Annotated in this window: 50 protein-coding genes and 1 other RNA gene (2 of these 51 only partly in view); 20 read left to right on the forward strand and 31 right to left on the reverse strand. The window is 64.9% G+C overall.

The window, feature by feature from the left end:
- From rpoH to rhlB, 6 genes are all read right to left on the reverse strand, one after another.
- Positions 1–371 carry the 5' portion of an RNA polymerase sigma factor RpoH gene (gene rpoH / locus RQH86_RS16195; RefSeq protein ID WP_005987961.1) on the reverse strand. Its footprint begins 505 nt before the window's first position, so the window shows 371 of its 876 coding nt (coding positions 1–371); it begins with the start codon at positions 369–371; its stop codon lies off the left edge, out of view.
- Between the two features lie 198 nt (positions 372–569).
- Positions 570–1,295: a uracil-DNA glycosylase gene (gene ung, locus RQH86_RS16200; RefSeq protein WP_115563027.1), complete on the reverse strand. Its 726-nt coding sequence runs from the start codon at positions 1,293–1,295 to the stop codon at positions 570–572.
- On the reverse strand, positions 1,292–2,134 hold the full coding sequence (locus RQH86_RS16205) for a response regulator (RefSeq protein ID WP_055847573.1): 843 nt from the start codon (positions 2,132–2,134) through the stop codon (positions 1,292–1,294). The genes ung and RQH86_RS16205 overlap by 4 nt, the downstream gene beginning before the upstream one ends.
- 8 nt (positions 2,135–2,142) lie before the next feature.
- Positions 2,143–3,093: a permease-like cell division protein FtsX gene (gene ftsX, locus RQH86_RS16210; RefSeq protein WP_311240245.1), complete on the reverse strand. Its 951-nt coding sequence runs from the start codon at positions 3,091–3,093 to the stop codon at positions 2,143–2,145.
- Positions 3,090–3,776 carry a cell division ATP-binding protein FtsE gene (gene ftsE / locus RQH86_RS16215; RefSeq protein ID WP_003484499.1) on the reverse strand — a complete coding sequence of 229 codons (687 nt, stop codon included), beginning with the start codon at positions 3,774–3,776 and terminating at the stop codon, positions 3,090–3,092. The genes ftsX and ftsE overlap by 4 nt, the downstream gene beginning before the upstream one ends.
- Before the next feature lie 75 nt (positions 3,777–3,851).
- On the reverse strand, positions 3,852–5,567 hold the full coding sequence (rhlB, locus tag RQH86_RS16220; protein WP_311240244.1) for an ATP-dependent RNA helicase RhlB: 1,716 nt from the start codon (positions 5,565–5,567) through the stop codon (positions 3,852–3,854).
- Positions 5,568–5,765: 198 nt separating this feature from the next.
- Between rhlB and trxA the strand changes: the two genes are divergently transcribed.
- Together trxA and rho are read left to right on the forward strand one after the other, a co-directional pair.
- A complete protein-coding gene (trxA, locus tag RQH86_RS16225) occupies positions 5,766–6,107 on the forward strand; it encodes a thioredoxin TrxA (RefSeq protein WP_046964286.1) in 342 nt (113 codons plus the stop codon).
- 217 nt (positions 6,108–6,324) lie between these two features.
- Positions 6,325–8,199, forward strand: coding sequence for a transcription termination factor Rho (gene rho / locus RQH86_RS16230; protein WP_311240243.1), 1,875 nt, complete (start codon positions 6,325–6,327; stop codon positions 8,197–8,199).
- Positions 8,200–8,444: 245 nt separating this feature from the next.
- Here rho and RQH86_RS16235 read toward each other — a convergent pair whose 3' ends face one another.
- Genes RQH86_RS16235 through RQH86_RS16245 form a run of 3 tightly spaced genes read right to left on the reverse strand, consistent with a single transcriptional unit; the run spans position 8,445 to position 12,071 of the window.
- A complete protein-coding gene (locus tag RQH86_RS16235; protein WP_311240242.1) occupies positions 8,445–9,317 on the reverse strand; it encodes a hypothetical protein in 873 nt (290 codons plus the stop codon).
- 59 nt (positions 9,318–9,376) lie between these two features.
- The gene (gene aceK, locus RQH86_RS16240; protein WP_115529194.1) at positions 9,377–11,116 is read right to left on the reverse strand and encodes a bifunctional isocitrate dehydrogenase kinase/phosphatase; all 1,740 of its coding nucleotides are present in this window, start codon (positions 11,114–11,116) and stop codon (positions 9,377–9,379) included.
- Positions 11,117–11,129: 13 nt separating this feature from the next.
- Positions 11,130–12,071: a LysR substrate-binding domain-containing protein gene (locus tag RQH86_RS16245; protein ID WP_311240241.1), complete on the reverse strand. Its 942-nt coding sequence runs from the start codon at positions 12,069–12,071 to the stop codon at positions 11,130–11,132.
- Between the two features lie 102 nt (positions 12,072–12,173).
- On the opposite strand from RQH86_RS16245, the gene RQH86_RS16250 reads away from it, so the two are divergent.
- Positions 12,174–12,488, forward strand: coding sequence for a hypothetical protein (locus tag RQH86_RS16250; RefSeq protein ID WP_311240240.1), 315 nt, complete (start codon positions 12,174–12,176; stop codon positions 12,486–12,488).
- A 79-nt stretch (positions 12,489–12,567) separates the two neighbouring features.
- Here RQH86_RS16250 and RQH86_RS16255 read toward each other — a convergent pair whose 3' ends face one another.
- The 5 genes from RQH86_RS16255 to RQH86_RS16275 form a co-directional block, all read right to left on the reverse strand.
- A complete protein-coding gene (locus RQH86_RS16255) occupies positions 12,568–14,799 on the reverse strand; it encodes an NADP-dependent isocitrate dehydrogenase (protein WP_055847551.1) in 2,232 nt (743 codons plus the stop codon).
- 373 nt (positions 14,800–15,172) lie between these two features.
- Positions 15,173–15,727 (reverse strand): hypothetical protein, encoded by a 555-nt coding sequence (locus RQH86_RS16260; RefSeq protein WP_311240239.1) that lies wholly within the window; start codon positions 15,725–15,727, stop codon positions 15,173–15,175.
- A gap of 107 nt (positions 15,728–15,834) precedes the next feature.
- Entirely contained in the window at positions 15,835–16,128 is a 294-nt protein-coding gene (locus RQH86_RS16265) for a LysM peptidoglycan-binding domain-containing protein (protein WP_055847545.1), read from the reverse strand.
- A 103-nt stretch (positions 16,129–16,231) separates the two neighbouring features.
- Positions 16,232–17,047, reverse strand: coding sequence for an NADPH-dependent 7-cyano-7-deazaguanine reductase QueF (queF, locus tag RQH86_RS16270; protein ID WP_115514083.1), 816 nt, complete (start codon positions 17,045–17,047; stop codon positions 16,232–16,234).
- Positions 17,048–17,216: 169 nt separating this feature from the next.
- Positions 17,217–18,533: a M20 family metallopeptidase gene (locus RQH86_RS16275; protein ID WP_115529067.1), complete on the reverse strand. Its 1,317-nt coding sequence runs from the start codon at positions 18,531–18,533 to the stop codon at positions 17,217–17,219.
- 306 nt (positions 18,534–18,839) lie between these two features.
- Between RQH86_RS16275 and RQH86_RS16280 the strand changes: the two genes are divergently transcribed.
- From RQH86_RS16280 to RQH86_RS16290, 3 genes are all read left to right on the forward strand, one after another.
- Positions 18,840–20,081, forward strand: a complete 1,242-nt coding sequence (locus tag RQH86_RS16280) for an efflux RND transporter periplasmic adaptor subunit (protein ID WP_311240238.1) — start codon at positions 18,840–18,842, stop codon at positions 20,079–20,081.
- A 93-nt stretch (positions 20,082–20,174) separates the two neighbouring features.
- Positions 20,175–23,423, forward strand: a complete 3,249-nt coding sequence (locus RQH86_RS16285) for an efflux RND transporter permease subunit (RefSeq protein WP_311240237.1) — start codon at positions 20,175–20,177, stop codon at positions 23,421–23,423.
- 130 nt (positions 23,424–23,553) lie between these two features.
- On the forward strand, positions 23,554–26,694 hold the full coding sequence (locus RQH86_RS16290; RefSeq protein ID WP_055847529.1) for an efflux RND transporter permease subunit: 3,141 nt from the start codon (positions 23,554–23,556) through the stop codon (positions 26,692–26,694).
- Positions 26,695–27,475: 781 nt separating this feature from the next.
- Here the strand turns inward: RQH86_RS16290 and RQH86_RS16295 are convergent.
- The 11 genes from RQH86_RS16295 to RQH86_RS16345 all read right to left on the reverse strand — a co-directional run bounded on the left by RQH86_RS16295 (position 27,476) and on the right by RQH86_RS16345 (position 36,194).
- On the reverse strand, positions 27,476–28,843 hold the full coding sequence (locus tag RQH86_RS16295) for a VOC family protein (protein WP_311240011.1): 1,368 nt from the start codon (positions 28,841–28,843) through the stop codon (positions 27,476–27,478).
- A gap of 151 nt (positions 28,844–28,994) precedes the next feature.
- Complete coding sequence (locus RQH86_RS16300) at positions 28,995–29,612, reverse strand: hypothetical protein (protein ID WP_311240010.1); 618 nt, start codon at positions 29,610–29,612, stop codon at positions 28,995–28,997.
- A gap of 29 nt (positions 29,613–29,641) precedes the next feature.
- Positions 29,642–30,217 (reverse strand): hypothetical protein, encoded by a 576-nt coding sequence (locus tag RQH86_RS16305; RefSeq protein ID WP_115563039.1) that lies wholly within the window; start codon positions 30,215–30,217, stop codon positions 29,642–29,644.
- A 254-nt stretch (positions 30,218–30,471) separates the two neighbouring features.
- A complete protein-coding gene (locus RQH86_RS16310; protein ID WP_311240009.1) occupies positions 30,472–31,230 on the reverse strand; it encodes an HAD family hydrolase in 759 nt (252 codons plus the stop codon).
- A gap of 37 nt (positions 31,231–31,267) precedes the next feature.
- Positions 31,268–31,672, reverse strand: a complete 405-nt coding sequence (locus RQH86_RS16315) for an EF-hand domain-containing protein (RefSeq protein WP_311240012.1) — start codon at positions 31,670–31,672, stop codon at positions 31,268–31,270.
- A gap of 238 nt (positions 31,673–31,910) precedes the next feature.
- A complete protein-coding gene (locus RQH86_RS16320) occupies positions 31,911–32,267 on the reverse strand; it encodes a hypothetical protein (RefSeq protein ID WP_055850209.1) in 357 nt (118 codons plus the stop codon).
- 225 nt (positions 32,268–32,492) lie between these two features.
- Positions 32,493–32,870, reverse strand: coding sequence for a hypothetical protein (locus tag RQH86_RS16325; protein ID WP_055847514.1), 378 nt, complete (start codon positions 32,868–32,870; stop codon positions 32,493–32,495).
- Between the two features lie 191 nt (positions 32,871–33,061).
- Positions 33,062–33,256: a CPXCG motif-containing cysteine-rich protein gene (locus tag RQH86_RS16330; protein ID WP_115514092.1), complete on the reverse strand. Its 195-nt coding sequence runs from the start codon at positions 33,254–33,256 to the stop codon at positions 33,062–33,064.
- Positions 33,257–33,399: 143 nt separating this feature from the next.
- Entirely contained in the window at positions 33,400–34,071 is a 672-nt protein-coding gene (locus tag RQH86_RS16335) for a M15 family metallopeptidase (RefSeq protein WP_311240008.1), read from the reverse strand.
- A gap of 231 nt (positions 34,072–34,302) precedes the next feature.
- On the reverse strand, positions 34,303–35,220 hold the full coding sequence (locus RQH86_RS16340; RefSeq protein WP_311240007.1) for a hypothetical protein: 918 nt from the start codon (positions 35,218–35,220) through the stop codon (positions 34,303–34,305).
- 173 nt (positions 35,221–35,393) lie between these two features.
- Complete coding sequence (locus tag RQH86_RS16345; RefSeq protein ID WP_311240006.1) at positions 35,394–36,194, reverse strand: N-acetylmuramoyl-L-alanine amidase; 801 nt, start codon at positions 36,192–36,194, stop codon at positions 35,394–35,396.
- Between the two features lie 499 nt (positions 36,195–36,693).
- On the opposite strand from RQH86_RS16345, the gene RQH86_RS16350 reads away from it, so the two are divergent.
- From RQH86_RS16350 to RQH86_RS16375, 6 genes are all read left to right on the forward strand, one after another.
- A complete protein-coding gene (locus tag RQH86_RS16350) occupies positions 36,694–38,100 on the forward strand; it encodes an SH3 domain-containing protein (protein ID WP_311240005.1) in 1,407 nt (468 codons plus the stop codon).
- Entirely contained in the window at positions 38,097–39,194 is a 1,098-nt protein-coding gene (locus tag RQH86_RS16355) for a dipeptide epimerase (RefSeq protein WP_311240004.1), read from the forward strand. The genes RQH86_RS16350 and RQH86_RS16355 overlap by 4 nt, the downstream gene beginning before the upstream one ends.
- A gap of 304 nt (positions 39,195–39,498) precedes the next feature.
- A complete protein-coding gene (locus RQH86_RS16360; RefSeq protein ID WP_311240003.1) occupies positions 39,499–40,275 on the forward strand; it encodes a L,D-transpeptidase family protein in 777 nt (258 codons plus the stop codon).
- Complete coding sequence (locus RQH86_RS16365) at positions 40,272–41,579, forward strand: APC family permease (protein ID WP_311240002.1); 1,308 nt, start codon at positions 40,272–40,274, stop codon at positions 41,577–41,579. Before RQH86_RS16360 ends, RQH86_RS16365 begins: the two co-directional genes overlap by 4 nt.
- An 86-nt stretch (positions 41,580–41,665) precedes the next feature.
- Complete coding sequence (locus RQH86_RS16370; RefSeq protein WP_311240001.1) at positions 41,666–42,163, forward strand: hypothetical protein; 498 nt, start codon at positions 41,666–41,668, stop codon at positions 42,161–42,163.
- A gap of 155 nt (positions 42,164–42,318) precedes the next feature.
- The gene (locus RQH86_RS16375) at positions 42,319–42,651 is read left to right on the forward strand and encodes a hypothetical protein (RefSeq protein WP_311240000.1); all 333 of its coding nucleotides are present in this window, start codon (positions 42,319–42,321) and stop codon (positions 42,649–42,651) included.
- Positions 42,652–42,705: 54 nt separating this feature from the next.
- Here RQH86_RS16375 and yiaA read toward each other — a convergent pair whose 3' ends face one another.
- Positions 42,706–43,140 (reverse strand): inner membrane protein YiaA, encoded by a 435-nt coding sequence (gene yiaA, locus RQH86_RS16380; protein ID WP_055847483.1) that lies wholly within the window; start codon positions 43,138–43,140, stop codon positions 42,706–42,708.
- 181 nt (positions 43,141–43,321) lie between these two features.
- Here yiaA and RQH86_RS16385 point away from each other — a divergent pair, with 181 nt between their 5' ends.
- Entirely contained in the window at positions 43,322–44,500 is a 1,179-nt protein-coding gene (locus RQH86_RS16385; RefSeq protein WP_055847481.1) for a PQQ-dependent sugar dehydrogenase, read from the forward strand.
- Between the two features lie 433 nt (positions 44,501–44,933).
- On the opposite strand, the gene RQH86_RS16390 is transcribed toward RQH86_RS16385, so the two are convergent.
- From RQH86_RS16390 to tsaD, 3 genes are all read right to left on the reverse strand, one after another.
- Entirely contained in the window at positions 44,934–47,105 is a 2,172-nt protein-coding gene (locus RQH86_RS16390) for a glycoside hydrolase family 3 N-terminal domain-containing protein (protein ID WP_311239999.1), read from the reverse strand.
- 160 nt (positions 47,106–47,265) lie between these two features.
- The gene (gene folB / locus RQH86_RS16395) at positions 47,266–47,643 is read right to left on the reverse strand and encodes a dihydroneopterin aldolase (protein ID WP_311239998.1); all 378 of its coding nucleotides are present in this window, start codon (positions 47,641–47,643) and stop codon (positions 47,266–47,268) included.
- Positions 47,644–47,727: 84 nt separating this feature from the next.
- Complete coding sequence (gene tsaD / locus RQH86_RS16400; RefSeq protein WP_311239997.1) at positions 47,728–48,786, reverse strand: tRNA (adenosine(37)-N6)-threonylcarbamoyltransferase complex transferase subunit TsaD; 1,059 nt, start codon at positions 48,784–48,786, stop codon at positions 47,728–47,730.
- A gap of 278 nt (positions 48,787–49,064) precedes the next feature.
- Here tsaD and rpsU point away from each other — a divergent pair, with 278 nt between their 5' ends.
- The 5 genes from rpsU to RQH86_RS16425 all read left to right on the forward strand — a co-directional run bounded on the left by rpsU (position 49,065) and on the right by RQH86_RS16425 (position 53,707).
- Positions 49,065–49,280, forward strand: coding sequence for a 30S ribosomal protein S21 (gene rpsU, locus RQH86_RS16405; RefSeq protein WP_002808376.1), 216 nt, complete (start codon positions 49,065–49,067; stop codon positions 49,278–49,280).
- Between the two features lie 251 nt (positions 49,281–49,531).
- Positions 49,532–49,978, forward strand: a complete 447-nt coding sequence (locus RQH86_RS16410; protein ID WP_055847470.1) for a GatB/YqeY domain-containing protein — start codon at positions 49,532–49,534, stop codon at positions 49,976–49,978.
- A 436-nt stretch (positions 49,979–50,414) separates the two neighbouring features.
- Complete coding sequence (locus tag RQH86_RS16415) at positions 50,415–51,377, forward strand: YihY/virulence factor BrkB family protein (protein WP_311239996.1); 963 nt, start codon at positions 50,415–50,417, stop codon at positions 51,375–51,377.
- A gap of 84 nt (positions 51,378–51,461) precedes the next feature.
- Positions 51,462–53,210 carry a DNA primase gene (gene dnaG, locus RQH86_RS16420; protein ID WP_311239995.1) on the forward strand — a complete coding sequence of 583 codons (1,749 nt, stop codon included), beginning with the start codon at positions 51,462–51,464 and terminating at the stop codon, positions 53,208–53,210.
- Positions 53,207–53,707, forward strand: coding sequence for a sulfur transferase domain-containing protein (locus RQH86_RS16425; protein ID WP_311239994.1), 501 nt, complete (start codon positions 53,207–53,209; stop codon positions 53,705–53,707). The genes dnaG and RQH86_RS16425 overlap by 4 nt, the downstream gene beginning before the upstream one ends.
- 45 nt (positions 53,708–53,752) lie before the next feature.
- Here the strand turns inward: RQH86_RS16425 and RQH86_RS16430 are convergent.
- Positions 53,753–53,829: non-coding RNA, sX9 sRNA (locus RQH86_RS16430), on the reverse strand.
- A gap of 87 nt (positions 53,830–53,916) precedes the next feature.
- On the opposite strand from RQH86_RS16430, the gene RQH86_RS16435 reads away from it, so the two are divergent.
- Both RQH86_RS16435 and RQH86_RS16440 read left to right on the forward strand, forming a co-directional pair.
- A complete protein-coding gene (locus RQH86_RS16435) occupies positions 53,917–54,963 on the forward strand; it encodes a bile acid:sodium symporter family protein (protein WP_055847460.1) in 1,047 nt (348 codons plus the stop codon).
- Positions 54,964–55,199: 236 nt separating this feature from the next.
- Positions 55,200–56,780: a thioredoxin family protein gene (locus tag RQH86_RS16440; protein ID WP_311239993.1), complete on the forward strand. Its 1,581-nt coding sequence runs from the start codon at positions 55,200–55,202 to the stop codon at positions 56,778–56,780.
- Between the two features lie 66 nt (positions 56,781–56,846).
- On the opposite strand, the gene cyoE is transcribed toward RQH86_RS16440, so the two are convergent.
- On the reverse strand, positions 56,847–57,671 hold the 3' portion of the coding sequence (gene cyoE / locus RQH86_RS16445; protein ID WP_055847455.1) for a heme o synthase. Its footprint extends 72 nt past the window's final position; the window shows 825 of its 897 coding nt (coding positions 73–897); its start codon lies off the right edge, out of view — the gene reads right to left on this strand; the stop codon is at positions 56,847–56,849.

Genomic DNA, 57,671 nt, shown 5'->3' on the forward strand with positions numbered 1-57,671 from the left:
ATGAACTCGTGCATTTCGGCACGGATCCAGTGCACCGCGAAGCTGACCAGGCGCACGCCCATTTCCGGGTCGAAACGCTTGACCGCCTTCATCAGGCCGATATTGCCTTCCTGGATCAGGTCGCCCAGCGGCAGGCCGTAGCCGTTGTAACCGCGGGCCACGTGCACCACGAAGCGCAGATGGGAATGGACCAATTCACGCGCTGCGTCCAGGTCCAGCTCGTCGCGGAAGCGGCGGGCCAGATTCTGTTCCTCATCGACCGACAGCACCGGAATCTGGTGCACGGCACCGATGTAGGCGTCCAGCGAACCGAGCGCACTGGGAATCGGGAGATTGTTTGCCACAAGGGCAGTCGAGGTAGTCTGGTTCATAGGCACCATCTTAGCAGTCGAACTATTGGACTGCTGGGTACAGAAAGAGTTCCCAGCGTTCCATTTATAGGACGTTCGGGCTTCCAGCCTTGGCGGCGTTCTACCGCACAGCTCCCCGAATTCAAGCGCTACGCTACCACTGCGCCCCTGCGCAGACCGTGACAAACCTGTGGCGAAATGCGCGTGCGGCAGGGTTGTTCAGCCGGCGGCCGACGTTGTATCCAACGCGTTGCGCGGCGGCAATGACCAATCGACCGGCTGGATGCCGCGGCGCTGCAGGTGCTCGTTGGTCTTGGAGAAATGCTTGCATCCAAGAAAGCCGCGATGCGCCGACAACGGCGAAGGATGCGGCGCCTTGAACACGCGGTGGCGCGCCTGGTCGATGACCTTGCCCTTGGACTGCGCGTAGCTGCCCCAGAGCAGGAACACCAGGCCTTCGCGCTCGCGGTTGAGCGTCTCCACCACATGGTCGGTGAAACCTTCCCAGCCCTTGTTCTGGTGCGCGCCGGCGCGGCCCTGCTCCACCGTCAGCACCGCATTGAGCAGCAACACGCCCTGGCGCGCCCACGGCATCAGATAGCCGTGATCGGGACGCGGGATGCCGAGGTCATCCTGAATTTCTTTGTAGATATTGAGCAGCGACGGCGGCACCGGCACGCCGGGCAGGACCGAAAAGCACAGCCCGTGCGCCTGACCCTCGCCGTGGTACGGATCTTGGCCCAGGATCACCACCTTGACCTGCTCGAACGGGGTGGCATCGAAGGCGGCAAACATCTGCGGGCCGGGCGGGAACACCCGCGCGCCAGCCGCCTTGCGCTGGCGCAGAAAGGCCGACAGCTCCTGCATCTCCGGGCGCAGCAACCAGTCGCCCACCTTTGCCTTCCACGACGGTTCCAGCTGGATACGCCCTTCCACTTCGGTCATAGGGTGATGGCCTGGTCTTCCAGGCGTGCCAGCCGCAACTGAAACAACACCTTGGTCACCAGCAGGCGCTCTTCGATGGGTTTTTGCACCAGATCGTTGGCGCCGGCACGCAGCAGTTCGGACTGGTTGCGCGGATTGGTGTCGCCGGTCATCACCAGCACCGGCAGGCGGCGCTTGCCGTAGGCGAAATCGATGCGGATGCGCTCGACCACATCGCGGCCGTTGAGCTCGCCTTTCAGAGTCACGTCGGTCAGCACCACGTCGATACGGCGCTCGGTGCGGCCCAGCGATTCGGCGGTGAGCAGCGCAAACGCATCCTCGGCGGTGAGCACGTGCACCACTTTCAGGCTCTGGCGCTCGAGCATGCGCTTGGTCGCCTCGGCCACCACGCGGCTGTCTTCGATGTAGAGCACGGTGGCGCCCACCACCGGCTCGGGCTGCACATAACCGCGGATAAAGGTCGCCAGGGCTTCATGGCCCAGCGCCTTGTCGAAATAATCGGTGACGTACTCGGTAAAACGACGCTCGACCAGATGCTGCTGCGCATCGCCGGACACCACGATCACCGGCACATAGGCCTGGCCGGCCGCTTCGCGCACGCTGCGCGCCAGGGTCAGGCCATCGCCATCGGGCAAGGACAGCGAGGTGGTGACCAGATCCACCGCACCGGACTCCAGCGCAGCGCGCGCTTCGGCAATGCTGGCGCAGCCAATCACCTGCACATTGGGAAGGTCGCGCCGGAGCACGTCGGCAATGAGCTTGCGTACCAGCTTCGAACCATCGACGACCATCACACGTGGCGCGTCGCTGATCAGGTGTTTGAGATCTGGTGGATGCATGGCAGGCCTCAGGTCTCGGTGGGACGGGTCTGACGAAGGAAATGGCCGGTCACCAGCCAGGCGCCCAGCCAACCCAGCACCAGGGTGCCGATCAGCACCATCACAGAATGCAGCAGATCCAGCCCGTGCAGGGTAAAGGAACTGCCGTAGCTATCGGCCAATGTGGCCAATGGCGCGCGCAATGCCAAGCCCGAGGCGGCGATGAGAGCGAGCGCAACAGCGCCGGCGCCCAGCCCGTACCACGCACCCAGATACAGGAACGGGCGACGGATGAAGCCATCGCTGGCACCGAGCAATTGCAGCACGCCAATCTCTTCGCGCCGCGACTGGATATCCAGCCGCACCGTGTTGCCGACCACCAGCACCGCGCCGATGCCGAGCAGCGCCGACAGCACCTGCACCAGGCGTTCGCCGAAATGCAGCCAGCCATCCAGACGCTTGCGCCACAACGCGTCGTGCTGCACCTGGTCGGTCTGCGGCAAGGCCTGCAACGCGCTAGCCAGCTGCGCGTCGTCGGCCGCATCGGTGGGAGTGACGATCAACAGCGTGGGCAGCGGATTCTCGCCCAGCGCATCGGCGGCTTCGTCGAGTTTTGCGCTCTCGCGCAACGCGGCCAACCCCTGCTCCGGCGTACGCAGCGTCACCTGGGCCACGTCGGTGCGCGCACGCAACTCGCCGGCTAGCGTCTGCGCGGCATCGGCGGCGACATCGACCTTGAGGAACAGATTGATTTCGCGCGACTGCTGCACGCTGCCGGCCAACAGCTTGACGTTGTCCAGCGCGATCGACAGCCCCAGCGGCAGCGCCAGCGCCAATGCCATCACCACGATGGTCAGCAACGTTGCCCATGGCTTGCGCATCGCGCGGCCCAGGCTGAAGGCGATGCTGTGCAGGTGGTGGTCGATCCACACGCCGAAACGCGACGGCGCCACGGCTTCGGTATTGGCGAGCTTGCTCATTCGGCCAGATCCTGCGGCGAGATGTCGTCGACCAGGCGGCCGTGATCCAGGATCAGCACGCGCTTGCGCATCTGCTTGAGCAAGGCAAGGTCGTGGCTGACCACCAGCACGCTGGTGCCGCGCGCGGGCAGTTCGGCAAACAACTGCATGATTTCGGCGGCCAGTGCCGGGTCGAGATTGCCGGTGGGTTCGTCGGCCACCAGCAGACGTGGCTCACCGACGATGGCACGCGCAATCCCCACGCGTTGCTGCTCGCCCGCCGACAGCTGCGACGGCAAGGCTTTTTCGCGATGAGCCAGGCCGATACGTTCCAATGCAGAGCGCACGCGCTTGCCGATCTCGGCGCGGCGGGTGCCGCGCAGGATCAACGGCAACGCCACGTTCTCGGCGATGCTGCGGTCGTTGAGCAGACGGTGGTCCTGATAGACCGCGCCCACCTGACGACGATGCAACGGAATCTGCCGGCCACGCACCTTGAGCAGGTTGCGCTCGCCCAACAGCACGGCGCCCTGGCTGGGACGCTCGCTGAGGTGGATCAATTTGAGCAACGTACTTTTGCCGGCGCCGGAGTGGCCGGTCACGAACAGCATCTCGCCATCGGCCACTTCGAAGCTGACATCGGTCAGCGCCTGGTGGCCCCCGGCGTAGTGCTTGCTGACGTTGTCGAAACGCAGAACGGTCATCCAGCGATTATGCCGGAGCGCCAGCGCTTACGTCGCATCGCCGAAGACCGGCGATGCGATTGATGCCGCCAGTGGTCAGTTGCCCGAGACCAACGAACGCAGACGGCGGCCGATCCTGCTCAGCAGCGACGGGCTGCCGCCCGGCTTGGCGGCGGCACGCACTGGCTTGGCGACCACCTGGGTCGGCTTGCGAGGCGCGGCGGGTGCGGGCACCGGCGTGGATGCGACCGGCTCGGCGCCTTCGACCGGACGGCCGTTGCGACGGCGACGACGCTTGCGCGGTGCGCGCTCGCCCTCGACGTCGATGGTGGACGGTGCAGCCGCAGCGGCTTCAGCAATCACCGGTGGGACCGCTGCAGCCGCTGCAACCGGAGCCTCGCCCTCGACGCGCGGCTTGCGACGCGGACGCGGCTTGCTATCGGCACTGCCACCGTCGCGACGACTGCCGCCACTGCCACTGCGCGAGGCGCCGCCCGGACCGCTGCGACCGCCACCGCGGCGCTGTTCTTCGGCCGCACGCTGCTCGCGCGCCTCGCGGAAGATGGTGCCCACGCTGTCGCCAGCGTCTTCATCGACCTCTTCGCCTTCCACCGCCACGCGCGCCGCACGCGGCAACGGTGTCAGCAGCTCGGTGGTCACCGGCTCAACCGGGATCTTCTGATCGATGTAAGCCTCGATGTCCGGCAGGCTCATCGCGTAGCGCTCGCAGGCGAAGCTGATCGCATCGCCCTCTTCGCCCAGGCGCGCGGTGCGGCCGATGCGGTGCACGTAATCTTCGGCATCGAACGGCAGGTCGTAGTTGTAGACGTACTTGACCCCATCGATATGCAGGCCGCGCGCGGCCACGTCGGTGGCGACCAGGATCTCCAACTGGCCCTTCTGGAAGCGGTTGAGCAGCGACTCGCGCTTCTTCTGCGGCACGTCGCCGGACAACACACCGACGCGATAACCGTGGCGCTCCAGGGTGCGCGCCACGCGCTCGACGAACGCCTTGGTGTTGACGAACACCATGGTGCGCGCACCTTCGCTGCGCGACAGCAGGCCCAGCAGCAGCGTCTGCTTCTCTTCGTCGGACGGGAAGTAGATGCGCTGCCGTACGCGTGCGGCGGTGATGGTTTCGGTCTCGACCACGAGCTTTTCCGGCTCGTTCATGTGCTCGTAGGCCAGCTCCAGCACGCGGTGGCTCAGCGTGGCCGAGAACAGCAGCGTCTGGCGGGTACCGCGCTCGGGCATGCGCCGCAGCAGGAAGCGGATGTCCTTGATGAAGCCCAGGTCGAACATGCGGTCGGCTTCGTCCAGCACGCAGATCTCGCAGGCATGCAGCGAGACCACCTTGTGCTGCTTGACGTAGTCGATCAGCCGGCCCGGGGTGGCGATGATCACGTCCACACCCTGCTGCAGCAGCTCGCGCTGCTTGTCGTAGTCCACCCCGCCGTAGACCAGCGCAAAGCGCAGGCCCAGGTCGGCGCCGAACTTGACCGCGTCCTTGTGGATCTGGATCGCCAGCTCGCGGGTGGGCGCCAGGATCAGCGCGCGCGGGTCTTCCGGCTTGCGGTCGGCCAGCGCCGGGCGGATCAGCAGGCGGTTCATCACCGTCACCAAAAACGCCAGCGTCTTGCCGGTGCCGGTCTGGGCCTGGCCGGCGACATCGCCGCCCGGCAGCGCGACCGGCAAGGTCAATGCCTGGATCGGGGTACAGCGGGTAAACCCGGCGCTCTCCAGCCCGGCAACCAACGCCGGCTGTAGGTCGAACGAGGAAAAAGTCAAATCGGTCAGCGGTTTGTCGCTCATTATTCCGTCTTCGTGAGGCGCCCTGGGCAGCCCGGGCGCGGCTTGCATCGATGCCGACAGCGTCGCAAACTGCGGCTCTTGTGGCGGACAGCGCGGCTTCAGGACTGACACTTGATTCAGTCGCGCAATGCCCCAGTTTAACGCAATGTGGCGGCCTGCCCGATCCGGGTGGGCCGTTTGGTTTCCAGGAGACCCAACGTGAGCGACAAGGTTCAACATGTCGGCGATGCCGACTTCGATACAGCAGTACTGCAATCCGGCGAACCGGTCCTGGTGGATTTCTGGGCCGAATGGTGTGGCCCGTGCAAGATGATCGCACCGGTGCTGGACGATCTGGCCGATACATACCAGGGCAGGCTCAAGGTTGCCAAGGTCAATGTGGACCAGAACCGCGCCCTGGCCATCAAATACCACGTGCGCTCGATCCCGATGCTGTTGCTGTTCAAGGACGGGCAAGTGCAGGCGAGCCAGATCGGGGCGGTCGGCAAGGGCCAGCTGACCCAGATGATCGACAAGACCCTGGGCGGCGCGGCTGCCTGAGTGAACGGGCGTCCAGCGATGGGCGCCCTGCGGTTCGCCGGTAGTTAAACCCTGCCACGGCGGACGCTTGCGCGGTTGCGCGTCGCGGTGATAGTGTCAGTTGGTCCGGCACACGTTCGTGCGCCGCCGTACCCCTCTAGAAACTTCTTCTAGACTCCCATCTACCAATAGTTCGCCCCCCAGCCGGGCGCTCGCACCTTAGCGAGGAATCACGCACTTGTCCGATCATCCTTCCTCCGATACCGGGAGCAGCGTCGACGCTCCCGTCGAGAAGCGCGTGCGCAAGCCGCGCGTGAGCAAGACCGCCGCTTCCCATGACGATGCCGGCGCACAGCAGTCCAACCTGCCCTTGCCCGCCAGCCCCGCACCCGACGCTCCACGCGCCCCGCAGGCACCGTCGCACGCTGCCGATTCGGCATCGGCGCAGACGTTCGGCGATGGCGCAGGCGCCGGCAGTTCGCCCGGTAACAGCGGTAACAGCCAGGGCGGCGACAGCCACGGCGAGCCCCGCGAAGGCGGCCAGTCACAGCAACAGCGCTTCAATCAGGCGCAGCAACAGCAGAACCAGAATCAGGCGCAAAGCCAGGGCCAGTCCCAAGGTCAGGGTCAAGGCCAGCAGCAGGGCCAGGGCCAGAACGCTGGTCAGAATCAGCAAGGCCAGGGTCAGGGGCAGAACCAGCAGGGCAACCGCCGTGACCGGTTCCGTAACCGCCGCGACCGCGGCCCGCGCGATCGCTTCGGCAACGAAAGCGGCGGCATGCCCTCCTCCGATGGCAGCAACGAGCCGTTCATCGCGCGTCCGCATCCGGCCGTGCCGGAAGGCTTCCCGGTGTATTCGCTGAGCGACCTCAAGCGGATGCCTGCGCAGAAGCTGCTGGACATCGCCGATCAGCTCAACATCCAGGAAGGCGTGGCGCGCGCGCGCAAGCAGGACGTGATCTTCGCCCTGCTCAAGGTACTGACCCGTCATGGCGAAGGCGTTGCCGCCGACGGCGTGCTGGAAATCCTGCCCGATGGCTTCGGTTTCCTGCGTGCCGCCGAAGCCAGCTACCTGGCCGGCCCGGACGATACCTATATCTCGCCCAGCCAGATCCGCCGCTTCAATCTGCGCACCGGCGATCATTTGTCCGGCCGCATCCGCTTCCCCAAGGATGGCGAGCGCTATTTCGCGCTGTCGATCGTGGACACCATCAATGGTGAGCCGCTGGAAGCGAGCAAGAACAAGGTGCTGTTCGAGAACCTGACCCCGCTGTTCCCGCGTCGCCGGTTCCGTCTGGAACGTGGCGATGGGTCCACCGAGGACATCACCGGGCGCATCCTGGATCTGATGGCACCGCAGGGTAAGGGTCAGCGTGCGCTGATCGTCTCCCCGCCCAAGGCCGGTAAGACGATGATGATGCAGCAGGTGGCCACGGCCATCACCAGCAATCATCCCGAAGTGCACATGATCGTGTTGCTGATCGACGAGCGCCCGGAAGAAGTGACCGAAATGCAGCGCACCGTGCGCGGCGAGGTCATCTCCTCCACGTTCGACGAGCCGGCCGCGCGCCACGTGCAGGTCGCCGAGATGGTGATCGAGCGGGCCAAGCGCCTGGTCGAGCACAAGAAGGACGTGGTGATCCTGCTCGACTCGATCACCCGCCTGGCACGTGCCTACAACAACGTGGTGCCCAGCTCCGGCAAGGTGCTCACCGGTGGTGTGGACGCCAACGCGCTGCACCGCCCGAAGCGTTTCTTCGGTGCGGCACGTAACGTGGAAGAAGGTGGCTCGCTGACCATCATTGCCACGGCGCTGGTCGAGACCGGCAGCAAGATGGACGAGGTGATCTACGAAGAGTTCAAGGGCACCGGCAACAGCGAAGTGCATTTGAACCGTCGCATCACCGAAAAGCGTGTCTACCCGGCGATCGATATCAACCGCTCGGGCACACGTCGCGAAGATCTGTTGATCGAGCCGGAGCTGCTGCAGAAGATCTGGATCCTGCGCAAGTTGCTGCATCCGATGGACGAAATCGCGGCGATGGAATTCCTGCTGGACAAGATGAAGACCACCAAGTCCAACGATGAGTTCTTCAGTTCGATGAAGCGCTGAGGCCGGTCTGGATTAGCGCGACGAAAAAGCCCCGCACTGCGGGGCTTTTTTGTGGGCGGCGTTCGCGTGAGAAAGCACCTGGTCTTCCGAGCTTGCTCGAACTGGCGCGCGGTCGTTGCCGATCAACTGCCGTGTTGACCGAGAGCTCGACGGCCGTATGTGGTGCAAGCGGCCGTCGGAGGGCTGATCTGAGGGCGGGCCGACTGCGCGACACCCGCCGCGCCGATTAAGAACCGCCAGTCGTCTCAGCCTTCCTGCAGCGGCGTGATCAGGCGTACGCCTTCGCCGCGGACGGAAAACAATCCCGATCCCGGCAGTGCGTCCGGGCTGTCGGTCGTCGCGGCTGCGTCGTTCTGCATTCGCCACGACGCGGTCTGACGCGGGCCCGGCAGATACGACTGCCATTTTTTCTGCTTGGCATCCAGGTCCTTCTCGGACGCTGCGATGTCGAACGTCACCGGCACGCGCATCTCCCAGAACGGCGCATTGCGCTCAGACCCGGCAGTGGCCGGAGTGAAGGTCCAGCTGCGCGCCTTGGCGATGGAGGCGTCGGCAAATTCCTTGCGCCAGCGCGCACGCTTGGACTCGGGAACCAGTGCGGTGAGGTTGACCTGTTCGGCAACCACATCTTCCACCTTGCCATCGCGTCCGATCTTGAGCAGCAGGTAGACCACACCGGTAGCGCCGCCCCTGAAAGCATTGACCGGATAGGGCGGCGGCACCATGCCGTTGGGTTGTGCGCTGACGCCCTGCGGGGTCTGGCCGCCGAAATGCGCGCTACGGATCGACACCCGATACTGATTGTCATCGCCAGGCTTGGCGACCAGCAGCAAGCTCATCGGCAGCCGCGCCGGCAAGGCATTGCCATCGTCCTTGACAGGATCGAACCGCCATGCGGCCACCGAGTGCTTGATGCGCTCGCGGACAGCTGCAGGCAAACGCTCCTCGTCGGCGAGCGCCACCGCGGTCACGGTGCCGTCGGGGGTCAGCGTCAACTCGCCGGTGACATTCATGCTCGCTTCGATCTGCAGACGCGCAGCGTCCGGCTTGGCGTGCGCCACGCCCATCGCTGCCAGCGAAAAAAGGATGCCCAGACCTAACCGTTGCTTCCACTGCATTGTCTTACTCCATTGGTTGATCGCACGTTTTACCAGCCTGCCGCTATAAACGAAACGGCCTAGGCAAGCCGCCGCGACTCCGCATACGGCGGAGTGTCCGGATAATCGTCTTCGCGCAGCCGGGCTTGCAGGTTGCGCCACCACTGCGCGTCGAACAGTTCCGGGTGGATGTGTTTGACCGCCTCCAGTTGCGAGGCCGGCAAGCCCATGAACAAGGCAAAGCGCTCGGGAAACACATCGCGCGGGCCGACGTGGAACCAGGGTTCGGCGGCGAGTTGTTCTTCGTAGGTAGTGGGCGTGGGCCAGTCGCGAAAGGTGCAGTCGGTGATCAGGCACAGTTCGTCGTAGTCGTAGAACACCGCGCGCTGATGGCGGGTGATGCCGAAGTTCTTTAGCAGCATGTCGCCGGGAAAGATGTTGTTGCGCGCCATGTCCTTGATCGCCTGACCATAGTCCAGCGCAGCGGCATGCGCGGCTTCGGGTAGTTGTTCGCGCAGGTACAAATTGAGCGGGCGCAGCCGCCGTTGCACGTAGCACAGCGCAATCAGGACATCGTCGCCGTCCTCGCTCAGGCTCATCGCGCAGCTGGTCTGCAGTTCTTCCAGCAGCGCTGGCGAGAAGCGCGCCTTGGGAAAGCGCAGAAATCGGTACGGCTGTGCGTCGAGCAGGCGGCCGATGCGATCGAGCTGGAAGACCAATTCGTATTTCCCTTCGACCTGCGCGCGGCTCATGGTCTTGGGATAGGCGAAACGGTCGCGAATGAGCTTGAACACCAGCGGATAACTGGGCAGCGTAAACACCACCATGACCATGCCGGGCGTGCCATCGGCATGCACCAGCTGCTCGGACGGCTGCGCCTGGAAATGGCTGAAAAACGTGCGATAGCGCTCGGTCTTGCCTTGCTTGGCGCGGCCCAGCATGGTGTAAAGCTCGTCGACCGGCTTGTGGGTGAGCAGGCTGCGCAGAAACACCACCGCATCGCCGACCGTGGACAGATCGGCCTGAAAATAACTGCGCGAGTTACTGAACAGTTGTGCGACATCGCTGCGCTTGGTCAGCACCGCTTCGGCGCGCAAGCCGGCACCGTCGTTGATCAGCGCAATCACGCACGGCGAAAACCGATGCTCGCCGAACACACGCCCGACCAGATACGCGCGACGTTCGCGATAGAACACCGTTTCCAGCAGTTCGACGCTGCGCACCGGGTGCTCGCCCCAATGCGCCAGATCGTCGAGCAGACGCACCGCAATGGCCGCCGCGCAGCGGGTGCGGTGCGCATACGGCACGGCGAATGCGTAATCGCCCAGCACGCGCACCAGCATGTCGGTCAGCCGACCCGGCGACACGGCGTAGGTATGCCGTGCGACTGGCACGGTGATGGCATCGGTGGGCTCGATATCCAGCGCGATGAATTCGATATCGGCATCCACGCCATGGGTGCCGAAGTAACGCCGCGTCAGCGTGTTGTAGAAGGTCTTGTACAACTCCTGATCGATCAACCCGGCCAGCAACGTGGCGTAATGACTGCGTGCGCGCATCCACAACGCGCGGTCGTGCGCCTGCCCCAGCAGCACGGCGCGCAGGCGCAGCATGCATTCGGTGATGTACTGGTCGTAGAGCGCGATACGTGCAACGGCGTCATCGCGCGCAGCGCTCCAGTCGCGTGCTTCGAAGCGTTGCTTGGCACGTGCGGTGATCTCGGAAAACCGCGCGTGGTAATCCTCGAACGCTTCGTACACGGCGTGCGCGATCGCCAGCGCACGGCGTTCGGATTGCGGCGGTAGCGGGAGCTGGCTCATTGCAGCAGTGTACTCAGCGCTTGCGGCGACGCGGGGCGGGCAGCGCAGCAGGCGGGATGATCGCTGCCTGCTGCGCGTGCGCGGCATGTTCGCGCGCCTGTGTTTGCAGCCATGCGCGAAACGCAAGAAAACCGGTGTGTGCGGCCGACCGTGGCGGGTACACCAGGTAATGCGACCAGCTGGTCTTGAGCCGTTGCGCAGACAGCGCAACCAGCTGACCGGATGCCAGCAACAGGCGTGCGCGCGTCACCCGCCCCATCGCCACGCCGACCCCATCCAGCGCGGCGCGATGATGGGACTCGGAGTCGTCGAGCACGGCGGCATAACGGCGCGGCGGCTCGCCACCGAAGGTCGCAAACCAGCGCGGCCAGTCGCCATCCGGGTCGCCCAGCAGCGGCCATTGCTGCAGCGGCTGCGCATCGATGCCACCCATGCGCGCGATCAGGGCCGGGCTGGCCATCGGCACCAGCCATTCGTCGAACAACGGTTCGGCGATCACGCCCGGCCATTGCCCGGCGCCGATGCGCATGGCGGCGTCCACGTCCGGCTGGCGCTCGAAATCCACCAGTCGCTCGCTGGAAAACAGATTGATCTCGATGGTGGGATGGGCTGCCAGAAAATCGCTCAGGCGCGGCACCAGCCATGCCGAGGCCATCGACGGGGTGATGCTCAGGGTGAGTGTGTCTTCGCGGCGCGCGGCGAACGGCTGGAACGCCTCGGCAATCGCATCCAGATGCGGTGCGATGCGGTCGAGCAACTGTTGCCCCTGCGGCGTGGCGCTGACGCCGCGCGCGTGCCGCTGCAGCAGCCGATAGCCCAGGCGCTGTTCGAGTGCACGCACCTGGTGACTGAGCGCGCTGACGGTGAGATGCATCGACGCGGCAGCGCGCGACAGATTGCCCAGACGCACCGCACTGACGAAGCCCTGCAATGCGTGAAGCGGCGGACGCGACATGGCTCACCCTTGAATGGAATTCAATACAGACTTGCAAAAGCCTCGCTTTTGCAGGGCCAAGCCTGCGCCTACTGTGGCTTCCACTCAAGTGGGGGCAGGATCATGCGCATCTTTACCGAGTTGCTGTTCCAGCACGGGCACATTGCCGACGTGGCGCTTGCACGGCAATTGGCAGAAGCCGACACGGCAGTGGAAGCCAAGGCCAAAGCCGAGGCCGAGGTCGAGGTCGAGGCCGGAACCGGAACCGGAACCGAAATCGAAGCCGAAATCGAAGCCCAAGCCGAAGCGGCAGGGCAGACCGCGCGGCGCGCGCCGGTGGCGAGCGCGGCGACACCTCAGCAACGCGCCGAGCACCGCATGGCGCGGCGTGCACGTCGCTTGGTCCGGGCAATGACCGCGCTGTCGCCCTTTCGCTGAAACGAAAAGGCCCGCCTGTCAACGAGGCGGGCCCTGCATATCGCACTGACTGCACGCACCGCCATGCGGTGCGCGGGGATCAGGCCTTCAACGTCGCCAGTACGTCATTGAAGGTCTTGCTCGGGCGCATCGCCTCGCTGACCTTGGCCAGGTCCGGGTGGTAGTAGCCACCGATGTCCACCGGCTTGCCCTGTGCGCCGTTGAGCTCGGCCACGATGGTGGCTTCGTTCTCGGTCAGCGCCTTGGCCAGCGGTGCGAACTTGGCCTGCAATGCGGTGTCTTCGGTCTGCGCGGCCAGGGCCTGCGCCCAATACATCGCCAGATAGAAATGGCTGCCGCGGTTGTCGAGCTCACCGACCTTGCGCGCCGGCGACTTGTTGTTGTCCAGGAACTGGCCGTTGGCCACGTCCAACGCCTTGGCCAGCACGGTGGCCGACGGGTTGTTGTAACGGTTGCCCAGATGTTCCAGCGACGCGGCCAGCGCCAGGAATTCGCCCAGCGAATCCCAGCGCAGGCAGTTCTCTTCGACGAACTGCTGCACGTGCTTGGGCGCCGAGCCGCCGGCGCCGGTTTCGAACAGGCCACCACCGGCCATCAGCGGCACGATGGAGAGCATCTTGGCGCTGGTGCCCAGCTCCATGATCGGGAACAGGTCGGTGAGGTAATCGCGCAGCACGTTGCCGGTGACCGAGATGGTGTCCTGGCCCTTGCGGATGCGCTCCAGCGAGAACGTGGTGGCCTCCACCGGGGGCAGGATGCGGATATCCAGGCCGTTGGTGTCGTGATCCTTCAGATATGTCTCGACCTTGGCGATCACCTGCGCGTCATGCGCGCGCGCCTTGTCCAGCCAGAACACGGCCGGGGTATCGCTCAGGCGTGCACGCTCGACCGCCAGCTTCACCCAGTCCTGGATCGGTGCGTCCTTGACCTGGCACATGCGCCACAAATCGCCGGCTTCCACCGCGTGCTCGAACACCGTCTTGCCATTGGCATCGGTGACCTTGACGGTACCGGCAGCCGACAGCTGGAAAGTCTTGTCGTGCGAGCCGTATTCTTCGGCCTTCTGCGCCATCAGGCCGACGTTCGGCACCGAGCCCATGGTGGACGGGTCGAAAGCGCCATGCGTGCGGCAGTCGTCGATCACCGCTTGATACACGCCGGCATAGCAACGGTCTGGAATCACCGCCTTGGTGTCTTGCAGCTTGCCTTGCGCATTCCACATCTGGCCGGAGTCGCGAATCATCGCCGGCATCGAGGCGTCGACGATCACGTCGCTGGGCACATGCAGGCTGGTGATGCCCTTGTCCGAATTGACCATCGCCAGGCCCGGACGCTGCGCATATTCGGCCTGGATATCGGCCTTGATCTGCGCCTGCTGCGCGTCCGGCAACGCGCCGATGCGCGCGTACAGATCGCCGATACCGTTGTTGGGGTCGAAGCCGACCGACTTGAGCGCGTCGGCGTGCTTGCTCAGCGTGTCCTTGTAGAACTCGCCGACCACCACGCCGAACAGCACCGGGTCGGAGACCTTCATCATGGTGGCTTTCAGATGCACCGAGAACAGCACGTCGCGGGCCTTGGCATCGGCGATCTGCGCGTCGATGAAGCTGGCCAGCGCGCGCTTGCTCAGCACGGCGGCATCGACGATCTCGCCGGCCTTCACTGCAACCTTGTCCTTGAGCACGCTGCTGCTGCCATCGGCAGCGACGAATTCGATCTTCAGCGTGCCGGCCTCGGCCAGCGTGGTGGACTGTTCGCTGCCGAAGAAATCGCCGTCGTCCATGTGCGCCACGTGCGATTTGGAGTCGCTGCTCCACTTGCCCATGCGGTGCGGATGCTTGCGTGCGTAGTTCTTGACCGACAGCGGTGCGCGGCGATCGGAATTGCCTTCGCGCAGCACCGGATTCACCGCACTACCCTTGACCTTGTCGTAGCGCGCCTTGATGTCTTTTTCCGCGGCGTCCTTGGGCTCGTCCGGATACGCCGGCAACGCATAGCCCTGCGCCTGCAGTTCCTTGATCGCGGCCTTGAGCTGCGGCACCGAAGCGCTGATGTTGGGCAGCTTGATGATGTTGGCTTCCGGCGTGGTGGCCAGTTCGCCCAGTTCTGCGAGGTCGTCGGCGATCTTCTGCGCGTCGGTCAGGCTCTCGGGGAACAACGACAGAATACGGCCGGCGAGCGAGATATCGCGCGTTTCGACCACGATCCCGGCGGTGTCGGTGTAGGCATCGATGATCGGCAGCAGCGACTGCGTGGCCAGGAAGGGAGCTTCGTCGGTGAGCGTGTAGAGGATCTTCGGTGTCTTCGACATGAGGTGCGATGGCTCTTGTGGTCGGGAGGAGCGCCGATGCCCGGCGACGTTGACGTTGGCGTGCACGACGGGGGTCGCTAGCGGCACGCCGATCGGCCAGCGCGGCGGACGCGGCATTGGATCAGCACGGCATTGTCGCGTCTGAGCCGCGCCCGGGTAAAGCGACCACAGGCGGACGCTTCATCCCGCCACACGGCCAATCGACATGGATGCAGCTGTAACGAATCCATTGCCGATTGAATGCATAGCAAAAAGGCGCAATCTTGCGATCGCGCCTTGTGCTGCGGTTTGGTGCGGGCGGACGTTGCCGGCTGCGGACATGACGGCGCTCACGTAGAGAGCCGTCGCCACAGGTGGCTGCCAATTACGGCAGTTATTTGACCGTAATGGTCTGCGCGCTACCTGCAGGTTTACCGTCGACCATGACCTGCGCGGTGTACGTGCCGGCGGGCCAGCCATCGGGTTTGCTGAAGCTGAGATTGGTGGTTTCTGCACCCGTGGTGGTCAGCGTGGCGTTCTGCTCGCCGGCCACCTGGCCGTCCTGATAGGTGAGCTTGGCCGAGACCGCTACGTTGCTCGCGCTGCCATCGGTCTTGACCGACACGATGATGGTGTCCTTGGCGCCAACGGTGGCGGACGGTGTCACTGTCTTGTCGGCGGCAGCCTTGGTCCCGACTACGACGCTGGAGACGCTCACCACAGAACCCATCGCGGCTGCGGTATCGGTGCTGGCGGCGCCGGTCGCGGTGCTCTGCCCGGCTTGGTCGCTGGCCGGCGGCGTGGCAGCCGGACCTGGCATCGCCTCAGTGGCAGCGCCGGAGGTGGGATCCTTCGAAACGCTGGCGTCTTCGTCTTTCTTGCAACCGGATAACGCGAGCACGCCGGCAAGCGCAATCACGAGCGTGCTTGAAACGGATTTGGTACGCATGGATCAATCTCCGATGATCGAAAAGATCGTTATTTCTGGAATGTTTTTGCAAGACGCACTCACGCCGCGCCACGCACCTTGCAGTGCAGCGACGATCACGTAGGCAGCTACGCTTTGTGCGGCAAACGCAGGACCTGGCCCGGGAAAATCTTGTCCGGATCCTTGAGCGTTTCGCGGTTGGCTTCGAAAATACGCGGCCACAACGCGCCATCACCCAAGTGACGTTTGGCGATGCTGGATAGACTGTCACCTGCCTGCACAGTGACCGATTCCTCGACCAGCTCTGCGGTGCTTTGCACGCTGGTGCGCACGTTGGAAAAATCCGGCGCAGGCGTCACGTCGGCGGTGCTATCGACCGACGACGTCACATTGGAGAAATCTGCTTTTTTATCGGCACTCATTGCTGCGTTCCTTCGTGCATCACGAGGATTGCAGGGTGCGCGGAGCGCTGTTAAGCGTGGATCGCGCCGCCGTGAAGCTGGCGCGATCCTCGAACGCGACCGATTACTGGCGCAAATCGCGAAAGATCGACAGCGGCGTGGGCACGCTGGGCGAGCTACGCAGCGGGTTGATATCCAGCCCGCCACGCCGGGTGTAACGCGCCTCGACCACCAGCCACTCAGGGGCGCAACGGGTCAGCACGTCATTGAAAATACGCTCCACGCATTGCTCATGAAACTCGGCGTGGTCGCGGAAACTCACCAGATAGCGCAGCAGGCCTTCGCGGTCGATCGGCGCACCCCGATAGCGCAGCGTGACGCTGGCCCAATCCGGTTGGCCGGTCACCGGGCAATTGGATTTGAGCAATGCCGAGGTCAGCACTTCTTCCACGGCCGCCGCTGTCTGCGCACGCAGATACGCCGCATTGGGCGGGCCGTAATCGTCGATGCTGACATCCAGGGTATCGATCGACTCGCCTTCGCCCACCGCATCAATCGGCGGCAAACCGAATTCCACCGATACATCGGCGCCGGCACGCGTGGACAGGTCGGTGACGATGCGCGTGCGCACCGCTTCGGCACTGTTGAAGCGCGTGGCATTGAGCGAGTTGAGATACAGCTTGAGCGATTTGGATTCGATCAACGACGGCGAATCGAAGGGCACATGCAAGGTGGCCGTAGCCACGCACGGCTTGCCCTGTGCATCCAGCCAGCTCAGCTCGTAGGCGTGCCAGCGATCGCGGCCGATGAACGGCAACGCGCCGGTCAGGCCGATCGCCTCACGACCGGCCGCGCGCGGAATGGGAAACAGCAGCGACGGATCGTAGCCGCTGGGGTAAGCGACCTCACGACCGAGGGTGGAATCTTCTGGGGTATTCATCCCGCCATTTTAGGCCGAGCCGACTGGCCGTGAGCTATATGGCGAACGCTGGAGCATCGAGCTGGCGACGGCAGCAGCGGGGCTTCAAGCAGCCCGCCGACCCACTTGATCGGCAACGGTCAGCGGGAATCGTGCAACGGCACACGATTCCCGATTCCCGATTCCCGATTCAGCCTGTCTCACCTTGATGCAGATAATCCAGCGACACCTGCAACAGCGCGCGCAGGCCCACGTCCAGCGAGGATTCGTCCAGCAGGAACTGCGGCGAATGGTTGCTGGGCGCGGTGGCCGGGTCGATGCCCTTGGCGGTGGAGCCGACGAAGAAGAACATCGACGGCACCTGCTGGGCGTAGAACGAGAAGTCTTCGGCACCCATCTGCAGCGGCGGCTCGTACACGTTGTCGGCGCCCACCACGGCCTGCAGGCTGGGCAGCATCTTGGCAGTCAGGGCCGGGTCGTTGACCGTGGCCGGGTTGCCGTCCTGGTCGGGCACCTTTGCATCCACCTTGGCGCCGTGTGCGGCGGCGGTGTGCTCGGCCACATTTTTGAGGTCGGCAAAGATCTGCTGGCGCATGCCTTCGTCGAAGGTGCGGATGGTGCCGACCATTTCCACATCGTCGGGGATGATGTTGTAGCGGATGCCGCCCTTGATCGCGCCAAAGCTCAGCACCGCCGGCTGCTTGGACAGGTTGGCGCGGCGGCTGATCACCGTCTGCGCGGTGGAAATCATGTCGGCGCTGGCCACGATCGGGTCGATGCCGTTCCACGGCGCCGACCCGTGGGTCTGGCGGCCGATCATCTTGATCGCAAAGCGGTCAGAGGCCGCCATCAGCGGGCCGCTACGCACGGCGATCTTGCCGGCCTGCACGCTGGAGAACACATGCAGGCCGAACACCGCCTGCGGCTTGAAGTCGGCAAACAGGCCCTCCTTGAGCATCAGCGAGGCGCCGCCTTCTTCGTTGCCGGGCGCGCCTTCTTCGGAGGGCTGGAAGATCAGCATCACTTCGCCGGGCAGCTGGTCGCGCATGCCCACCAGCGCTTCGGCCACGCCGAGCAGGATGGCGGTGTGGGCGTCGTGGCCGCAGGCATGCATCACCCCGACCTGCTCGCCGCGGTATTCGGCGGTGGCCTTGGAGGCGAAGGCCAGCCCGGTCTGCTCTTTGACCGGCAGCGCGTCCATGTCCGCGCGCAGCGCGATCCTGGGGCCGGGCTTGCCGCCCTTGATGATCGCCACCACGCCGTGATGGGCAATGCCGGTGCGCGGCTTGAGGCCGAGCTTGCGCAGCTGCGCGGCCACGGTGGCGGCGGTGCGCTCCTCGCGGTTGGACAGCTCCGGGTGCTGGTGGAAGTCGCGGCGCCACTGCACCACCTTGGGCTGCAACGTGCTGGCGACGGTCTGGACCTCGGGCCGTGGCGCGGCCTGTGCGGCGGCAAGCGTAGGCAGGGCCAGCAGCAGCGCGCTGGTCAGCAGGCGGGAATGGCGCATCGAGAATCCTCCAATGAGTGGCCTTCACTGTAGTGCACCGCACCGCCAGAGCGCAGCGTGGCCGGTGGCGAAGGCCTGGTTGGCCGGTGGCACGGGCTCCCGGGCCATGGTGGGGACCGATTCAGCCCGGCGGTCAACCGCAGCGCCACTGACGCGTTGCCGCTGCACGCATCCGTGAACCATGCGGGCGTTTCGTTCGATGAGCCGTTACTTCAGTAACGCTCAATTGCCCGGACGCAACGATATGCTTCGCAATGCCGCCCCACGGTCGCCCCAAGCGCCCGGCCCGCCCTCAGGAGTTGTCGCATGTCGCGTTTTTGGAAGATCACACTGCTGGTCGTAGCGGTGCTCGTCGTGGTGTTTGTCGCAATGCGGATGATGGGCGGGGGCAATCGCGGCAAGCAGGCGGACGCGCCGGATGGCAATGGCACCGAAAACAGCGGCCCGGTGCCGGTGACGGTGGTGCCCGCCACGACCCAGGATGTGCCGGTCTACGCCAGCGCGCTGGGCACGGTGACCGCGCTCAACACGGTCACGGTCAGCCCGCAGGTCGGTGGCCAGCTGATGAGCCTGAATTTCAAGGAAGGCCAGGAAGTGAAGAAGGGCGAGCTGCTGGCCCAGATCGATCCGCGCACCTTGCAGGCCAGCTACGACCAGGCGCTGGCGGCCAAGCGGCAGAATCAGTCGCTGCTGGCGACGGCGCGGGTGAACTACCAGCGCTCCAACGACCCGGCCTACAAGCAGTACGTCTCGCGCACCGACCTGGACACCCAACGCAACCAGGTGGCGCAGTACGAGGCGGCGGTGTCGGCCAACGATGCGCAGATGCGCTCGGCGCAGGTGCAATTGCAGTTCACCCGCGTCACCGCGCCGATCGACGGCATTGCCGGCATCCGTGGCGTGGACGTGGGCAATATCGTCAGCGCCAGCTCCACCATCGTCACGCTGACCCAGATCCGCCCGATCTACGTGTCCTTCAACCTGCCCGAACGCGAGCTGCAGGCCGTGCGCAGCGGCCAGGCGGCCACCCCGCTGGATGTGGCGGCGCTGGACCGCGGCGATGCCCATGTCATCAGCGGCGACGGCAAGCTGGATGTCATCGATAACCGCATCGCCGCCGACAGCGGCACCTTCGGCGCGCGCGCGATCTTCGACAACACCGACAACGCGTTGTGGCCGGGGCAGTTCGTCAACGTGCGGCTGCAGCTGCGCACCATCTCCGGCGGCACCGTGGTGCCGACCCAGGCCGTGCAGCGTGGCCCTGAAGGCGATTACGTCTACGTGGTGGGCAACGACAACACCGCGCAGATGCGCACAGTAGTGCAGGGCGTGGAGGTGGACGACAGCCATGTGCAGGTCACCAAGGGCCTCAAGCCCGGCGAGCGCGTGGTCACCGAAGGCCAGTTCCGGCTCAAGCCGGGCAGCAAGGTCAGCGCGCTCAAGCCGGGCGAAACTCCGCCCGAGCCCACCGAAGCCGAACTCAAGGCGGCGCAGGACAAGCAGAAGGGCGGCGGCAGCGGCGGCCGACGTGGCGGCGGCCCGCGCTAATGCCTGACCACTGGCGACGGAACACCCCGTCGCCAGTGCGCGTCGGCGCCCTGCGCGCCGGCACCGATTGACGTCTTCAGCAAGGACTCCCCCGTGGGCTTTTCGACCATCTTCATCCGCCGCCCCATCGCCACCTCGTTGTTGATGGCGGGCGTCCTGCTGCTGGGCATCCTGGGCTACCGGCAATTGCCGGTGTCGGCATTGCCGGAAATCGACGCGCCCAGCCTGGTCGTGACCACCCAGTACCCCGGCGCCAACGCGACCACCATGGCCTCGCTGGTGACCACGCCGCTGGAACGCCAGTTCGGGCAGATCTCCGGCTTGCAGATGATGACCTCCGACTCCTCGGCGGGCCTGTCCACGATCATTCTGCAGTTCTCGATGGACCGCGACATCGACATCGCCTCGCAGGACGTGCAGGCGGCGATCCGCCAGGCCACCCTGCCCTCGTCATTGCCGTATCAACCGGTCTACAACCGGGTCAATCCGGCCGATGCGGCCATCCTCACCCTCAAGCTCACCTCCGATTCGCTGCCGCTGCGCGAGGTCAACCGCTACGCCGATGCGATCCTGGCCCAGCGCCTGTCGCAGGTGCCGGGCGTGGGCCTGGTGTCGATCGCTGGCAACGTGCGCCCGGCCGTGCGCATCCAGGTCAACCCGGCGCAGCTATCGAACATGGGCCTGACCATGGAGTCGCTGCGCAGCGCGCTGACCCAGACCAATGTCAGCGCGCCCAAGGGTTCGCTCAACGGCAAGACCCAGTCCTACAGCATCGGCACCAACGACCAGCTCACCGATGCGGCGCAGTACCGCGAGACCATCATCAGCTTCGCCAACGGCCGGCCGGTGCGGCTGGCCGATGTGGCCAACGTGGTGGATGGGGTAGAAAACGACCAGCTCGCCGCGTGGGCCGATGGCAAGCCGGCGGTGCTGCTGGAAATCCGTCGCCAGCCGGGCGCCAACATCGTGCAGACGGTGGAACAGATCCGCAGCATCCTGCCGCAGCTGCAATCGGTGTTGCCGGCCGACGTGCATCTGGAGGTGTTCTCCGACCGCACCGAAACCATCCGCGCCTCGGTGCACGAGGTGAAGTTCACCCTGGTGCTGACCATCGCGCTGGTGGTGGCGGTGATCTTCGTGTTCCTGCGCCGGTTGTGGGCCACCATCATTCCCTCGGTGGCAGTGCCGCTGTCGCTGGCCGGCACCTTCGGGGTGATGGCGTTCGCCGGCATGTCGCTGGACAACCTGTCGCTGATGGCGCTGGTGGTGGCGACCGGGTTCGTGGTCGACGATGCGATCGTGATGATCGAAAACATCGTGCGCTACATCGAACAGGGCAAGACGGGCCCGGAAGCGGCCGAGATCGGCGCCAAGCAGATCGGCTTCACCGTGTTGTCGCTGACCGTGTCGCTGGTGGCGGTGTTCCTGCCGCTGCTACTGATGCCGGGCGTCACCGGGCGGCTGTTCCATGAATTTGCGTGGGTGCTGTCGATTGCGGTGGTGATCTCGATGCTGGTGTCGCTGACGCTGACGCCGATGATGTGCGCCTACCTGCTCAAGCCCGACGCCCTGCCCGAAGGCGAGGACGCGCACGAACGCGCAGCAGCGGCGGGCAAGACCAATCTGTGGACGCGCACGGTGGGCGCGTACGAGCGCAGCCTGGATTGGGTGCTGGCGCACCAGCCGCTGACCCTGGCGGTGGCGATCGGCGCGGTGGCATTGACGGTGGTGCTGTATGTGGCGATCCCCAAGGGCCTGCTGCCCGAGCAGGACACCGGCCTGATCACCGGCGTGGTGCAGGCCGATCAGAACGTGGCCTTCCCGCAGATGGAGCAGCGCACCCAGGCGGTGGCCGCCGCGCTGCAGAAAGACCCGGCGGTGACCGGCGTGGCCGCCTTCATCGGCGCCGGCACCATGAACCCGACGCTCAACCAGGGCCAGTTGTCGATCGTGCTGAAGACGCGCGGCGACCGCGACGGCCTGGACGAGGTGCTGCCGCGCCTGCAAAAGGCCGTGTCCGGCATTCCGGGCGTAGCGCTGTTCCTCAAGCCGGTGCAGGACGTCACTCTGGACACCCGCGTGGCCGCCACCGAATACCAGTATTCGATCTCGGACGTGGACAGCACCGAGCTGGCCACCTGGGCCGGGCGCATGACCGAGGCGATGCGCAAGCTGCCCGAGCTGGCCGATGTGGACAACAACCTGGCCAACCAGGGCCGTGCGCTGGAGCTGACCATCGACCGCGACAAGGCCAGCATGCTCGGCGTGCCGATGCAGACCATCGACGACACGCTGTACGACGCCTTCGGCCAGCGCCAGATCTCCACCATCTTCACCGAGCTCAATCAGTACCGCGTGGTGCTGGAAGTGGCGCCGGAATTCCGCAGCAGCACCGCGTTGATGAATCAGCTGGCGGTGGCCAGCAACGGCAGCGGCGCACTGACCGGCACCAATGCCACCAGCTTCGGCCAGGTGACCTCGTCCAACTCGTCCACCGCCACCGGCGTGGGCAACCAGAACACCGGCATCGTGGTCGGCGCCGGCAGCATCATTCCGCTGGCCTCGCTGGCGCAAGCCAAGGTCACCAACACGCCGTTGGTGGTGAGCCACCAGCAGCAGCTGCCGGCGGTGACCATCTCGTTCAATCTGGCGCCGGGGCACTCGTTGTCGCAGGCGGTAGCAGCGATCGAAAAGGCACGCGAAGACCTCAAGATCCCGACCCAGGTGCATGCGCAGTTCGTCGGCAAGGCGGCCGAATTCACCGGCAGTCAGACCGATATCGTGTGGTTGCTGCTGGCCTCGATCGTGGTGATCTACATCGTGCTGGGCGTGCTGTACGAAAGTTACATCCACCCGCTGACGATCATCTCCACCCTGCCGCCGGCCGGTGTCGGCGCGTTGCTGGCGTTGATGATGTGCGGGCTGAGCCTGTCGGTGGACGGCATCGTCGGCATCGTGCTGCTGATCGGCATCGTCAAGAAGAACGCGATCATGATGATCGACTTCGCCATCGACGCCCGCCGCGAAGGCGCCAACGCGCATGAGGCGATCCGCCGCGCCTGCCTGCTGCGTTTCCGCCCGATCATGATGACCACCGCCGCCGCCATGCTGGGCGCGTTGCCGCTGGCACTGGGCACCGGCATCGGCTCGGAACTGCGTCGCCCGCTCGGCATCGCGATTGTAGGTGGCCTGTTGCTGTCGCAGCTGGTGACGCTGTACACCACCCCGGTGATCTATCTGTACATGGAACGCGCCGGTGAGCGCTTGCGTGCATGGCGCGCGCAGCGTGCCGCACGCCGCGATGGCGCAAACCCCGCACCCACCTCGGAGCGCCCTGCATGAGGACTGGTGCAGCGATTGCTGATCGGATTGCCGGCCTGCGGCCTCGCCTGCCCACACGCGCACTCGGGCGTTGCGTTGGCCTTGCTTGCCGATTCCCGACTCCCGATTCCCGATTCCCGGCGCCACAGGCATGAACATCTCCGCGCCCTTCATCAAGCGCCCGATCGGCACCTCGTTGCTGGCGATCGGTTTGTTCGTGATCGGATTGATGTGCTATCTGCGGCTGGGCGTGGCGGCGTTGCCGAACATCCAGATCCCGGTGATCTTCGTGCACGCCACGCAGTCCGGCGCCGATGCCAGCACCATGGCCTCCACCGTCACCGCGCCGCTGGAACGCCACCTGGGACAGCTGCCCGGCATCGACCGCATGCGCTCGTCCAGTTCGGAGAGCAGCAGCCTGGTGGTGCTGGTATTCCAGAGCAATCGCAACATCGATTCGGCCGCGCAGGACATCCAGACCGCGATCAATGCATCGCAATCGGACCTGCCTTCCGGGCTCGGCACGCCGATTTACTCCAAGGCCAATCCGAACGACGACCCGGTCATCGCCATCGCCTTGACCTCGGACACCCAGTCGGCCGATGAGCTCTACAACGTGGCCGATTCGCTGCTGGCGCAGCGCTTGCGCCAGATCACCGGTATCAGCTCGGTGGATATCGCCGGTGCGTCCACGCCGGCAGTGCGCGTGGACGTGGACCTGCGTGCGCTCAACGCACTCGGGCTGACCCCGGACGACCTACGCAACGCGGTGCGCGCCGCCAACGTCACCTCGCCGACCGGATTCCTGTCCGACGGCAATACCACCATGGCCATCATCGCCAACGATTCGGTGGCCAAGGCCGCCGATTTCGCGCAGTTGGCGATCTCCACCCAATCCAACGGGCGCATCGTGCGGTTGGGCGATGTGGCCACCGTCTACGACGGCCAGCAGGATGCGTATCAAGCCGCCTGGTTCAACGGCAAACCGGCGGTGGTGATGTATGCCTTTACCCGCGCCGGCGCCAACATCGTCGAGACCGTGGACCAGGTCAAAACGCAGATTCCCGAGCTGCGCGCCTACCTGCAGCCCGGCACCACGCTCACGCCCTACTTCGACCGCACGCCCACCATCCGCGCCTCGCTGCACGAGGTGCAGGCCACGCTGATGATCAGCCTGGCGATGGTGGTGCTGACCATGGCGCTGTTCCTGCGCCGGCTCGCGCCCACGCTCATTGCCGCAGTCACCGTGCCGTTGTCGCTGGCCGGCTCGGCGCTGGTGATGTACGTGCTGGGCTTCACCTTGAACAACTTGAGCCTGCTGGCGCTGGTGATCGCCATTGGCTTTGTGGTCGACGACGCGATCGTGGTGATCGAAAACGTCATGCGACATCTGGACGAAGGCATGCCACGTCTGGAGGCCGCCCTGACCGGTGCGCGCGAGATCGGCTTCACCATCGTGTCGATCACTGCCTCGCTGGTGGCGGTGTTCATTCCGATGCTGTTTGCCAGCGGCATGGTCGGCGCGTTTTTCCGCGAATTCACCGTGACCCTGGTGGCGGCGATCGTAGTGTCGATGCTGGTATCGCTGACCTTGACCCCGGCGCTGTGCAGCCGCTTCCTGTCGGCGCATACCGAGCCCGAAAAACCCGGCCGTTTCGGCGCCTGGCTGGACCGCATGCACGAGCGCATGCTCGCCATTTACACCGTGGCGCTGGACTTTTCGTTGCGCCACGCACTGCTGCTGTCACTGACGCCGTTGCTGTTGATCGCCGCCACTATTTTTCTGGGCAGCGCAGTCAAGAAAGGCTCGTTTCCCGCGCAGGACACGGGCCTGATCTGGGGCCGCGCCAATTCCAGCGCCACGGTGTCGTTTGCCGACATGGTCAGCCGCCAGCGCCGCATCACCGACATGCTGATGGCCGACCCGGCGGTAAAAACCGTGGGCGCGCGGCTAGGCTCCGGCCGCCAGGGGTCGAGCGCCTCGTTCAATATTGAGTTGAAAAAACGCAATGAAGGCCGCCGCGACACCACCGCACAAGTGGTCGCACGCCTGAGCGCCAAAGCCGACCGCTACCCCGATCTGGACCTGCGTCTGCGCGCCATCCAGGACCTGCCCAGCGACGGCGGCGGCGGCACCAGCCAGGGCGCGCAATACCGCGTGTCGCTGCAGGGCAACGATCTTGCACAGCTGCAGCAATGGCTGCCCAAGCTGCAGGCGGCGCTGAAGAAGAACACACGCTTGCGCGATGTCGGCACCGACGTGGATACCGCCGGCCTGCGCCAGAACATCGTGATCGACCGTGCCAAGGCCGCGCGCCTGGGGATCACGGTCGGTGCGATCGACGGCGCGTTGTATGGCGCCTTCGGCCAGCGCTCGATTTCCACCATCTACTCCGATCTCAACCAGTACAGCGTGGTGGTCAACGCACTGCCCTCGCAGACCGCCACGCCCAAGGCGCTGGATCAGATCTTCGTGCCCAACCGTGCCGGGCAGATGGTGCCGATCACCGCGGTGGCCACCCAGACCCCCGGCCTGGCGCCGCCGCAGATCATCCACGAAAACCAGTACACCACGATGGATCTGAGCTACAACCTCGCTCCGGGCGTGAGCACCGGTGAGGCGGATCTGATCATCAAGTCCACGGTGGACGGATTGCGCATGCCCGACGGCATCCGCCTCAGCGGCGACAACAGCTTCAATGTGCAGCTCAGCCCCAATTCGATGGGGGTGTTGTTGCTGGCTGCCGTACTCACCGTCTACATCGTGCTGGGCATGCTCTACGAGAGCCTGATCCACCCGGTGACCATCCTGTCCACGCTGCCGGCCGCCGGTGTCGGCGCGCTGCTGGCGTTGTTTCTCACCAACACCGAGCTGTCGGTGATCTCGATGATTGCGTTGGTGCTGCTGATCGGCATCGTCAAGAAGAACGCGATCATGATGATCGACTTCGCCTTGGTGGCGCAGCGCGTGCATGGCATGGATGCGCGTGCAGCCGCACGCGAAGCGTCGATCGTGCGCTTCCGCCCGATCATGATGACCACGATGGTGGCGATCCTGGCGGCAGTGCCGCTGGCGGTGGGCCTGGGCGAAGGCTCGGAACTGCGCCGCCCGCTCGGTATCGCGATGATTGGCGGCCTGGTGTTTTCGCAGAGCCTGACCTTGCTCAGCACCCCGGCGCTGTATGTGATCTTCTCGTGCCTGAGCGAACGTTGGAAAGCGCGCCGCGCGCGTGCGCGCGCACGCCGTGCAGAACGCGCGGCGGCACGGCGCCCGGCGGCGTCGGCGCACTGAGCCGCACTTGGCAAAAGACCGCACCCGCCAGACGTGTGCGGTCTTTTCTTGGGTCCTAGATCGCCCTGATTTTTTTTCTAAGCTCACCCCCAAAGTGGACGTGGCTGGATTTGTGGTTCCCATCAGCACACGACCAAGCTGCTAGGTGCGATGCCCTCGCCGATTGCGGGACCGTGTGGCGGCATGGATGCCGCCACCGAGCCTCCAGGGACGGATTCACGGCGTGTCCCGCCAGCGGTGAGGGCATCGCGCCCTCGACGCACTCGGCTTCGGAACATCCAAGCGACGCTGAAGCTCAAGACATCTCTCGCCTTGAGAGGTAATCGAACGGTGCTGAGATGCCGTCGGGTGCAGAGCAGATAATCTTCGGCTGCGTTGCAGCGCCCTTACCCGCCCACCATCGCGGGACACGCTGCAAGTATGTCCTTGTCAACTCTTACGCGGTATCCATGCCGCGCAAGGTCCCGCGACGGTGGGCGGGCAAGGACCAGTAGAGATGGTCGGTGTGCGTGGTTACAAGCAGGGGATGGAGCGCGGTAGTTCGATTAGGTGCGGTCTGATCAGCTTAGGTCTATCCGATCGATGTCACTTCCCTCCAACACCAACTCATTCGTCAAAGCAGGGGCGTGTGGCCAACACGCCGCCGCTATCGAGACAGCGTTGAGAAATTGATAAGTCGCCCTTCGTAGTGCATGCAGTTGGGCGAGATCGCATGCAGCAACTGAAACTGCGGGATACCGCTACCTCACACACCCACCTGATACCGTCGATTGGTGCTGCCTTACACCACCAACGCCAGCAACGATGCGCGTTCCAGCTGCGCATACAGCGCGAACTCGTCATGCACCTGCGCGCCCAACGCCTGCTCGAAACTGCGCTTGCTCGAATGCGCGGCGTACGCGCGCTGCTCGGCGCCGCCCAGATTGGACTGGAAGATGCCGGCTGCGCTGACCGGCAAAAAATCTTCGTAGATGATCGGATCGGCACTGACCAGGCCGAGCGCGATGGCGGTTTCCGCCGGCATTGCGGCCACCTGTGCCGGATCGGCGCGGCCGGCATCGGTCAGCGCGTAGCGGAAATAGCCCAGCCCTTCCTGACGCAGCAGCGCCTCGTCGTCGGGAAAGGCCACGAAAGCGGTTTGCAGGCGTGTGGCGTAATCGACACCGGTGCTGCCGGCACCCTCGGCATCGCGTGCCTGCGCCAATAGCGCGTCGTAAAGCGCGCGGCCCTTGGGCGTCAGCGCAAGCCCGCGCTGTTCGATCTCGCCAAAGCGCGCGGTGTGCGTGCCGTGCTCGGGCTGCCCGCCGTCGCCGACAAAGCCCACCGGCTCTTCAAACGCCTTGAAACTGGTCTGACGCAGCAGGATCGGCACGCGCCGACGCGGCGGCCCTTCGATCACCGCCTTCGCATCGATACCGGCCCGCTGCATCTGCGCCTGCGCCGCATCAATATCCAACGTCCGCGGAGTCAGATGATTGATATGTGGGCCGTGGAAACTCACCACATCGGCAATCAACTTGTGCGCATCGCTCAGCGCGCGGTAGGTGGGCAACGACACCGTGGCATCGCCATGCCAGCGGAAGGTTTCCAGCGCTTCGGCCACAAAGCGCTGCGCCTGCTCGGCATCCAGCCCGCCGACACGCTCGCGCTGTTCGATCAACTCCACGACACCGCTGGTGAAGATCTGCCGCTGCTCCAGGATCTGCGCGGCCTGCGCGCGTAACGCGGCGTCCTCGATCAGTTCCAGCCGCAACAGCGAGGTGAACACGCGGAACGGATTGGCCGACAGCGCTGCCTCGTCGATCGGGCGGAACGCGGTGGAATGCACCGGCACGCCTGCCACGGAGAGGTCGTAATAGCCCACCGGGTGCATGCCCATCACCGCGAACAGGCGGCCCAAGGTGGCCAGTTCGGCCGCCGTGCCGACCCGGATGGCGCCGTGCCGCTCCAGATCCAACCGTGCGCGCTCATCGTTGCGCTGCAGCCGCGCCGCCAATGCCGGATCGGCATCCAGTACATGCGCGTTGACCTGCGCCACCAGCGTCATCAGGTCGCCGTACAACGGCACCTCGGTGCGATACATGTCCGACATCGCCTGCGCGAACAGGCTGCGAATGTGATCGGGAGAGACAAACACGGTATCGCGCATGGCGTGGTCTTGGCAGAGGCCGGCCGATGCCAGCGTTAGCGCATTCTCGCCGACCACGCCCTGCGGCGACCAGCTGCACGGCAGCATCGCATCCGCGCGTTGGCGCGTAGACAGCCTGGGGTGCGCCTGGGCCGGCGACACGTCTTGCGCGTTACAACCCCGCCTGCGCTGCGGCGTCGGCCGCTTCGCTGGACTCGCGCGCAGCCTCCAGCCGCTGCGCATGATCGCCAAGCTGGCGACGCAGCAGCGCGTCCAGGGTGATCGGCCGTTCCCAGCGGTCGTAACTGGCGACGATGGCATGCCGCAGCGCGCGGACATGCGCGCTATCCGGCTCTACCGACAGCCGTGTGATCACGCCTTCCCACCCGTCATGATGATCGCGGGTGTAGGCGCGCACGCTGTCGCGGCACGACAGCTGCACCGTGTGCGCCCACGCGCAGGCGAAATAGATGTCGCCGGCATGCCAGCCGTGCACCTGCAGCAGTGCCTGCACGTAGCCGCGCGGGGTCTGGGTGTAGCGCGCCACCTCATCGATAAAACTGTCGGGGTAGCGCTGCGCATAGCTCCCCATGTCGGCCAGATGCTGGTCCACCCACGCATCGCCGGTACCGGGCATCACCGCCGGCGCGACCTCCTGCGCCTGGCTACCGCCAGCAGGCGCAGGCACGCCCTGCGCGACCGCCAGCACCGGAACCAGCAGGGCCGCCAGCAATGGCAGCGATCGCAACCGAGGTGAGCGTAAGACAGGCATGCCCCGATGATGCCGCATGCTCGCGCCGGTGTCAGGCCACACGCGTGTCAGCGCAGATCGTAGAAGCCGATGGTGCGCACTTCGCGGCAGCCGCTCAGATCGCAAGAGCCCACGTAGCCGGGACCGATGTAACGCTGGCGCGCATCGCGATTGTGCGGGCTGCTGTACGGGTCCGGCCCATACAGGCCGTTGCCGTAGTAGATCTGCCCATACGGACGGTTGCGCGATGCCCCAAACCGTAGTTCGCGGCCATAGCCATAACCGCCATAGCCACCGCCGTAGCGGACGTCGGAATATCGATCGGCCGAAAACGCAGAACTGCGGTCGCTTGCAGTCGGGCGGGACTGCAATTTCGCGATGCTCTCACCGTGCGCATCCACATAGCCTTGTTCGCTGTCGAAGCGGACGGTGCGGAAATACACGATTTCCCCACCCACCTTGCGCGTGCGAAGACGCACATAGTCGCCCGCATCTTCGTAGTACGGCTGCCCGTCGCGAAAGATCACCTCGCTGGGGTTGATGATTTCTTCTTCGAGCTCGGCAGCCGCAAGCGGCGTGGTGCCGGCGAGCAGCCCCAGCGCAACGGCCAGCACTGCACGATGGGTGACGGACAACATGTTCATGGGCAATCCCTCCAAAGTCGGCCATGCACGCCTGCTGGCCGGAACGTCCTGTTGACGGGCACAGCAATGTGCCCGCATGTCGATTCATCGCATCTGCAAACCGGCGACTCCGTAACGACCGCCCTGGCCACTGCAGCTGACGTGGAAGATCCAGCCATTGCCACGGCAGTGCGACAGTTTAAGGCGCGTCAGCACGGAGTACGTATCCCAAGCGGTCGCGACCGTTCCTTCTAACCGCAGCGCGTGCCGCGGGCTTAGCTTAGCGCGTGCCGCCCAGCCAGTGCATCCAGCGCATGCACGGCGGCCGGCCAGCCTGCGGCATCGGGCACTTCGCGCATACGCGGCTCGTCGGCAGCGACGCTGTGCTCTTGCTCATGCGCCCAGGTCACCGCGTAGGGGGTGTAGATGCCCCAGCCGCCGATCGCCAGCACCGGCTCCACATCGGAGCGCAACGAGTTGCCGATCATCACGAAACGCTGCGCCGGCAGGTCGAATTCGCCGAGCACGCGCGCGTAGGTCTGGGGGTCCTTTTCGGACACCACTTCGACTCGCGGGAACAGCTCGGTCAGGCCGGACTGCGCGATCTTCTGCTCCTGATGAAACAGGTCGCCCTTGGTGATCAGCACCACCGCATAGTCGGCGGCGATGGCGCTGACCGCCTCACGCACCCCGGCGATCACGTCTACCGGGTGCTGCAGCGTGGCGCGTCCGATCTCGACGATGCGCTGAATGTCGCGCGCGTCGATGCGGGCGTCGGTCAGTTCGATGGCGGTTTCGATCATCGACAGCGTCATGCCCTTGGCGCCGTAACCGAACACCTTCAGGTTGCGCCGCTCCACCGCCAGCAGGTGCTGCTGCATGCGACTGTCGCCCAGGTCGAGATAGCCAGCCAGGATCGCCTCGAAATCCGCTTCGGCGCTGCGGTAATAGTCCTCGCTTTTCCAGAGGGTATCGTCGCCATCGAAGCCGACCAGTTGAATCGCCTGGCCGTCGCGCTGTGCAAAAGAAGTCATCGCGCAAGTCTAGCAGCGCACCAGCACGCTGCTGCGGTCAGTCGCCCGCGGCGTCGCCCGGTCCGGGTTGATAGCTGGCAAATTCATCGCGCGACAAGCGTCCGTCGCCGTTGCTGTCGAAGTCGCCGAACTTCTCGCGCAGGATCGGGTCGGCACCGGCCTCTGTCGGCGTCAGCGAGCCATCGGCATCGCGATCCAGGCTGCGGAAGCTGCGCGGCGCCAATGTTCCGGCAGGCGACGCCACCGAGGACTCGGCACCGCTCCGGGCGCGGGGCGGACCAGAGGGATCGCTGGGTAACAGCGGAGTCGTTGCAGGAGGCGGCGGCTCGATCGGCAAGGGCGACATGGCCGCAGCATTGCTGCCAGGCGGCACAAGCGGTTGCTGCGTGGTGGCCGGCGGCAACTCCGGCGGCGCGGCGAACGCGAGCAGCGGACTGCACAGGCCGGCCAGTAAGGTAACGCGCAGCTGCAACATGGGAAGAAGGCCAGAGTTGGACCGTGTCACCGTAACGGGGATGACGTAAAGAAAACGGGAGCGACCCTGGCAGGTCGCTCCCGTGTGTCCATCCTGTTCGATGGCGCGCCTGCTCTACGGCACGCGGCTCATTCGCTGTTTCTCATCTACACGCCACTCCTCTTCGATCGGTGGAAATCCAAGGGATGTCTCGCGGCAGTGCCGATCAGTTCCCCTGCGAACCGGCTGCGCCACCACCCTGCTGCTTGGCGACGAATGCCTTGTACTCATCCGGGGTCAGCTTGCCGTCGGTATTGCCATCGGCCTGATCGAAGATCTGTGCGAGCCCTGCGTTGACCTGCGCTTCCTGCTTGCTGATCGCGCCGTCGCTGTCGGTATCCACGCTGGCCCAGGTCTGCCCACCACCGCCGGAATTCGAACTACCGGTCGGAGCTCCGGTTGCCGAACTTCCCGACTGCGCTGCGGCATCCTGAGAGGTGCTTTGCGCCATGGCCGGCAGCGCCAGAGCGGCAGCAAGAGCGGCAGTGGCGGCGAGCAGCGAGATGCGGTTGCGATTCTTCATTTGGGTGGTCTCCTTAGCTTGGGAATGCACGGTGTCGCCGCACATGGCACCACCCTACCCATCGCAAATGAACGCTCAACCTGCGCTGATTTCCCGCAAAACATCCTTTTAACCACAGCGCCGAGCGTTGTGCGTAGCCGCCTGTTAGCGGCTGGTGAGTCAAACAGAAGCAGCGCATTCAACGTGGAAATTTTTGCGAACTGCACCGCATTTTTTCGATACGTCTCAGGCATTCGGGGTGTCGTCGTCCCAGCTTCCAGAACTGAACAGTTTCCAACCCACGACAACGCCGGCGATTGCACCGGCCACTTCGAGGACGACGCGCGAGCCCAGTTCGTTGGGGTCGTGAATCTTTGCCAATGCCAGCCGCGCATACAGCGGCGACTCCAGCCGGACGATGCTGGTGTAGACGAGATTCCAGATGTCGTAGCCGGCACCGATGGCCACGGCAAGCAGGCAGGCGATTCCCAGCGTGTGGCCGTGGGTGAATTGCAGACGTCGGCCGATGTACTCGACTGCGGCGAACAACAGCACCCCAAGCACCAGCGCGATCAGGCCGGCCTCCAGCGAACCGAGCAGGCCGAAGTGCAGGGGCAGATTCATCGTGACGATCCAGGCAGCAGGCGTGCCAGTCTAGCGGCTAAGGGCAAGGGATCCGGGTGCCAGCCGAATTGGTGGACGAGCGCGCGAACGAGGCAGCGGCGACTGCGTGCCAGGCACCTGCATGAAGGGGAGTACGGCACGTCACCCGATCTGCTGCCTCTGAGAGCAAAGGTCCGGCCGGCAACGCCGCTTCAGTCGTCCTGACCACGCGCGGTCACCTGCGCCTCGCCATCCTCGTCCCATTGCACGTTGACCGAAATCGGCTTGCAGCACACCTGGCAATCTTCGATGTACTGCTGATCGCCACCGCTAAGATCCAGCGTCAGCGTAATCCACTCCCCACAATACGGGCAGGCAACATCCAAAAAGCGTTCCGGGTCAGACATGACGATTCCTCAAGCAGCAGGCGCACCGTGACGTTGGCCGGCCAAGCGGCAAACACCGCGCCAAAGACCGCAGTGTACGAGTGATGGACCGACTGCATGCGTAGAACCAGACCGGCAGCCGTTGCGGCCGAGCGTGGGCGCGCTCAGTCCACCGGTACATCGTAAGCGGTATCAGGCGTGGGCTCGGGGCGGAAGGTGAAATGCCACCATTCCATCGGATAATTGGCAAATCCCTCGGCGGCCATCGCACGCAACAGGCGCTGGCGATGCGCACGCTGCGCGCTGCTGATCTCGGGTGCATCGGTATGCGCACGCGGATCGAAGAAATCGAAATCGCTGCCCATCTCCACCGCATCACACGCACCGCGCCGGCAGTCGAGCAAGCCCAGGTCCAGGGTCGCGCCGCGGCTATGTCCAGAGGTCTCGGCGATGTAGTCGCCCAACAGCGCCCGCTTGTCCACACGTGGGTAGTACTGAAGCTTGGTCGATTGATCCTGCAGGTCCGACGCCCATGCCACGAATGCATGCACCGCACGCACAGGCCGATAACAGTCGAACACCTGCAAGCGATATCCCGCTGCCTTGAGCGTACGCGCCACCTTGGCCAACGCCTCGGCTGCCGGGCGTAACAGATAACACCGCGGCGCGAGATACCCGGGCACCACGCGTCCGGTGAAGTTATCGCTTCCCGCATAGCGCATGTCGACGACGATCTCCGGCGCAAGCGTGCGCACATCGATCAGGCCAGCTTCTGCAGCAGTGGTCGCCGGCGAAATAACCGGCGCCGCGGTGGCAGCGAAGCATGTGCTTATCAACGACCCTGCAAGCAACAGCCACGGCAGTGCAGGCTTTTGGCAGCCCGAAGGCACCGTTGGAATGTGGACTGGAGGGGTGTGCGCCATTTGCGAAGCATAGGCGATCGATGCATCAACAAACGCCTGAGCAATCTATTCCTTGAGAAGGACAGATACTGACAGAAGGCACTTGAGAGCCTAGCGTCGCGCAGCGGGATGGTCGTGAAAGACACGAAGGTGCTCGAGCAGTGCTCACTGATCCAGCGGCGGGGTGTACTGCTGCTTGGACGCGTCGAAGGTGTAGGTCACCGTATCGGCGGCGTCCAGGACACGGACCTTGCCTGGACCGGAGACGGCAGTGCCTGTCATGACAACGCGCAGCGTCGGCATGGAACCATTCTTGTTCGGCTCAAAGCTCAGCGTCCCGCTGCTGGAGGCGCATTTCATCGTCCCGCCGTCGTCGCACGCTGCACTGTTGTCTTCACCGGTCGCAACGGTACCCAAGTAAACCCAGCCCTTGTAATCGCCGAGGTCGTTCTTGTTCGGGTCGAAGCTGAAAATAGCGAAGCCCGGGATGCTGACGCCGGTTGCGAACCGTGTGGTCGGCACCGCCAGAAGCAGGTGGCCGTCCTTGGTTTCGGTGCTTTGCGATTTGCGCTTCTCATCGAGCGGATCGGCTTTCTCGTTCGCGCCGAAATCGCCGGCCCACTGCTGTGCGTGAAACAGCGTCCAGGTCGGCTTGCCGTCCACTGCGTCCAGCACATACGTCGCCTGGCTAATGCTGACCCCAACGCCGGGATCTGGGCCGTCGCTTTCCTCTGCCTTGCCATACTTTCCGGGTCCGGCATTGGCGAAGCCGGTGTAATAGTGCTTGCCGCCCAAGTCGAAGCGATAGCCATACCAGAAAGTGGCCAGCGCACCGTTGTCGACGGTGTAGGACGCTGAGCCGTCGCCCTTCATTCCATAAACGTCGTTCAGCACTTGCCCAGGGGCCGGCACCTCGGCGGTAACTTGCTGGGGCTGCGCTGCGGGAGACGTCGTCGGCGTTGCGGCGGCCGTCTCGGTAGGCGCAGGCGGCGCGCCAGCTTGTGCCGTGTCGCTGGCCTTATCCGAACAACCGGCAAGGACCAGCATCGTTGCCGCCCACAGTACTGTCTTCCTGAGACTCATCACGCGACATCCTTTCAATTGTTGGCGGGGGAAAATCCTATCAAGAATGCGCTGCAGATCCAGTGGATTTACAAAACCGCCTCAATCAAGAAAGGCACCTAACTCCTTCCACACCTAACGCGGCCCGCTCTGCCGCCAATGGAGCCCGCCTTCCCGCGCGATGATGCACCGCGTCACTTGGCTTCGAGCTCGCCCGGAGTCAGTGGCACAGCGGGCGAAGTGGTGAGTCGTGTCAACGCATGCAGGATCCGCAAATCCTCGGCATCCAGCGTACTGGCGCTGTTGCCGCGATAGTGGTGATGGAAGGCCTGTAGCGTGGCGGCGGGGTCGTCGAGGCTATAGCCCAGCAACGCAAGCGCCTGCCAGGGATCGAAGCCTGCCGGTGCCGGCGGAGCGTCCGGCGCGGGCCAGCGGCCGAAGCCGGCATCGGCCAGGCGTTTCCAGGGAAACAGCGGGCCCGGGTCGTTCTTGCGTGTAGGAGCGACGTCTTCATGCCCGACGATCTGGGTGCGCGGGATCCGCAGACGCGTGCACAGGTCTTGCAGCAACACCAGCAGGCTGTCGATCTGCGCTGGCGCGAACGCTTCGCTGCCGTCGTTGTCCAGTTCAATGCCGATCGAAGCCGAATTGATGTCGGTGATGGTGCCCCAGCGACCGGAACCGCCATGCCAGGCGCGCTGCGCGTCGCTGACCAATTGGTAGCGCTGCCCATCCTCGCCGATCAGGTAGTGCGCACTGACGCGGCCGCCGCTGTTGCGCCCACGCAGTGTGTTCAGGCTCTGCTGCACCGAGTGCTGGTCGGTAAAGTGCAGCACGATCAGGATCGGCCGCCGGGTGTCGTAATTGGGCGACGGCACCCACTGCGCAAGCGGGTTGCGTTGCGGTGCATGCGCGCAAGCACCTAGCGACAACGCAGCCAGGCAAACCAGTGCCCGCAGCCAGGCCGATGAACACGATTGAAAAATAGGCGACATCGGGTTTCTCTTGACGGGCATTCAGGGCGGCTGACACCAGCTGGCAACCAATCGCCAGATGGGCACAGACACGGACGACTGCAGTGTACGAGAGGCGATACCGATTCCGCGTCGTGGCCGCGTCCGCTGACAGCCACTGCAGTCGTGTTTGACTGGTCGCAAACCTTCGCCCGCGACCGGTGCGGCATGCAGCTTTCGGCCATGTCATGGTCTGCCGAGTGCCGCACGTGCTGGTGGCAAGGCAACGCGCCAGCGTTGGCGCGGCGGCAAGGCGCACGGCAACGACCACTCGACCGACGCGTCTCCCATGGCAGCAGCACGTCATCACACCCTTGGAATCGCGCGACGTCGCGGAGCAATCACCACTGGCAGTCTCCGCACCGCGAGGCGTCCCGCGTACACTCCTGATCAGGCTCGCAGTTGCAGCAAATGGAGGCCGGCACGCTGTTGTTCTCTCCACGCTGCACTGCACGCCACATGCATTCATCCAGAGTTTTTCATGCCACTGTTGCGCCGCCTGCTGACGTTGCTGCTGATCGCACTCGCGCTGCCGTGCGGCGCCGCGCCCGCGAGCATGCCCGCTTCGCAAGCGGCACCCTTCGCCGTCAGCGACGCGCAACTGACGCCGGACTACTGGATCCAGCGCAGCGGCAATGCGCAGGCGCCGCATTTGAACGCCGCACAGATCGCAACCTTCAATGCCCGCTTGTTGCGCGACGATGCGTCCATGCACGATCTGTCGCAGCTGCCCGAGGTCATGCCCGGCGCTGCAGTGCGAGCGCGGATCGAGGCGCTGTCGGCGCCACCAACCCGTGCGTTGTACGGTACGGATGGACAGCGTATCGACGCAGCGCGCCTGTCGGAGCTGCACCGCACGCTGGCATTGGACGCAATTCCTGAAAACGTGGCACCGCACTTCGCACTGGTCGTCCAGCGCGCGGCACTGCGCACCTTCCCTACCTCCCAGCGCGTGTTCACCAGTCCCGACGAGCTTGATATCGACCGCTTTCAGGAGTCCGCGCTGTATCCAGGCACGCCGGTGGCCGTGCTGCACACCAGTGCCGATGGCGCGTGGCGGTTTGTGCTTGCGGCCAACTACGCGGCGTGGATCGCTGCCGACAAGATCGCCGAAGGCCGTCGCGAGCAGGTGCTGCAGTACGCGCACCGCAGCCCACGCATACTCGTCACCGGTGCACGCGTGCAAACCGCGTACACCCCCGAACTGCCTACCCTCTCGGCACTGTCGCTGGACATGGGCACCAACCTGCCCTTGCATGGCGACTGGCCACCGCAACAGCCGGTCAACGGACAACTGCCGCTGGCTGCCCACGTAGTGCAACTCCCAGTGCGCGATGCCGATGGTCGCTTGCAACTGCTGCCGGCCCTGATCCCGCGTGGCGCCGATGTGCGCGTTGGTCCCTTGCCCGCGACCGATGCCGCATTGCTGCGCCAGGCGTTCAAGTTTCTGGGCGAACGCTACGGCTGGGGCAACGATTACGACGCCCGCGATTGCAGTGGGTTTGTGCTGGATATCTATCGCAGTCTGGGGATTGCGCTGCCGCGCAATACCGGCGATCAGGCGCGCAGCCCGGCGCTGCGCACTGTTGCGTTCGATGCACGCGCGCCGCGGTCGCAACGTCTGCAGCAGCTGGCGCTGGTGCACATCGGCGACCTGATCTATATCCCTGGCCACGTGATGTTGGTGATCGGGCATGAGCGCGGCACACCGTGGGTGATTCACGATGTAGCCGGCGCCAACTATCGCGCTGCCGATGGCAGTGTGCAGCGCGCGCGCTTGAACGGCGTGTCAGTGACGCCGCTGTTGCCGTTGCTGGCCACCGATGGCACACCCTTCATCGACCACATCACTCGCATCCAGCGCATCGCGCCGATCGGCTCCCCATGAAGATCACCGGCTTCCGCCTAGGCATGCTGCGCGTGCCATTGAAAACACCGTTCAAGACCGCGGTGCGCACCGTGCAGGCGATCGAAGACGTGGTGGTGCTGCTGCAAACCGATAGCGGACATATCGGCTACGGCGCGGCGCCGGCGACCGCGCCGATCACCGGCGATACGCACGGCAGCATCATTGCCGCGATCCAGCAGTGCATCGCGCCGCGTTTGATCGGCCAGGATGTAGCCGATCTCAATCGGCTGTGCGGCCTGGTGCACCATGCGCTGGAACGCAACACCAGCGCCAAGGCCGCGGTGGAGATCGCGCTCTACGATCTATGGGCGCAGTCCTTCGGTGCGCCGCTCTATCAGTTGCTCGGTGGCGGCACGCCGCGCATCACCACCGACATCACCATCAGTGCCGATCGCATCGACATCATGGTCGCGCAGGCGCAGTCGGCATTGGCGCGCGGCTATCGATCGCTGAAGATCAAAGTGGGTAAGGACAGCGCATCGGATGTCGAACGCGTCAAGGCGATCCACGCAGCCGTCGATGGGCGCGCATCGCTGCGCCTGGATGCCAACCAGGGCTGGACACCCAAACAGGCGGTGCGCAGCATGCGTACGCTGGAGGACGCCGGCATCGTGCTGGAATTGCTTGAACAGCCGGTCAAGGCCGCCGATATCGATGGCCTGGCCTTCGTCACCGCGCGTATCGACACCCCGGTGATGGCCGACGAAAGCGTGTTCTCACCATCTCAGGTGATCGACCTTCTCCAGCGTCGCGCGGCCGACATCGTCAACATCAAACTGATGAAGACCGGCGGCCTGTCCAATGCCATCCGCATCGCCGATATCGCTGCCTTGTACGGCGTGCCGTGCATGATCGGATGCATGATCGAATCCAGCATCAGCGTTGCTGCAGCCGTGCATCTGGCGGTGGCCAAAGCCGACAGCATCACCCTGGCCGATCTGGATGCGCCGGCGTTGGGGCAGTTCGACCCCACCGAGGGCGGCGTGCAGTTCGATGAGGCGCAGATCCATATCGACGATTCGCCGGGTCTGGGTATCCGCCGTATCCGCGGGTTGGAGCTGTTGCCCGACTGACCTGGCCGTTGCAAGCGGCATGTCGGGCGGCAAGTAACCGAGCACGCGATTAGGAACATGCGCATTTCCTAACCAGCCGCTTGCGCGATCCATGCCGTACAAAAACGACGCACGCAGCGATCGTGATTCCAGCGCAGCACGGCAAAGACGCACATGCAGTCGACAGCGCCATGCGCCACACACGCGCATTGCTGGGTACAGTAGGCCTGCCCCACCCGACACCATCGGTTACGGTAGGCGTGCCGTCATCCACACAGATGCATCGCCACTCTCACCAGTTCGTCCCCTGCCGTCCGGAGCCCGCATGCGCCTTGCCATCCTGTTGCGATCCACCCTGCTCCTGACGCTGGCACTGTGCAGCAGTGGCGCCGCCGCAGGCGAACCGATCGAAGCGCTGCAGCAGGCACGCGCGCTGATCGTGGTGATCACGCCGGACTGGAACAGCACCCAGGCGCGGCTGCAGACCTTTACGCGTGTCGATGGCCAATGGACGCCGGCCGCGCCAGGCTTCGCGGTCGCACTCGGCCGGCATGGCAGCGCCTGGGGCGAAGGTCTGCACCCGGCGCAATCGCAAGGCACACAGAAGCGCGAAGGCGATGGCCGCAGCCCGGCCGGGGTCTTTGCCATCGGCCCGGCATTTGGCTATTCCGCCAGCATCGACAGCGCCATGCCATATCAGGCCATGAGCGCCACGCATTACTGCATGGATGTGCCCAGCTCGCCGCTGTACAACCGCATCGTCGATGCTGCGCAGGTCGGTGAAGCGGCGGTGGCCGGTTCCACCGAGCCGATGCGCCTGGACCTGCGCCATCCCGGCGATGCGCGGTATCGCGAAGGTTTCGTCATCGCGCATAACCCCAACAATATTGCCGGGCGCGGCAGCTGTATCTTTGCGCATCTGTGGCGCACTCCGGGGCAGTTCACCGCCGGCTGCACGGCAATGCAGCCTGCCGACATGCAGCGTCTGCTGGCCTGGTTGAAACCCGCGGACAAGCCGCTCTTCGTGTTGCTGCCGCGCGCCGACTACGCGCGCCTGCAAGCGCAGTGGCAGTTGCCCGAGCTGGTCGAGGCCGCACCATGAGCACGCCCGCGCCCCCATCCGATAGCACCGGCCTGGTGCGTGTGGTCAGCCGCTGGCAGATCGTCGGTTTATCGATCAACGATGTCATCGGCAGCGGCATCTATCTGTTGCCCGCAGCCACCGCGGCACTGCTGGGGCCGATGAGCCTGTGGGCGGTGATGCTGGCCGGGCTGGCGGTGGCCTTGCTGGTGCTGTGTTACGCGCAGGCAGCCAGTTATTTCGATACGCCCGGCGGCAGTTACCTCTACACGCGCGAGGCGTTTGGCCCCTTTGTCGGGTTTCAGATCGGCTGGATGATCTGGCTCACCCGTATCAGTTCGGCGGCGGCCTTGAGCAACGGGCTGGCCGATGCGGTGGCGCGGTTCTGGCCCACCGCTTCCACCGATGTATGGGCGCGCACCTTGGTCGTGGTCGGCTCGCTCGGTGTGCTGACCGCGATCAACGTCATCGGCGTCAAGTCGGCTGCGCGCACCGGCATCGCCCTGGTGATCGGCAAACTGGTGCCGTTGCTGTTGTTCGTGGCAATCGGGCTGTTCTATGTGGACTGGTCGTGGGCGTTTGCCGGCAAATCTCCTGACCTGCGCGACCTGGGCAATCTCGGCGAGGCCGCCCTGCTACTGCTGTTTGCGTATGCGGGTTTCGAAAACATTCCTGCAGCGGCCGGCGAATACCGCAACCCGCGCCGCGACGTGCCATTTGCGCTCATCACCATGATCGTCACGGTGACCGTGATCTATGCCGCCGTACAGGTCGTCGCGCAAGGGACGTTGCCCAATCTTGCGGCCTCGCCCACCCCGTTGGCGGATGCGGCCAGCGGCTTCGGCGGCGAGGCGCTTGCGCTGATTCTCACCGTGGGCGCCACCATCTCCATCCTGGGCACGACCAGCAACACAGTGATGCTCGGTCCGCGCTTTCTGTTCGCGCTCGCGCAGGACGGCTACGGACCGGCGTTTCTGGCGCGCGTGCATCCGCGCTTTCATACGCCCGCAGCCGCGGTGCTCACCCAGGGCGTGTTGTCGCTGGCGCTCGCGTTGTCGGGCTCGTTCACCCAGCTGGCACTGCTGTCGATGGTCACGCGCTTGTTCGCCTACATCGGCACGGCGGCGGCGGTGATCGTACTGGCGCGCCGCTATCGGCAGCGCACCGACACGCTACGGTTGCCGGGAGGCCCACTCATTCCCATCGCTGCGTTGTTACTGTCGCTCGGCTTGCTGGCCAGCGCCAGCTGGCAAAATCTGGCAGCGGCAGGCGTGGCATTACTGGTGGGCTGGGCGTTTTACCTGTTTCCGCGCAAGACGGTGTAGCAGCTTCGCAATACGCTCGCGCCGCGCTCACGCAGGTCTAACCGGGCACGCTCAACGCTGCGCTCTCACTTGCATGGGAGCTTGCGATGAAACTGCGTCGCGTCTACAGCACACCCGATCTTGAAAGCGCGCAACGCGTACTGCAGTCCGCACGCAGCGCCGGCATCGACAATGAGTCGTTGTCGCTAATCGCCCGCTCGGATATCGAACTGCACGACGTGCCGGACGAGCGCAAGGATGCCAAGACCGATTTTGTGCCGGCCGCAGCGCGCGGCGCGGCCACCGGTGGCGCGGCCGGGTTGGTGGCAGGCCTGGTGGCAGTCGCTGTGCCGCCAATCGGCCTGACCCTGGCCGGCGTTGGCGTCATGGCACTGGCCGGCGCGCTGGTGGGCAGTTGGTCGTCGGCCCTGATCGGCGCCACCGTGCCCGACCCGGTGCGTCGTCAGTTCGAGGACGAAATCGAAGCCGGCCGCATCTTGGTCGTCATCGATGCCGACGAACAGGCGCTGCAGGCCGCGGAGCCGTCAATCGTCGCTGCCGGCGCCAAACCGCTGCCGTATGAGGCAGCGTCGGCAGCGGTTTGAAAGGCATCGTGTGCACCCAAGCGCAGCCCATTGGCTACCGACCAACCCATCACCGCATCTGCGGCGCGTCTTGATCCCACCATCACCCCGCGTGCCGCGCTGTTAACACCCCGCTGCCTAAGTTGATCCGCACATTCGCAATGACGGAGACGAGCATGAACGTGCCGTATCAGATTCCAGGCCGCGCACCGGACGAAGACCGCAGCCAGAACGTATCCAGCTATTGGCGTGAACGTTTTACTGAAGAGCCGTATTACACCGAAGGCGACCGTTACGAAGATTACGAAAGCGCTTATCTGGTCGGGCATGAAGCACGGATCCGCGAGAATGCGCGCGCCTACGATCAGGTCGAAGCCGAACTGCATCGCGATTGGGAAGCCAAGCGCGGCACCGATGGATTGAGCTGGAGCAAGGCACGTCACGCCGTCAAGCGCGCGTGGGAAAACGCAGCGGATTTCATCTCGGGCGACAGCAAGCCAAAGCCGTAAACAAACAACGCCACCGTCGAGGTGGCGTTGTTGTATCAACAAGAGAGTTGTCCGTCAGTCGAGCGGCGGAGGTGCAACACGCGAGGTGTGCTGGGTTGCGTCTGCATCCATCGCATCGCGCGTATTTTTCTGCACGGCGACTGCGCCAAACAGGCTCAACGCATACGCCATTGCATAAAAGCCTTTTTCGCTCAGCAGCAACGTTGCGTTGATCAAGCCGATCGCCAGCAGCACCAGGGCGATGATCAGCGAGAACCAGCAGATGGCATAGTAAAGACCCGTCACCGGAATCCCGTCCGCGCGGTCACGCACGCTTTTTTGCAATGACACCGAGGCGAACAGACCAAACAACAGCAGCGTGAAGTAGTAGCCCTTCTCGTTGAGCAACATCTGCGCGTTCCATAAGCCGATCAGATACGCAGCGCTGCCTGCCAACAAGGCAGCCCACGACGCAGCGATAAAGGCGGGCGAGGTTTTTTGCGTGGCCATGGAAACTCCTTTTCATGGTGAAACTGCAGGATGAAACAACGATGTGAGACGCGGCCGACCTGCGGAGAGTGATCTGCGACAGGGCGGCCCCGCTAGCGTCGTGTAAGGTACTTGAAAACCCGACGCGGAACACGTTGTGGGAGGGCTGCAGCGTGACCGTGCCTATCCCCTGGAGGACCTCATGTCTATCCGTCGTCTGCTTGCTCTGGCCTGTTCGGCCACCCTGTTCGCCACCGGCGCCGCACTGGCCGCACCTGCGGCCGCCCCGGCCGCCTCCATTCCCAAGGCGCAATGGCCATTCCAGGCCACCACCGTTGCCGACTTCGACGAACCCTGGGCGATGACCTTCCTGCCCGATGGCACGCTGTTGGTCAGCGAAAAGCGCGGCGCATTGATGCGTCTGGACCCCAAGACCAATCGCAAGAGCGCCGTGACCGGTGTGCCGGCGGTCGCTTACGGCGGCCAGGGCGGGTTTGGCGATGTTCTGGCCCATCCGCGCTTCGCCAAAAATGGCCTGGTCTATGTGAGCTACGCCGAACCGGGCCAGGGCGACATCCGCGGCGCGGCGGTCGCGCGCGCCAAGCTCACACTGGATGCTACCGGCGGCGGCACCTTGTCCGACCTCAAGGTGATCTGGCGTCAGAGTCCCAAGGTGTCCGGTAATGGCCACTTCGGCCACCGGCTCGCGTTCGGCCCGGATGGCAAGCTGTGGATCACCTCCAGCGAGCGCCAGAAGTTCGATCCGGCGCAGGACATGAAAGCCAATCTCGGCAAATTGATCCGCCTCAACGACGACGGCAGCGTACCGGCCGACAATCCGTTCGCCGCGCAGGGTGGGGTGGCTGCACAGGTGTGGTCGCTGGGGCATCGCAACATTCTGGGCATCGCATTCGACGGCAGGGGCCGGTTGTGGGAACACGAGATGGGCCCGGCCGGCGGCGATGAGCTCAACCTTATCCAGCGCGGCGCCAACTATGGCTACCCGATCGTCTCCAATGGAGACCACTACGACGGCAGGCCGATTCCCGACCACAACACGCGCCCCGAATTTGCCGCGCCCAAGATCAGCTGGACGCCAGTGATCTCGCCGGCAGGTTTTGTGATCTATAACGGCGCGCAGTTCCCGGCGTGGCGCGGCCAGGGCTTTATCGGCGGTCTGTCGTCGATGGCGCTGGTGCAGGTCTCGCTGGGCGATCAGCCACGCGAAGTGGCCCGCTACGACATGGGCGCACGCATCCGCGAAGTGGAGCAAGGTCCCGACGGCGCGCTGTGGTTGCTGGAAGACGAAGCCAGTGGCAGCACCGGTCGTCTGCTCAAGCTCACCCCCAAGAGCAAGGCTGCGGTCGAAAACGACGCGTAAGCGGCCTGAGATAGGCCAGTATCGGCACTGCCTGCGCAGCGAGATGCGCAGGCAGTGCATCGCGGCATCTCGGCGCGCGTTCTGCCGTGTGTCCACAGGCACATCAGTGGCGGCGATTCTGTTTCGCCGGTGCGCTGCATGCGCCACGCACGCAATCTGTCACTACCCGCGTAAGCCTGTGCGCTATCGCGCTGGGCCGCACTTGTCTCCGCAGCGACGATGACCTCAACGCGTGCATGCATGGGTGCGCCGATCTCAACACGCACCTGCGCTGCGACAGCAGGCCAGGCCAAGCTCCCCCTGCCCCATCACACGCTACCTGCAGCTACCTACACAAGCGGCAGTCAGTGGCGTTGGTCACGTCTTGCACGCGTTCTCATTGCAGCAGACCGCCAATCGACGCGACGGCACACCACCGCCTAGACCAGCGCGCTCAGGCGCCAAGCAACTCGAATGTCACCGCTTCGCCACTCTTGGCCGACGCGCACACCCACACATCGAACACGCCGGGTTCGGCACCGAACACGCCCTTGGGATTGGTAAACGCCAGCGCCTCGCGCGTCAGCGTGAACACCACATCCCTGTGTTGGCCAGGTTGCAGCAACACCTTGCGGAACCCCTTGAGCTCGCGCACCGGGCGCACCCGGCTTGCCACGCGATCATGCACATACAACTGCACCACTTCTTCGCCGGCCACGGTTCCGGTATTGGTCACGCGCGTGGTGATGGTCAGCGTGTCGTCCCACCCAAGTTGCGCGGCACTCAGCTGCGGCTGCGCATACGCAAACGTGGTGTAGCTCAGACCATGCCCAAACGGATACAGCGGCTCGTTGGGCATTTCGCGCCAACGCGCCTTGTATTCGGACAAGGTCGGCAGCTCGGGACGACCGGTGCGCAGATGATTGTAGAAATACGGCTGCTGCCCGGTGACCTGCGGAAAGCTGATCGGCAGACGCGCGGACGGGTTGTAGTCGCCGAACAACACATCGGCCACACCGGTGCCGGTCTGGGTGCCCAGATACCAGGTCACCGCAATCGCCTCGGCGTCGCGCACGGCGCCATGCAGCGCCAACGCGCGGCCGTTGCGCAACAGCACCACGATGGGCGTGCCGGTGGCGGCAACCGCTTCGGCCAGCGCTTGCTGCGCCGGCGGCAAAGTAATGTCGGTACGCGACTGCGCCTCGCCACTGAAGCGCTGCGGCTCGCCGAGTGCCAGCACCACCACATCGGCGGCCTGCGCGGCATCGATGGCCGCCGAAATACCGCCCGGCAGCGCCTCTTCCAGGCCACAGCCCTGCACAACGCTCAGATCGTCGGTGCCGACCACGGCGCGCACGCCCTGCTCCAAGGTCACGTAACGCGCCTTGTCACCGAATAATGTCCAGCACCCTTCGATGTTCTCGCGGTCCTGCACGAACGGGCCGATCAACGCGATCCGCTGCCCGCTCTTCTTCAGCGGCAGCAGCGCGCCGTCGTTCTTCAGCAACACGATCGAACGCCGCGCCGCATCGCGCGACAACGCATCGTGTGCAGGCAAGTGAGCGTTATCGGCTTCGCGCGCCGGGTCCAGCGAGCGATACGGATTGTCGAACAGGCCAATGGCCTCTTTCAGCTGCAACATGCGACGCACGCTGGCATCCAGCGTGGCCATCGGCACCTCACCGCTTTCCACCAGCGACGGCAGATGCGCGGCATAGAAACCGCTCTGCATGCTCAGGTCCAACCCGGCCAGAAACGCCTTCTTGGTCGCATCGCGCTCATCGGCGGCGTAGCCGTGCGCGATCAATTCCATATCGGCGGTGTAGTCGGAAATCACCACGCCCGGAAACTGCCATTCACCGCGCAGGATCTCGGTCAGCAACTCGTGGTTGGCACTGGCCGGCACGCCGTTAATGTCGTTGAAGGAGGACATCACCGTCAAGGCGCCGGCATCGAAGGCGGCCTTGAACGGCGGCAGATGCACATCGCGCAGCGTCTGCGGTGCGATATCGACGGTGTTGTATTCCATGCCCGCCGCCACCGCGCCATAGGCGGCAAAGTGCTTGGGCGTGGCCAGCAGGCAATCGTCGGCGGTGAGGTCGCTGCCCTGAAAACCGCGCACGCGCGCGGCGGCAAATGCGGCGCCCAGTAATACGTCTTCGCCGGCACCTTCCGCGCCACGGCCCCAGCGCTGGTCGCGCGCGATGTCCACGGCCGGTGCGTAGGTCCAGTGCAGGCCGGCGGCGGTGGCTTCGATCGCGGTGGCGCGCGCGGTGCGCTCGGCCAACTCGGGCTCGAAGCTGGCCGCTTCGCCCAACGGGATCGGGAACACCGTGCGCATGCCGTGAATCACGTCCGCGGCCAGAATCACCGGGATGCCCAGGCGGCTTTCTTCGACCGCCACCTTCTGGATCTGCACGCCCAGCGCGGCGCCGACGCCATTGAACAGCGAGCCCACCCGGCCCTCGCGGACCTGCTGCAGCACCTCGTCGGCGTTGAGCACATTGGCTTCGGGATTCACGTCCGGTGCGAACGGCCGCACCATGTCGGCGAACACACCCAACTGTCCGACCTTCTCTTCGACGGTCATCCGGGCAATCAGGGTTTCGATGCGATCAGCAGCCATGAGATCCTTGAGAAAACGTTTACATGGCCGGCAATTCTAGCCTGACGCGACCGCGATGATGCAAGTTTCGGGAGCGGATATTCGGGATTGGAGACATCTAGCGCACGCTTTGCGGACGCATTGTCGCTAGGAATCGACGTCATCGCCTGCCCGCAGTCCGCTACGAGTGGTCTGTCATCTTCAGGTCCGGGCGTGCGCGCTCGATGATCACGCCCACCGCCTGCGCGCCGCGCACCGCGCCGGGCTTGCTCAGCTTCAGCCGCAGCCAGTGCACGCCAAACTCGTCCAGCACGATCGCCGCGCAGCGCTCGGCCAGCGTTTCGACCAGCCCGAAGTCGGAGGCCTGCACGAATTCGATCAGGCGCTTGCTCACCGCCTTGTAGTTCAAGGTGTCGGCAATGTCGTCGCTGGCCGCCGGAATGCGGTTGTCGAACCCCATCTCCAGATCGAACCGCAAGGTCTGCCGGATCCGCCGCTCCCAGTCGTAGATGCCGATCAGCGCATCGATGTCCAGACCTTCAATAAACACTTTATCCATGGGGAATCAGGAGTCGGAAATGGGGGATGGGGAGGAGCAAAAGCACGGCGCACACGACGGACAGGGTCGGAGTAAAGCTCTTAACTATTCCCGATTCCCTAGTTCCGATTCCCGCGCCGCCAGCGGCGGCAAGCTCGCCATATCCCAGCGCGGCGTCACATGCACCTCGGCCCCGGCACGCTCGCCAGCCTCAAGGCGCAGCGCGCCGGCGAAGGCGATCATGGCACCGTTATCGGTGCACAGGGCCGGCCGCGGGAAGCAGACCCGGCCACCCCGACGCTGCGCGGCCTCGTGCAGTTGCGCGCGCAGGCGCTTGTTCGCGCCCACCCCGCCGGCCACCACCAGCGTAGTGCAGCCGGCCGCATCCAGCGCGCGCAGGCATTTGATCGCCAGCGTCTCCACCACCGCATCTTCGAAGCCACGCGCAACATCCGCCCGCGTGGTGTCGGATTGGTCGCTGGCGCGCCAAGCCAGCAGCACCTGGGTCTTGAGCCCGCTGAAACTGAAATCCAGGCCCGGCCGGTCGGTCATCGGCCGCGCGAACTTATAGCGTCCCGGCGTGCCGGTTTCGGCCAGCGCCGCCAGCTGCGGCCCGCCCGGATACGGCAGGCCCATCATCTTGGCGGTCTTGTCGAAGGCCTCGCCCGCCGCATCGTCCAGGGTCTCGCCCAGGACCTCGTAATGCCCGAGCGCCTTCACCGACACCAACTGGGTGTGCCCGCCGGAGACCAGCAGCGCCACGAACGGCGGCTGCGGCGGGTCGTCTTCCATCAACGGCGCCAGCAGATGGCCTTCCATGTGATGCACGCCGATCGCCGGCACGTCCAGCGCCCAGGCCAGCGAGCGCGCCACGCCGGCACCTACTAAGAGTGCGCCGACCAGGCCAGGGCCGGCGGTATAGGCCACCCCATCCAGTTCGTCGATGCGCAACCCGGCCTCGTCCAGGGTCTGACGGATCAGCGGCAGCAGCTTGCGCACATGGTCGCGGCTGGCCAGTTCGGGCACCACGCCGCCATATTCGGCATGCAGCGCGATCTGGCTGTAGACCGCATGGGCGCGCAGCGCCGGCACGCCGGACAAGGCGGTGTCGTAGACCGCCACGCCGGTCTCATCGCACGATGATTCGATCCCAAGGACTTTCACGGCAGCTCGGCAAGCAGAACAAGCGTCTATTTTCGCAGCTTTTGTGCTGCGCAGATGCGCCGCTGGCGATATGCTGCGCGCCCGCATCCGCAGCGCCGGATCGGGCGCAAACGCACGCTCTGGCGGGCTTCTCGCCACAAATTGCGGCAGGGGCTTGCAGGTCGTTGGCAAGTCGTTATAATGCGCGGCTCGCCGGGGCAACCCGGAAATTCCGTCACGCGAGTCCGCTCGCACCCGCCCGGGGCTCCCGGACGGAAATCCCATTATCTGGAGAACCCATGCCCAGCGTTAAAGTCCGCGAGAACGAGCCCTTCGAATTTGCGCTCCGCCGTTTCAAGCGCACCTGCGAAAAGGCCGGCGTGCTGGCCGAAACCCGCAAGCGCGAGTTCTATGAAAAGCCGACCCAGGAGCGTAAGCGCAAGGCTGCCGCTGCTGTGAAGCGTCAGTTGCGTCGTTCCTCGCGCGACGTCACCAAGCGCCAGCGCTTGTACTGATCGAACGCGGTTCTTGCCGGTGGGTCTGCGCTGTAGGCGCGACTCATCGAAAGAGAACCCAAGAGCCGGCACGCGCAAGCGTCGCCGGCTTTTTGTATTGGTCCGCTGACCGGATCGCAACCCGTCATGGGCGATGCACCGCCGGCCCCGCGCCGGGCACAGCCCTCTCGCCCGCCCCGTCTGTTTCGCCGATGCGCGTTGCCAGCCGCAGCGCGTCGGCACCCCCTCACCACGTAACCAGGAGTCACCACATGCCCCTCAAGCAGCAGCTCACCGATGACATGAAGGCCGCCATGAAGTCCGGCGACAAGCACAGCCTGGGCGTGATCCGGCTGATCAACGCCGCGATCAAGCAGAAGGAAGTGGACGAGCGCATCGAGATGGACGACGCCGCAGTGATCGCCGTGCTCGACAAGATGGTCAAGCAGCGCAAGGACTCGGTCACCCAGTTCGAAGCCGCCGCACGTGAGGACCTGGCGCAGATCGAGCGCGAGGAAATCGTGGTGATCGAACGCTACCTGCCGGCCAAGATGGGCGAAGCCGAAATCGTCGCCGCCATCCAGGCTGCCATCACCGAAACAGGTGCCAGCAGCCCGGCCGACATCGGCAAGCTGATGGGCGCACTCAAGCCCAAGCTGGCCGGTCAGGCCGACATGGGCCTGGTCTCCACCCTGGTCAAGCAGCACCTGGCAGGCTGATCCACGCGTCCGCACTGCCCTGCGCCAACGGCCGGGGCACTGCGGACGGCGTGTGGTGTAGGGCTGTAACGCGTCGGTGATGCGTCATCGGCCGGTTTCCCCTTGCAGATGCTGGCCCCCAGTTGGGTTGCCGCAGTCCGGGCTGGCTCCCGCGCGTCACCGCCGTTGCAGGCATCGCCCGCCAAACGCCGCGTACGTCGCAGCGCCAGCGCTGTCTCCAACGACGCGACCCAGCGGCTGCATCGCATGCTGCGCCCACGCATCGCGCGCAACCCCACTCACGCAGCACCGCCACGCGCGTGCTTTCACCCCTCCTTCGAGCAGGCCCTGCTAGAACGGGTGCGCCAGCGCAGGCGTAGGCAAGGTTCTTCCGCATACCGACCTTGCTCCGACCCACCTGCGCGCACAACGGTATGCGCCAAGGATGTTCCCGCCGGTGACGACGCTTTCAACCGCCTATCTGCACAAGCATGTGAGCCGCCTGCAACGCAGCGTGCCGATGGCCCTGCTGAACCGCTTTATCGAAATCGACGTCATGACGCAGGCCGCGTCGTTGTCGTTTTACGCACTCCTGTCGCTGGCACCCCTGCTGGTACTGCTGTTGTGGCTGACGGCCTCGCTGTATCCGCCTGCGCAGGAGGCGTTGGTGCAGCAGGTTGCGCAACTGGCAGGCAGCAGCGCGGCCGAAGTCGCCCAGACCATCATCCGCAACGCCACCGCTCAGCCCGGCGTGGGTTCACTGGCGGGCTTGTGGAGCACGCTGCTGCTGTTCATCGGCGCCACTGCGGTGTTTGCGCAGTTGCAGAACGCGCTGAACCTGATTTTCCGTACCGACAAAGAGCGTCTGGACGGCCTGATGGCGTGGCTGAAAAAGCGCGTGTTCTCGTTCGGCGTGATTCTGGCGTTGGGCTTTTTGCTGATCGTGTCGATGATCGCCACCACAGCGTTGCAGGTGGTGTTTGCGCGCCTGCCGTCGGTGCTGCCGGCCGTGGGCTACGTCACCACGCTGGCCCTGTATTCGTTGGCGTTCGCGTTTTTGTATCGCTATCTGCCCGACCGCACGGTCGATTGGCGTCAGGCGTTTCTGGGCGGCATCATCACGGCGTTACTGTTTGCGCTGGGCCGTTATGCCATTGGCGTGTATATCGCCACTGCGGCGCCCGGCAGTGCGTACGGCTCGATGGGCACGCTGGTGATCCTGCTGGTGTGGATGTATTACGCCTCGGTGGTGTTCTTCGTCGGTGCATTGATCACTGCGGTGATCGACGAGCGGGTGCGCTCGCATCGCAAGTTGCGCGAAGCAGGCGTGGACCCGGAGCACCCGCCGATCATGGTGCCGCCAGCCGATGCGCAGGCGGTTTCCGCAGCCCCACAGACGACGTCGTCGCAGCACAGCTGAGCATGAGCTGATGCGGGCATCGCTAGCGCATACCGACGTCCTCTAAAACAAGGCGGCCGCTGGCCGCTGCGATATCCTAGCGGGATGGCCCGCATCCCCGACGCATTCATCGACGAACTGCTTGCACGCACCGACATCGTCGAAGTGGTGGGCGGCCGCGTGCCGCTCAAGCGTCAGGGCAAGGAGTATTCGGCGCGTTGCCCGTTCCACGACGAGCGCTCGGCCTCGTTCACGGTCTCGCCGACCAAGCAGTTCTATCACTGCTTCGGCTGCGGCGCGCATGGCACCGCGATCAGCTTTTTGATGAATTACGACCGCCTCGAGTTTCTCGATGCGGTCGACGAGCTGGCCAAGCGCGCCGGCATGGAAATTCCGCGCGATACCCAACAGCGCACGCCGCAGCAACAGGACGACAGCCGCGAGCTGTATTCGGCACTGGAAGCGGCCACCAAGTTCTTCCAGCGTCAGCTCGAAGGCAGCGCGCGCGCGGCCGAGTATCTGGATGGGCGCGGCGTGGATGCCGACAACCGCGCGCGTTTCCAGATCGGCTATGCGCCCGATGGCTACAGCGCATTGAAGGACACCCTGGGCACCGATGCGCGCCGCATGAGCGTGCTCGAACGTGCCGGGCTGTTTTCCAAAAACGACCGCGGCCATGTCTACGACAAATTCCGCGATCGGGTGATGTTTCCGATCTTCGATCGCCGTGGCCGGGTGATCGCCTTCGGCGGTCGCATCATGGGCGCGCCGGCCGATGGCCGCGACCCGGGACCGAAGTACCTCAATTCGCCGGAAACCGCACTGTTCCACAAGGGCCGCGAGCTGTATGGCCTGTGGCAGGTGCGCCAGGCCAACCAGAAGATCGAACGACTGATCGTGGTGGAGGGCTACATGGACGTGGTCTCGCTGTTCCAGTTCGGCGTCACCCAGGCGGTGGCCACGTTGGGCACCGCCACCACGCCCGAACATGCCGAACTCCTGTTCCGAAATGCGCCGGATGTGTACTTCTGCTTCGATGGCGACAATGCCGGGCGCAAGGCTGGTTGGCGCGCGCTCGAATCGGTGCTGCCGCGCATGAAGGACGGCCGCCAGGCGTTCTTCCTGTTCCTGCCCGATGGCGAAGACCCGGACACCATCGTGCGCAAGGAAGGTGCGCAGGCCTTCGATCAGCGCCTGAAACAGGCCACGCCGCTGTCGCAGTTCTTTTTCGACGAAATGTCGCGCGAGATCAATCTGCACACGCTAGACGGCAAGGCGCGCCTGGCCGAGCGTGCCAAGCCGATGCTGGCGCAGATTCCCGAAGGCGCCTTCGGCGATCTGATGAAGCAGGAACTGGCGCGCATGACCGGCGTCGGTGCGAGCATGTCCGCGCAGCAGTCCTCGTCCAAAACGCGGCCGCCTGCGCGCATGGCGGCGCCCACGCAGAAACGCAGCCTGGTGCGTGCGTCGATCGCCATCCTGTTGCAACAACCCTCACTGGCGATGAGCCTGGAAGGCGACCACGATTTTTCTGGGTTGCGCCTGCCCGGCATCGAGCTGTTGATGGAGCTGCTGGCGCTGGTGCGGCAACGGCCGGAAATCAGCACCGGCGCGCTGCTGGAGCACTTCGCCGAGCGCGAGGAACTGGTTGCGCTGCAGAAGCTGGCCGCGCAGGAGCTCCCCGGCGACGAGCACAGCTGGGCGATCGAGTTGCACGACGTCGTCGCCCAACTCGACAAACAGTTACTGCGTCAGCGCGTGGAAGAACTGCAGACCAAACAGCGCGCGCAGGGCCTGGACAACACCGACAAATACGAAATGCGCGAGTTGCTCAAAGCGCTCGCAGCATTGTGATGCTCCAGTGCCTACGCCATGCGGCCTGGTGCATTGCGCTGCTCAGCGGCGCCGCGCTCGCGCAGACAACGCCCACAGGCACCACCCGCAATCTCATCAGTTCCGGCCAGCCCACGCAGGCACACCTGCGCGCTGCTGCGACCCAGGGCGTCACCACCGTGATCGATCTGCGCGCTCCCGAGGAGCCACGCGGTTACGACGAAATCGCAGCCGCCGACGCACTGGGCCTGCGCTATGTCCGCCTGCCGATCCGCAACGCCGATGCACTCACGCCAGAGGCCGCACGCGCCTTGCAGCGAGTGCTGAATCAACAACAGCAGGGCACGGTGTTACTGCATTGCGCCAGCGGCAATCGCGCCGGCGCGCTGCTGGCCCTGCTCGCCGCACGCGAAGGCGCCAGTCCCGAACAGGCGCTGCAGATCGGGCGCGAGGCCGGCATGCAGCCATCGCTGGAAGCGGCGGTACGCAAGCAACTCGGCGTCGAACCGCAGCGCTGAGACTCCGCGGGGACATCGGCGGCAACAACGACTCGGGCTTAGAGCGGCTAACAACACGCAGCGAGCAGTCGTCAGGCGGGTGTGGACGACGCGCTCAGAACCGGCGTGTCCGAGTGGTACATGCCGCACCGAGCACAGGCTGCGCCCGCCTGACGGCTGCGCAGTCGTTGTGTTGATCGCTCTTAGGCAGCGCCCGCACGCGTCGTAGAATGATCCGCTCCCCGCGCACGTTCGCGCGATACCGTCGGATCTCGATGAAGAAGCTGCTGGCGCGGTTGCGCATTGACCCTTTCACCCTCGCGCTGCTGTGCACGGTCACGCTCGCCTCGTTGTTGCCGGTCTCCGGCGCTGCCGCCGCGATCATGGACGATGTCACCGATGTGGCGATCGCTGCGCTGTTCTTCCTGCATGGCGCACGGCTGTCGCGCGAAGCGGTCAAGGCCGGCGCGCTGCATTGGCGCCTGCATCTGGTGATCCTGGCCTGCACCTTCGTGCTGTTTCCATTGCTCGGCCTGTTGTTCAAGCCAGTGGCGCATATCGCACTGACGCCGGAGCTGTACATCGGCGTGCTGTTCTTGTGCGCACTGCCGTCCACGGTGCAGTCTTCGATCGCTTTCACCTCGATGGCGCGCGGTAACGTGCCGGCCGCTGTTTGCGCGGCCTCGCTTTCCAGCTTGCTGGGCGTGTTTTTCACCCCGTTGCTGATGGGCGCGATGGTCGGCAGCCAGGGCGCGATGGCGCACCCGGCCGAGGCCATCGGCAAGATCCTGCTGCAGCTGCTGGTGCCGTTTTTGGCTGGCCATTTCATGCGCCCGTGGATCGGCGGCTGGGTCGAGCGCCATCGCGCGGTGCTGCGCTATACCGACCAGGGCACCATCCTGCTGGTGGTCTACACCGCCTTCAGCGCATCGGTGAACGAAGGGTTGTGGCAGAAGACCCCATTGCCGGCATTGCTCGCGGTGCTGGGCGCTGCGGCGCTGTTGCTGGCAGTGGCCATGCTGTCGATCACCTTCCTTGCGCGCCGGCTTGGCTTCAACCGCGCCGACGAAATCGCCATTGTGTTTTGTGGCTCGAAAAAGAGCCTGGCCACCGGTGTGCCGATGGCCAAGGTGATGTTTGCCGGTGGCGGCCTGGGTGCGATCGTGTTGCCGATCATGCTGTATCACCAGTTGCAGCTGATCGTGTGCGCGTTCGTGGCCGCGCGCTACGCGCGTAGCGCGCCGGGCGATCCGCCGCCGGCCACCGGCCGCCACTGAAGCGGGCACCCCGGCGATCAGGCGGCGCCGATGCGACCGCCTGCGCTCGCACGATTGGCCGTGCGCTGGCCGTCGAACGCACCCAGACCGGTGCGCTGCGCGTAACAACAATTCGCATCGGATGCCGTTGCCGGCGTGTGTGCAGAGATACAACGGTCATGACCTCCATCGGCGCGGGCGCAGCCCCGCTCGCCAGAGTCGCTGACCCATCCCCTGCCGCCTCCCCTGGTGATCCCATGAAGCTGTCCCGCCGACGCCCTTCCCCGTCCTTGATCGCACTGCTTGCGGTGCTTGCGACCCTGACCGCCTGCAACAAGCCCGCGCCACCGTCGGCGCCCGCACACATCACACCCGCCGCCGCACCTACCGCAGACACCGGGATCGCCTGGCACGAAGGCGACATCGAAGACGCGTTTGCCGAAGCCAAGGAAAGCGGCAAGCCGATCCTGCTGTACTGGGGCGCGGCCTGGTGCCCACCGTGCAACCAGTTGAAGGCCACCTTGTTCAAGGATCCGGCGTTCATCGCGCGCACGCGGCAGTTCGTCGCGGTGCACCTGGATGGCGACTCCCGAGGCGCGCAGGCCTGGGGCGAGCAATTCGGCATCAAGGGCTACCCGACCATCATCGTGCTACGCGCGGACCGCAGCGAAATCACCCGTCTGGCCGGCGATAGCGACAACGCCCGTCTTGCCGATGTGCTGCGGGTGGCGGCCACCAGCACCACCACCGTCAAACAACTGTTGGACAAGGCGCAGCACGCACCGCAGGAACTCAGCGCGGACGACTGGGCCGTGCTCAGCAACTATGCCTGGGGCATGGACGACCGGCTGATCAAGGCCGATGACGCCGCCGGGTTGCTCGCACGCCTGTCCAAGGCCGCCCCGCAACCAGCACTGCAACACCGGTTTGCGCTCTCGGCGCTGGCCGCAGCGGAAAAGCCCCCCGCGCCAGACCCGGCCTATCGCACCCTGTTGGAGGCAGTTCTGGCCGATCCGGCCGAACTGCGCGCCAATCTCGGCACGCTGAGCCACGTCGCCGCGCGTCTGGTCGGTGCGTCCAGCACCGATGCCGGCGAACGTGCCGCCCTGTCGGCGAAGCTCGATCAGGCATTGGACACCGTCTATGCCGATACCAGCGTGCCGATCAGCGACCGCCTGGACACTGCGTACGCGAAGATGCAGCTTGCACGCCTTGCGCAAGGGCAGCCGACCGAGACCGAGCCGAAGGGGCCACAACCGCCGTTGCCGGCAGCGGTGGTCGCTGCCGTGCACCAGCGCGTGCAAACGGCAGTGGACGCGGCCAAGACCGTCGAGGAACGGCAATCCATCATCAGCGACGCGGCTTCGTTGTTGAGCGAGGTAGGCGACAGCAGCGCTGCCGAGCAATTGCTGCTGGCCGAACTGGGACGCAGCAAGACTCCGTACTACTACATGCCGGAACTCTCCCAGCTCGCCGAAGAACGCGGCGATCGCAAGACCGCGCTGTCCTGGCTCAAGAAGGCCTATGAAACTGCCGATGGCCCCTCGATCCGCATGCGGGTCAGCATGATGTATGTGGACGGGCTGATCCGGCTTAGCCCCGACGACACCGCCGGCATCGAAGCAGCTGCCACCCAGGTGATCGGCGATCTGGCCACACAGTCCGATGGCTACCGTCAGCGCACCCGTCAGCGCTTCGACCGGCTGGGCACCTCATTGAAAACCTGGAGCAAGCAGCATCACCAGGAAGGCAACGCGGTGCTGGCACGACTCCGGCAGAAAATGCAGGCCAGCTGCGACAGCAAGAACACCAGCGCGTGCAGTAGCTGGCTAAGCTGAGCCTGCACAACCCGGCAGGCATCTGCGCAGCGGCAATCGGGCTGCCTCAGATGTCTGCCGCGGTTCTCACCGCACCCACGGTAACAGCAGGTGATCCACCATCAGGAAGGCGAACAACGCCATCAGATACACGATGGAATAGCCGAACATCTTCATCGAAAATAGTTCGTCCGGCGGGTCCAGCATGCGCCACGCATACCAGAGGAATACCGCGTTGAGCACCACCGCGCCGCCGAGATAAAACACCCCACTCATGCCCACTGCCACCGGCAGCAACGTCACGATCGCCAACACGATCGTGTAGATGAGGATCTGCTTGCGCGTGTGCGGCACCCCGTGGGTCACCGGCAACATCGGGATCGCCGCCTTGGCGTAATCGGCACGCCGGAAAATCGCCAGCGCCCAGAAGTGCGGCGGCGTCCAGATGAAGATGATCAGCACCAGGATCGAAGCATTGATCCAGTCGGCCGTGGTCGGCAGCCCGGTGACCGCCGCCCAGCCCAGCATCGGCGGCGTGGCGCCGGCCAGCCCGCCGATCACGATGTTCTGCGAGGTCGCACGTTTCAGGTAAACGGTGTAGATCACCGCATAGCCGATCATCGAGGCGAAGGTCAGCACCGCGGTGATGACGTTCACCCAGACCACCAGCATGGTCATGGAGATCACGATCAGCACGCTGGCAAACACCATCACCTGCCACGGCCGTACCTTGCCCACCACCAACGGACGCCAGGACGTGCGCGCCATCTGCGCGTCGATCTTGGCATCGAGTAATTGATTGATTGCTGCCGCCGCCGAGGCGGCCAGCCAGATCCCCACAAACCCCAACGTGCCCGCACGCACCTGGGCCCAGGTGGGCACGCCGGGAATGGCTAGGAACATGCCCACCAG

It is taken from the genome of Xanthomonas sp. WCS2018Noco2-27, assembly GCF_031843525.1.
Classification (GTDB): Bacteria; Pseudomonadota; Gammaproteobacteria; order Xanthomonadales; family Xanthomonadaceae; genus Xanthomonas.

Coding starts and splice junctions, on each gene's coding strand:
- ung (WP_115563027.1), bottom strand. CDS start 1,295: ATGACCGAAGTGGAAGGGCGTATCCAGCTGGAACCGTCGTGGAAGGCA.
- RQH86_RS16205 (WP_055847573.1), bottom strand. CDS start 2,134: ATGCATCCACCAGATCTCAAACACCTGATCAGCGACGCGCCACGTGTG.
- ftsX (WP_311240245.1), bottom strand. CDS start 3,093: ATGAGCAAGCTCGCCAATACCGAAGCCGTGGCGCCGTCGCGTTTCGGC.
- ftsE (WP_003484499.1), bottom strand. CDS start 3,776: ATGACCGTTCTGCGTTTCGACAACGTCAGCAAGCACTACGCCGGGGGC.
- rhlB (WP_311240244.1), bottom strand. CDS start 5,567: ATGAGCGACAAACCGCTGACCGATTTGACTTTTTCCTCGTTCGACCTA.
- RQH86_RS16235 (WP_311240242.1), bottom strand. CDS start 9,317: ATGCAGTGGAAGCAACGGTTAGGTCTGGGCATCCTTTTTTCGCTGGCA.
- aceK (WP_115529194.1), bottom strand. CDS start 11,116: ATGAGCCAGCTCCCGCTACCGCCGCAATCCGAACGCCGTGCGCTGGCG.
- RQH86_RS16245 (WP_311240241.1), bottom strand. CDS start 12,071: ATGTCGCGTCCGCCGCTTCACGCATTGCAGGGCTTCGTCAGTGCGGTG.
- RQH86_RS16250 (WP_311240240.1), top strand. CDS start 12,174: ATGCGCATCTTTACCGAGTTGCTGTTCCAGCACGGGCACATTGCCGAC.
- RQH86_RS16255 (WP_055847551.1), bottom strand. CDS start 14,799: ATGTCGAAGACACCGAAGATCCTCTACACGCTCACCGACGAAGCTCCC.
- RQH86_RS16260 (WP_311240239.1), bottom strand. CDS start 15,727: ATGCGTACCAAATCCGTTTCAAGCACGCTCGTGATTGCGCTTGCCGGC.
- RQH86_RS16265 (WP_055847545.1), bottom strand. CDS start 16,128: ATGAGTGCCGATAAAAAAGCAGATTTCTCCAATGTGACGTCGTCGGTC.
- queF (WP_115514083.1), bottom strand. CDS start 17,047: ATGAATACCCCAGAAGATTCCACCCTCGGTCGTGAGGTCGCTTACCCC.
- RQH86_RS16275 (WP_115529067.1), bottom strand. CDS start 18,533: ATGCGCCATTCCCGCCTGCTGACCAGCGCGCTGCTGCTGGCCCTGCCT.
- RQH86_RS16280 (WP_311240238.1), top strand. CDS start 18,840: ATGTCGCGTTTTTGGAAGATCACACTGCTGGTCGTAGCGGTGCTCGTC.
- RQH86_RS16290 (WP_055847529.1), top strand. CDS start 23,554: ATGAACATCTCCGCGCCCTTCATCAAGCGCCCGATCGGCACCTCGTTG.
- RQH86_RS16295 (WP_311240011.1), bottom strand. CDS start 28,843: ATGCGCGATACCGTGTTTGTCTCTCCCGATCACATTCGCAGCCTGTTC.
- RQH86_RS16300 (WP_311240010.1), bottom strand. CDS start 29,612: ATGCGGCATCATCGGGGCATGCCTGTCTTACGCTCACCTCGGTTGCGA.
- RQH86_RS16305 (WP_115563039.1), bottom strand. CDS start 30,217: ATGAACATGTTGTCCGTCACCCATCGTGCAGTGCTGGCCGTTGCGCTG.
- RQH86_RS16310 (WP_311240009.1), bottom strand. CDS start 31,230: ATGACTTCTTTTGCACAGCGCGACGGCCAGGCGATTCAACTGGTCGGC.
- RQH86_RS16320 (WP_055850209.1), bottom strand. CDS start 32,267: ATGAAGAATCGCAACCGCATCTCGCTGCTCGCCGCCACTGCCGCTCTT.
- RQH86_RS16325 (WP_055847514.1), bottom strand. CDS start 32,870: ATGAATCTGCCCCTGCACTTCGGCCTGCTCGGTTCGCTGGAGGCCGGC.
- RQH86_RS16330 (WP_115514092.1), bottom strand. CDS start 33,256: ATGTCTGACCCGGAACGCTTTTTGGATGTTGCCTGCCCGTATTGTGGG.
- RQH86_RS16340 (WP_311240007.1), bottom strand. CDS start 35,220: ATGAGTCTCAGGAAGACAGTACTGTGGGCGGCAACGATGCTGGTCCTT.
- RQH86_RS16345 (WP_311240006.1), bottom strand. CDS start 36,194: ATGTCGCCTATTTTTCAATCGTGTTCATCGGCCTGGCTGCGGGCACTG.
- RQH86_RS16350 (WP_311240005.1), top strand. CDS start 36,694: ATGCCACTGTTGCGCCGCCTGCTGACGTTGCTGCTGATCGCACTCGCG.
- RQH86_RS16355 (WP_311240004.1), top strand. CDS start 38,097: ATGAAGATCACCGGCTTCCGCCTAGGCATGCTGCGCGTGCCATTGAAA.
- RQH86_RS16360 (WP_311240003.1), top strand. CDS start 39,499: ATGCGCCTTGCCATCCTGTTGCGATCCACCCTGCTCCTGACGCTGGCA.
- RQH86_RS16365 (WP_311240002.1), top strand. CDS start 40,272: ATGAGCACGCCCGCGCCCCCATCCGATAGCACCGGCCTGGTGCGTGTG.
- RQH86_RS16370 (WP_311240001.1), top strand. CDS start 41,666: ATGAAACTGCGTCGCGTCTACAGCACACCCGATCTTGAAAGCGCGCAA.
- RQH86_RS16375 (WP_311240000.1), top strand. CDS start 42,319: ATGAACGTGCCGTATCAGATTCCAGGCCGCGCACCGGACGAAGACCGC.
- yiaA (WP_055847483.1), bottom strand. CDS start 43,140: ATGGCCACGCAAAAAACCTCGCCCGCCTTTATCGCTGCGTCGTGGGCT.
- RQH86_RS16385 (WP_055847481.1), top strand. CDS start 43,322: ATGTCTATCCGTCGTCTGCTTGCTCTGGCCTGTTCGGCCACCCTGTTC.
- RQH86_RS16390 (WP_311239999.1), bottom strand. CDS start 47,105: ATGGCTGCTGATCGCATCGAAACCCTGATTGCCCGGATGACCGTCGAA.
- folB (WP_311239998.1), bottom strand. CDS start 47,643: ATGGATAAAGTGTTTATTGAAGGTCTGGACATCGATGCGCTGATCGGC.
- rpsU (WP_002808376.1), top strand. CDS start 49,065: ATGCCCAGCGTTAAAGTCCGCGAGAACGAGCCCTTCGAATTTGCGCTC.
- RQH86_RS16410 (WP_055847470.1), top strand. CDS start 49,532: ATGCCCCTCAAGCAGCAGCTCACCGATGACATGAAGGCCGCCATGAAG.
- dnaG (WP_311239995.1), top strand. CDS start 51,462: ATGGCCCGCATCCCCGACGCATTCATCGACGAACTGCTTGCACGCACC.
- RQH86_RS16435 (WP_055847460.1), top strand. CDS start 53,917: ATGATCCGCTCCCCGCGCACGTTCGCGCGATACCGTCGGATCTCGATG.
- RQH86_RS16440 (WP_311239993.1), top strand. CDS start 55,200: ATGAAGCTGTCCCGCCGACGCCCTTCCCCGTCCTTGATCGCACTGCTT.